General features: G+C 38.3%; 58 protein-coding genes and 1 riboswitch (1 of these 59 only partly in view). Of the genes, 31 read left to right on the forward strand and 27 right to left on the reverse strand.

Annotation, left to right across the window (positions count from 1 at the left end):
• Together ACKWBX_RS09595 and ACKWBX_RS09600 are read right to left on the reverse strand one after the other, a co-directional pair.
• Nucleotides 1-510 carry the 5' portion of a glycosyltransferase family 2 protein gene (locus ACKWBX_RS09595; RefSeq protein ID WP_413968457.1) on the reverse strand. The gene continues 465 nt to the left of window position 1, outside the view, so only the first 510 of its 975 coding nucleotides appear in the window; the start codon lies at nt 508-510; the stop codon falls past the left edge of the window.
• Between the two features lie 35 nt (nt 511-545).
• Nucleotides 546-1,070 carry a DUF4199 domain-containing protein gene (locus tag ACKWBX_RS09600; RefSeq protein ID WP_413968458.1) on the reverse strand — a complete coding sequence of 175 codons (525 nt, stop codon included), beginning with the start codon at nt 1,068-1,070 and terminating at the stop codon, nt 546-548.
• 167 nt (nt 1,071-1,237) lie between these two features.
• Between ACKWBX_RS09600 and ACKWBX_RS09605 the strand changes: the two genes are divergently transcribed.
• Together ACKWBX_RS09605 and ACKWBX_RS09610 are read left to right on the forward strand one after the other, a co-directional pair.
• The gene (locus tag ACKWBX_RS09605) at nt 1,238-1,513 is read left to right on the forward strand and encodes a type B 50S ribosomal protein L31 (RefSeq protein WP_413968459.1); all 276 of its coding nucleotides are present in this window, start codon (nt 1,238-1,240) and stop codon (nt 1,511-1,513) included.
• A gap of 142 nt (nt 1,514-1,655) precedes the next feature.
• Nucleotides 1,656-2,831, forward strand: a complete 1,176-nt coding sequence (locus ACKWBX_RS09610) for a GlmU family protein (protein ID WP_413968460.1) — start codon at nt 1,656-1,658, stop codon at nt 2,829-2,831.
• A 2-nt stretch (nt 2,832-2,833) separates the two neighbouring features.
• On the opposite strand, the gene ACKWBX_RS09615 is transcribed toward ACKWBX_RS09610, so the two are convergent.
• Nucleotides 2,834-3,493, reverse strand: a complete 660-nt coding sequence (locus tag ACKWBX_RS09615) for a hypothetical protein (protein ID WP_413968461.1) — start codon at nt 3,491-3,493, stop codon at nt 2,834-2,836.
• A 389-nt stretch (nt 3,494-3,882) separates the two neighbouring features.
• Between ACKWBX_RS09615 and mtaB the strand changes: the two genes are divergently transcribed.
• The gene (mtaB, locus tag ACKWBX_RS09620) at nt 3,883-5,211 is read left to right on the forward strand and encodes a tRNA (N(6)-L-threonylcarbamoyladenosine(37)-C(2))-methylthiotransferase MtaB (protein ID WP_413968462.1); all 1,329 of its coding nucleotides are present in this window, start codon (nt 3,883-3,885) and stop codon (nt 5,209-5,211) included.
• A 41-nt stretch (nt 5,212-5,252) separates the two neighbouring features.
• Here mtaB and ACKWBX_RS09625 read toward each other — a convergent pair whose 3' ends face one another.
• The gene (locus ACKWBX_RS09625; RefSeq protein ID WP_413968463.1) at nt 5,253-5,660 is read right to left on the reverse strand and encodes a hypothetical protein; all 408 of its coding nucleotides are present in this window, start codon (nt 5,658-5,660) and stop codon (nt 5,253-5,255) included.
• A gap of 123 nt (nt 5,661-5,783) precedes the next feature.
• Entirely contained in the window at nt 5,784-6,077 is a 294-nt protein-coding gene (locus ACKWBX_RS09630) for a GNAT family N-acetyltransferase (protein ID WP_413968464.1), read from the reverse strand.
• 207 nt (nt 6,078-6,284) lie between these two features.
• Here ACKWBX_RS09630 and ACKWBX_RS09635 point away from each other — a divergent pair, with 207 nt between their 5' ends.
• The gene (locus ACKWBX_RS09635) at nt 6,285-6,917 is read left to right on the forward strand and encodes an alpha/beta hydrolase family protein (RefSeq protein ID WP_413968873.1); all 633 of its coding nucleotides are present in this window, start codon (nt 6,285-6,287) and stop codon (nt 6,915-6,917) included.
• Between the two features lie 44 nt (nt 6,918-6,961).
• Nucleotides 6,962-7,918 carry a lytic transglycosylase domain-containing protein gene (locus ACKWBX_RS09640; RefSeq protein ID WP_413968465.1) on the forward strand — a complete coding sequence of 319 codons (957 nt, stop codon included), beginning with the start codon at nt 6,962-6,964 and terminating at the stop codon, nt 7,916-7,918.
• A gap of 108 nt (nt 7,919-8,026) precedes the next feature.
• Here the strand turns inward: ACKWBX_RS09640 and ACKWBX_RS09645 are convergent, their stop codons facing one another.
• Nucleotides 8,027-8,542, reverse strand: coding sequence for a DUF2892 domain-containing protein (locus ACKWBX_RS09645; RefSeq protein ID WP_413968466.1), 516 nt, complete (start codon nt 8,540-8,542; stop codon nt 8,027-8,029).
• 246 nt (nt 8,543-8,788) lie between these two features.
• On the opposite strand from ACKWBX_RS09645, the gene rpmH reads away from it, so the two are divergent.
• Entirely contained in the window at nt 8,789-8,950 is a 162-nt protein-coding gene (gene rpmH / locus ACKWBX_RS09650) for a 50S ribosomal protein L34 (RefSeq protein ID WP_215957026.1), read from the forward strand.
• 103 nt (nt 8,951-9,053) lie between these two features.
• On the forward strand, nt 9,054-11,906 hold the full coding sequence (gene carB / locus ACKWBX_RS09655) for a carbamoyl-phosphate synthase large subunit (protein WP_413968467.1): 2,853 nt from the start codon (nt 9,054-9,056) through the stop codon (nt 11,904-11,906).
• 160 nt (nt 11,907-12,066) lie between these two features.
• On the opposite strand, the gene ACKWBX_RS09660 is transcribed toward carB, so the two are convergent.
• From ACKWBX_RS09660 to gndA, 3 genes are all read right to left on the reverse strand, one after another.
• The gene (locus tag ACKWBX_RS09660) at nt 12,067-12,417 is read right to left on the reverse strand and encodes a ribose-5-phosphate isomerase (protein WP_413968468.1); all 351 of its coding nucleotides are present in this window, start codon (nt 12,415-12,417) and stop codon (nt 12,067-12,069) included.
• A gap of 100 nt (nt 12,418-12,517) precedes the next feature.
• A complete protein-coding gene (locus ACKWBX_RS09665; RefSeq protein WP_413968469.1) occupies nt 12,518-14,761 on the reverse strand; it encodes a hybrid sensor histidine kinase/response regulator in 2,244 nt (747 codons plus the stop codon).
• Between the two features lie 232 nt (nt 14,762-14,993).
• The gene (gndA, locus tag ACKWBX_RS09670; protein WP_413968470.1) at nt 14,994-16,403 is read right to left on the reverse strand and encodes an NADP-dependent phosphogluconate dehydrogenase; all 1,410 of its coding nucleotides are present in this window, start codon (nt 16,401-16,403) and stop codon (nt 14,994-14,996) included.
• A gap of 103 nt (nt 16,404-16,506) precedes the next feature.
• On the opposite strand from gndA, the gene zwf reads away from it, so the two are divergent.
• The gene (gene zwf, locus ACKWBX_RS09675; protein WP_413968471.1) at nt 16,507-18,039 is read left to right on the forward strand and encodes a glucose-6-phosphate dehydrogenase; all 1,533 of its coding nucleotides are present in this window, start codon (nt 16,507-16,509) and stop codon (nt 18,037-18,039) included.
• 69 nt (nt 18,040-18,108) lie between these two features.
• Entirely contained in the window at nt 18,109-18,828 is a 720-nt protein-coding gene (pgl, locus tag ACKWBX_RS09680) for a 6-phosphogluconolactonase (protein ID WP_413968472.1), read from the forward strand.
• On the opposite strand, the gene ACKWBX_RS09685 is transcribed toward pgl, so the two are convergent.
• The 6 genes from ACKWBX_RS09685 to ACKWBX_RS09710 are packed head-to-tail and all read right to left on the reverse strand — an operon-like array spanning nt 18,815 to nt 24,106.
• Complete coding sequence (locus ACKWBX_RS09685) at nt 18,815-19,360, reverse strand: acyl-CoA thioesterase (protein ID WP_413968473.1); 546 nt, start codon at nt 19,358-19,360, stop codon at nt 18,815-18,817. The two genes, pgl and ACKWBX_RS09685, sit on opposite strands and share 14 nt — an antisense overlap.
• A complete protein-coding gene (locus tag ACKWBX_RS09690; protein WP_413968474.1) occupies nt 19,360-19,725 on the reverse strand; it encodes a 6-phosphogluconate dehydrogenase in 366 nt (121 codons plus the stop codon). The genes ACKWBX_RS09685 and ACKWBX_RS09690 overlap by 1 nt, the downstream gene beginning before the upstream one ends.
• 1 nt (nt 19,726) lies before the next feature.
• Complete coding sequence (locus tag ACKWBX_RS09695) at nt 19,727-21,076, reverse strand: DNA recombination protein RmuC (RefSeq protein WP_413968475.1); 1,350 nt, start codon at nt 21,074-21,076, stop codon at nt 19,727-19,729.
• Between the two features lie 32 nt (nt 21,077-21,108).
• Nucleotides 21,109-21,891 carry an ABC transporter ATP-binding protein gene (locus ACKWBX_RS09700; protein WP_413968476.1) on the reverse strand — a complete coding sequence of 261 codons (783 nt, stop codon included), beginning with the start codon at nt 21,889-21,891 and terminating at the stop codon, nt 21,109-21,111.
• 37 nt (nt 21,892-21,928) lie between these two features.
• Entirely contained in the window at nt 21,929-22,960 is a 1,032-nt protein-coding gene (locus ACKWBX_RS09705) for a FecCD family ABC transporter permease (RefSeq protein WP_413968477.1), read from the reverse strand.
• Nucleotides 22,961-24,106: an ABC transporter substrate-binding protein gene (locus ACKWBX_RS09710; RefSeq protein WP_413968478.1), complete on the reverse strand. Its 1,146-nt coding sequence runs from the start codon at nt 24,104-24,106 to the stop codon at nt 22,961-22,963.
• Between the two features lie 74 nt (nt 24,107-24,180).
• A riboswitch (cobalamin riboswitch) is annotated at nt 24,181-24,412 on the forward strand.
• A 67-nt stretch (nt 24,413-24,479) separates the two neighbouring features.
• Between ACKWBX_RS09710 and ACKWBX_RS09715 the strand changes: the two genes are divergently transcribed.
• Nucleotides 24,480-26,360: a TonB-dependent receptor plug domain-containing protein gene (locus ACKWBX_RS09715; protein ID WP_413968479.1), complete on the forward strand. Its 1,881-nt coding sequence runs from the start codon at nt 24,480-24,482 to the stop codon at nt 26,358-26,360.
• 16 nt (nt 26,361-26,376) lie between these two features.
• Entirely contained in the window at nt 26,377-27,315 is a 939-nt protein-coding gene (locus tag ACKWBX_RS09720; RefSeq protein WP_413968480.1) for an ABC transporter substrate-binding protein, read from the forward strand.
• A 112-nt stretch (nt 27,316-27,427) separates the two neighbouring features.
• Here the strand turns inward: ACKWBX_RS09720 and ACKWBX_RS09725 are convergent, their stop codons facing one another.
• Nucleotides 27,428-28,888, reverse strand: a complete 1,461-nt coding sequence (locus ACKWBX_RS09725) for a S41 family peptidase (RefSeq protein WP_413968481.1) — start codon at nt 28,886-28,888, stop codon at nt 27,428-27,430.
• Between the two features lie 169 nt (nt 28,889-29,057).
• Complete coding sequence (locus ACKWBX_RS09730) at nt 29,058-30,557, reverse strand: S41 family peptidase (protein WP_413968482.1); 1,500 nt, start codon at nt 30,555-30,557, stop codon at nt 29,058-29,060.
• Nucleotides 30,558-30,772: 215 nt separating this feature from the next.
• Between ACKWBX_RS09730 and ACKWBX_RS09735 the strand changes: the two genes are divergently transcribed.
• The 6 genes from ACKWBX_RS09735 to ACKWBX_RS09760 all read left to right on the forward strand — a co-directional run bounded on the left by ACKWBX_RS09735 (nt 30,773) and on the right by ACKWBX_RS09760 (nt 34,465).
• Complete coding sequence (locus ACKWBX_RS09735; protein ID WP_413968483.1) at nt 30,773-31,282, forward strand: RNA polymerase sigma factor; 510 nt, start codon at nt 30,773-30,775, stop codon at nt 31,280-31,282.
• Complete coding sequence (locus tag ACKWBX_RS09740) at nt 31,269-31,703, forward strand: hypothetical protein (protein ID WP_413968484.1); 435 nt, start codon at nt 31,269-31,271, stop codon at nt 31,701-31,703. The genes ACKWBX_RS09735 and ACKWBX_RS09740 overlap by 14 nt, the downstream gene beginning before the upstream one ends.
• Nucleotides 31,704-31,713: 10 nt before the next feature.
• Complete coding sequence (locus ACKWBX_RS09745) at nt 31,714-32,265, forward strand: DUF4252 domain-containing protein (RefSeq protein ID WP_413968485.1); 552 nt, start codon at nt 31,714-31,716, stop codon at nt 32,263-32,265.
• Nucleotides 32,266-32,354: 89 nt separating this feature from the next.
• Nucleotides 32,355-32,912, forward strand: a complete 558-nt coding sequence (locus tag ACKWBX_RS09750) for a DUF4252 domain-containing protein (RefSeq protein WP_413968486.1) — start codon at nt 32,355-32,357, stop codon at nt 32,910-32,912.
• A 54-nt stretch (nt 32,913-32,966) separates the two neighbouring features.
• Nucleotides 32,967-33,506, forward strand: a complete 540-nt coding sequence (locus tag ACKWBX_RS09755; RefSeq protein WP_413968487.1) for a DUF4252 domain-containing protein — start codon at nt 32,967-32,969, stop codon at nt 33,504-33,506.
• Between the two features lie 149 nt (nt 33,507-33,655).
• The gene (locus ACKWBX_RS09760; protein WP_413968488.1) at nt 33,656-34,465 is read left to right on the forward strand and encodes a mechanosensitive ion channel family protein; all 810 of its coding nucleotides are present in this window, start codon (nt 33,656-33,658) and stop codon (nt 34,463-34,465) included.
• Between the two features lie 71 nt (nt 34,466-34,536).
• On the opposite strand, the gene purB is transcribed toward ACKWBX_RS09760, so the two are convergent.
• Both purB and ACKWBX_RS09770 read right to left on the reverse strand, forming a co-directional pair.
• The gene (purB, locus tag ACKWBX_RS09765) at nt 34,537-35,880 is read right to left on the reverse strand and encodes an adenylosuccinate lyase (RefSeq protein ID WP_413968489.1); all 1,344 of its coding nucleotides are present in this window, start codon (nt 35,878-35,880) and stop codon (nt 34,537-34,539) included.
• Between the two features lie 101 nt (nt 35,881-35,981).
• The gene (locus tag ACKWBX_RS09770; RefSeq protein WP_413968490.1) at nt 35,982-36,554 is read right to left on the reverse strand and encodes an adenylosuccinate lyase; all 573 of its coding nucleotides are present in this window, start codon (nt 36,552-36,554) and stop codon (nt 35,982-35,984) included.
• A gap of 34 nt (nt 36,555-36,588) precedes the next feature.
• On the opposite strand from ACKWBX_RS09770, the gene ACKWBX_RS09775 reads away from it, so the two are divergent.
• Nucleotides 36,589-37,062 carry a heme-binding domain-containing protein gene (locus ACKWBX_RS09775; protein ID WP_413968491.1) on the forward strand — a complete coding sequence of 158 codons (474 nt, stop codon included), beginning with the start codon at nt 36,589-36,591 and terminating at the stop codon, nt 37,060-37,062.
• Here the strand turns inward: ACKWBX_RS09775 and ACKWBX_RS09780 are convergent.
• The gene (locus ACKWBX_RS09780; RefSeq protein WP_413968492.1) at nt 37,025-37,717 is read right to left on the reverse strand and encodes an SIR2 family NAD-dependent protein deacylase; all 693 of its coding nucleotides are present in this window, start codon (nt 37,715-37,717) and stop codon (nt 37,025-37,027) included. The genes ACKWBX_RS09775 and ACKWBX_RS09780 overlap by 38 nt on opposite strands.
• Before the next feature lie 48 nt (nt 37,718-37,765).
• On the opposite strand from ACKWBX_RS09780, the gene ACKWBX_RS09785 reads away from it, so the two are divergent.
• Both ACKWBX_RS09785 and ACKWBX_RS09790 read left to right on the forward strand, forming a co-directional pair.
• Nucleotides 37,766-38,422, forward strand: a complete 657-nt coding sequence (locus tag ACKWBX_RS09785; protein ID WP_413968493.1) for a TrmH family RNA methyltransferase — start codon at nt 37,766-37,768, stop codon at nt 38,420-38,422.
• Nucleotides 38,423-38,464: 42 nt separating this feature from the next.
• Nucleotides 38,465-38,992 (forward strand): SRPBCC family protein, encoded by a 528-nt coding sequence (locus ACKWBX_RS09790; protein WP_413968494.1) that lies wholly within the window; start codon nt 38,465-38,467, stop codon nt 38,990-38,992.
• A gap of 97 nt (nt 38,993-39,089) precedes the next feature.
• Here ACKWBX_RS09790 and ACKWBX_RS09795 read toward each other — a convergent pair whose 3' ends face one another.
• From ACKWBX_RS09795 to ACKWBX_RS09815, 5 genes are all read right to left on the reverse strand, one after another.
• Nucleotides 39,090-40,781: an alpha-amylase family glycosyl hydrolase gene (locus ACKWBX_RS09795; protein WP_413968495.1), complete on the reverse strand. Its 1,692-nt coding sequence runs from the start codon at nt 40,779-40,781 to the stop codon at nt 39,090-39,092.
• Between the two features lie 51 nt (nt 40,782-40,832).
• Nucleotides 40,833-41,603 (reverse strand): carboxypeptidase-like regulatory domain-containing protein, encoded by a 771-nt coding sequence (locus tag ACKWBX_RS09800; RefSeq protein ID WP_413968496.1) that lies wholly within the window; start codon nt 41,601-41,603, stop codon nt 40,833-40,835.
• Between the two features lie 77 nt (nt 41,604-41,680).
• Nucleotides 41,681-43,471: a DEAD/DEAH box helicase gene (locus ACKWBX_RS09805; RefSeq protein WP_413968497.1), complete on the reverse strand. Its 1,791-nt coding sequence runs from the start codon at nt 43,469-43,471 to the stop codon at nt 41,681-41,683.
• 160 nt (nt 43,472-43,631) lie between these two features.
• Nucleotides 43,632-44,276, reverse strand: coding sequence for a DUF4337 domain-containing protein (locus tag ACKWBX_RS09810; protein WP_413968498.1), 645 nt, complete (start codon nt 44,274-44,276; stop codon nt 43,632-43,634).
• A complete protein-coding gene (locus ACKWBX_RS09815; protein ID WP_413968499.1) occupies nt 44,263-44,844 on the reverse strand; it encodes a non-canonical purine NTP diphosphatase in 582 nt (193 codons plus the stop codon). The genes ACKWBX_RS09810 and ACKWBX_RS09815 overlap by 14 nt, the downstream gene beginning before the upstream one ends.
• Nucleotides 44,845-44,903: 59 nt before the next feature.
• Between ACKWBX_RS09815 and ACKWBX_RS09820 the strand changes: the two genes are divergently transcribed.
• From ACKWBX_RS09820 to serA, 5 genes are all read left to right on the forward strand, one after another.
• The gene (locus ACKWBX_RS09820; protein WP_413968500.1) at nt 44,904-45,356 is read left to right on the forward strand and encodes a methyltransferase family protein; all 453 of its coding nucleotides are present in this window, start codon (nt 44,904-44,906) and stop codon (nt 45,354-45,356) included.
• A gap of 92 nt (nt 45,357-45,448) precedes the next feature.
• Nucleotides 45,449-46,057 (forward strand): SatD family protein, encoded by a 609-nt coding sequence (locus tag ACKWBX_RS09825; RefSeq protein WP_413968501.1) that lies wholly within the window; start codon nt 45,449-45,451, stop codon nt 46,055-46,057.
• Nucleotides 46,058-46,059: 2 nt separating this feature from the next.
• A complete protein-coding gene (locus ACKWBX_RS09830; protein ID WP_413968502.1) occupies nt 46,060-46,767 on the forward strand; it encodes a DUF3307 domain-containing protein in 708 nt (235 codons plus the stop codon).
• Nucleotides 46,764-47,549, forward strand: coding sequence for an alpha/beta fold hydrolase (locus ACKWBX_RS09835; RefSeq protein ID WP_413968503.1), 786 nt, complete (start codon nt 46,764-46,766; stop codon nt 47,547-47,549). The genes ACKWBX_RS09830 and ACKWBX_RS09835 overlap by 4 nt, the downstream gene beginning before the upstream one ends.
• 156 nt (nt 47,550-47,705) lie before the next feature.
• Nucleotides 47,706-49,598, forward strand: coding sequence for a phosphoglycerate dehydrogenase (gene serA / locus ACKWBX_RS09840; protein WP_413968504.1), 1,893 nt, complete (start codon nt 47,706-47,708; stop codon nt 49,596-49,598).
• A 45-nt stretch (nt 49,599-49,643) separates the two neighbouring features.
• Here the strand turns inward: serA and rlmH are convergent, their stop codons facing one another.
• The gene (gene rlmH / locus ACKWBX_RS09845; RefSeq protein WP_413968505.1) at nt 49,644-50,117 is read right to left on the reverse strand and encodes a 23S rRNA (pseudouridine(1915)-N(3))-methyltransferase RlmH; all 474 of its coding nucleotides are present in this window, start codon (nt 50,115-50,117) and stop codon (nt 49,644-49,646) included.
• Between the two features lie 62 nt (nt 50,118-50,179).
• Between rlmH and nadC the strand changes: the two genes are divergently transcribed.
• Genes nadC through priA form a run of 4 tightly spaced genes read left to right on the forward strand, consistent with a single transcriptional unit; the run spans nt 50,180 to nt 54,911 of the window.
• A complete protein-coding gene (nadC, locus tag ACKWBX_RS09850; protein WP_413968506.1) occupies nt 50,180-51,037 on the forward strand; it encodes a carboxylating nicotinate-nucleotide diphosphorylase in 858 nt (285 codons plus the stop codon).
• Nucleotides 51,038-52,006 (forward strand): YihY/virulence factor BrkB family protein, encoded by a 969-nt coding sequence (locus tag ACKWBX_RS09855; RefSeq protein ID WP_413968507.1) that lies wholly within the window; start codon nt 51,038-51,040, stop codon nt 52,004-52,006.
• The gene (locus tag ACKWBX_RS09860) at nt 52,003-52,449 is read left to right on the forward strand and encodes a DUF2147 domain-containing protein (RefSeq protein WP_413968508.1); all 447 of its coding nucleotides are present in this window, start codon (nt 52,003-52,005) and stop codon (nt 52,447-52,449) included. The genes ACKWBX_RS09855 and ACKWBX_RS09860 overlap by 4 nt, the downstream gene beginning before the upstream one ends.
• A gap of 5 nt (nt 52,450-52,454) precedes the next feature.
• Entirely contained in the window at nt 52,455-54,911 is a 2,457-nt protein-coding gene (gene priA / locus ACKWBX_RS09865; RefSeq protein WP_413968509.1) for a replication restart helicase PriA, read from the forward strand.
• 59 nt (nt 54,912-54,970) lie between these two features.
• Here priA and ACKWBX_RS09870 read toward each other — a convergent pair whose 3' ends face one another.
• The gene (locus tag ACKWBX_RS09870; protein ID WP_413968510.1) at nt 54,971-55,663 is read right to left on the reverse strand and encodes a LytR/AlgR family response regulator transcription factor; all 693 of its coding nucleotides are present in this window, start codon (nt 55,661-55,663) and stop codon (nt 54,971-54,973) included.
• Between the two features lie 231 nt (nt 55,664-55,894).
• On the opposite strand from ACKWBX_RS09870, the gene rpsF reads away from it, so the two are divergent.
• Nucleotides 55,895-56,236, forward strand: coding sequence for a 30S ribosomal protein S6 (gene rpsF / locus ACKWBX_RS09875; protein WP_413968511.1), 342 nt, complete (start codon nt 55,895-55,897; stop codon nt 56,234-56,236).
• A 5-nt stretch (nt 56,237-56,241) separates the two neighbouring features.
• Entirely contained in the window at nt 56,242-56,538 is a 297-nt protein-coding gene (gene rpsR, locus ACKWBX_RS09880) for a 30S ribosomal protein S18 (protein WP_413968512.1), read from the forward strand.
• Nucleotides 56,539-56,549: the final 11 nt, after the last annotated feature.

Raw genomic sequence — 56,549 nt, forward strand, 5'->3', positions numbered from 1 at the left:
AACCTCAATAGTCTTCACGACCGATGCATTATACGCCTTTAACCCGCAATTAAAGTCATGCAGTTTTACACCCGATGTTTTCCTTGCCGCCCAGTTGAACAGTTTGGAAGGAAGGTTCTTAAAAATTATAGAATCGTATCTTTTCTTTTTCCAACCGGAAACAAGGTCAAAGCCCTGTTCCACAACCATTTGATATAGTTCCGGGATTTCTTCCGGATTGTCCTGAAGGTCGGCATCCATGGTAATGACAACATCTCCTTGAGCCGCTTTGAAACCGGCATGTAGTGCCTGTGATTTACCAAAATTCCGTAAAAACCGAATTCCTTTTACATTTTGGTTCTGTTCGGAAAGTTTGGAAATCAACGCCCAAGAGTTATCCGTACTCCCATCATCTACGAAGAGGATTTCATACAAAAAATGATTGGATTGCATTACGGATACAATCCAATCATGAAGCTCTTGAAGCGATTCTTCTTCGTTAAGTAAAGGAATTACAATAGATAGCTGCATGTTTTGCTTCTGGAATTCCTTTCAAAAGTACAAACTTAGTCGATATTTTCAGGCTTTTTTAATATTAACGCAGGTACTAAAGTTAAAATAAACCCTAAAAGTAGACTGAATATTAATCCAAAAATAACTTGCATACTTGGCGTTGAGAATTTCTGTCCCATTTCCATTTGAGCATCAATTTGTTCTGTGGTCATTGTGGTTGTTTCCATAAGCTGGTTCTTTTGATATTCCATTGCTTTGGTCATCATATCTGGGTCTATTACATTAGCCATAAGTTGATTGAACGTAATTCCAATAATTCCGCCAATCAGACAAACTCCAACACCGATTTTTAAAGCTTGCCCGAAGGACATAAAACCTCTATTTGTTTTTTTGAACTGAATTAATGCTAAAATTATCGCTGCTAACATCAGTACTATGCTGATAAGCATAACCGCAATACCACCTTGATAGTGCATGTCGGCAGTGTACAACATGAATGCAAAAACGATACTTATTCCGCCTAATAAAAGACCATAGTTCAATGCAAATTTTCCTGTTTTAGGTTGATTTTCTTCCATTTTCTTATAAATTTTAAGGTTGATCACTCTATAAGTGCGCCAATTCCAATAAATGTTACATTTACGAGCATTTATTTTTAAATGTGATTGTCCATTTATGAATTTTGATTAAATTTGCAGGCTTAAAATAAGTGCCCGTTGGAATGGGTGCGTTAAATTTTATAACGATGCAAAAAGGAATACACCCAGAAAATTATAGATTAGTGGCCTTCAAGGACATGTCCAACGAAGAGGTTTTCATCACTAAATCAACCGCGGATACCAAAGAGACTTTAGAGGTTGACGGTGTGGAATATCCGTTGGTTAAATTGGAAATCTCTAGAACTTCACACCCTTTTTATACCGGAAAAGCGAAGTTTTTGGATACTGCTGGTCGTATTGATAAGTTCAAGAACAAATACAAGAAATTTTCTAAGCCTGCTGCCAAGAAAGAGGAGGAGTAAGAGTTTTCTTTTTATCAGAATAGGCCCTCGATATACATCGGGGGCTTTTTGTTTTTAAAGCTGTCCAATTTTTGGGAAAGTCACCTAAATAATAAACTACCGCATAAAATGGTTTGTTAATTTTGCTCAAATTCCGAAAACGATGAATTATATACTTTTTGATGGCCCGGTCCGCAACAATCTACTCCCTTTCACCTTTACAAGACCCGTTGGTGAAATTAGGATTGGAATTATGACGATTAAAGAAAAATGGGAAGCCTATCTAAAGAACAGTATTTCCTATTTGACAGAGGACTATCTAAATGTAAAGTATCCTTTGGTAATCGCTGAGGAAAATATCTTGATCAATGCTTCCGTTCTGCCAGATGAAAGCTTATTAGAAGCTATAGCCAATTTAAAGCACCATCAAGCATTGATACAAAACAACACGGTTATTGCTTATACTACTGAATCCGTAGTACAGAATTCAGATATGAGCGGCTTTGATACCATAACATATGAACGGGATATTTTTCAAATTGAATACACTTGGGATATTTTTTCAAAAAACGCGGAAGCATTACAGGCCGACTTCGATTTTATAACCAGAGGAAGAAAGAGTCAACCAATTTCCGATACGAACAAGACCATTCATCCTGAGCGCATTTTTTTTGAGGAAGGTGCAAAAGTGGAGTACAGTATTTTGAATGCTACGGACGGACCCATTTATATTGGTAAAAATGCTGAAATATGGGAAGGCAGCCTTATACGTGGCGGGTTGGCCTTGTGCAATAATGCTACCATAAAAATGGGAGGCAAGCTTTATGGGGCTACTACTATTGGACCGTTCAGTAAGGTTTGTGGGGAAGTAAGCAACTCCGTCATCTTTGGTTATTCCAGCAAAGGCCATGAAGGGTATCTTGGAAATGCGGTACTTGGAGAATGGTGTAATATTGGGGCGGATTCCAATAACTCTAACTTAAAGAATAATTATGCAAAGGTTCGTCTTTGGAACTATGCCACGGAAAAGTTTGAACAAACCGGATTGCAATTTTGTGGATTAATGATGGGCGATCATAGTAAAACGGCTATAAATACAATGTTCAATACGGGAACGGTAATTGGCGTAAATTCAAATATTTATGTACCAGGGTTTCCACGGAATTTTATACCAAGTTTTAGTTGGGGAGGAGCTTCAGGGTTTTCTACCTATATGCCCGAAAAAGCTTTTGAGGCTGCAGAAGTCATGATGGCGAGAAGAAATGTGAAGTTCGATCAGACAGAAGCGGATATTTTAAATCATGTTTTTGAGTTGACCAAAAGGTGGAGGAAATATTGAATTTATACCATCGGTGGCCAGATTGTATTTTTTGTAATATCATCTATATCGAACAAAACCCATAGATGTTCATTCTTTTGGCGTTTCCAATTCGCTGAATCCCAAACTACGATTTCACTTTTATGGCCCCCTTTTGGAGTATAAAAAGTATAGGTAATAAGATAAGGATGAATACGGTTTTCATATCTGCTCAAGTCTTTTTTAATTTCCTGTATGACTCCTTTGGTAGGTACTCCGTTTCTTAGAACGTCCAATTTTGTTTTTGCTTTCTTCCTGCCCGTGTTCCTAAAAAAGAGGCCAGTGAGGATAAATATGATACCAACACCTACGCAAAGAGAAAGAAACCCAAAAATGATTAGAATCCGTCCGATACCTGCCTCCATATTTTTATACAATATGATATCTTGTCGGAGTTTTTCAGTGATAAATCTTGGAGCTTTGGGTGGGTCTGGAGGCCTTCCCAAACCGGGAATGGAAGGTAGTTCACCACCACAATTTTCACAACTTTTAACAAGGTCTCTACGATTTGATGTACCACACCAACCACATTTCAATATCCATGGTTCTAATATTTCTATAGGTCCACCACATGTGGGGCAATTTGCTTCGTTGTTTGTAGCTTCGGTAAGACACCAGGCACATTTGGTGATTCCTTGTTTCAATTCGGTAGTTTAAGTTATTACTTCCTTTGTCTCGAAGATAGTCAGTTTTATTATCTTGATTATAAATAACGGTATTAGTTGGTATTTTCTTATTTGTATTCCCAAAATTGAAGGTCAAATGTGAAGCTACTAAAATTTGTAAAATTTAATATTTTGAAAATTGAACAAGCGATTAGGGGTAGTTATTAAGCAATCGACCTGAAAGGTATAGTATTAAATTATTAATCATAATCGTTTTATTTTCAATGCATTATACTTATTTTGGAACATATGGTAAGGTATTGGCATTACTGCTCAATATTTGGTTTGGCCATTAGTGTAAACACTTTCAGAAATCTATTAAATTTTCAAATCCTTATCTTTGCCGTCCTTAAAACAATGAGGCTTAGATGAGTAAAAAAGTCGCTTTTTATACATTGGGCTGTAAGCTTAATTTCTCTGAAACATCCACGATTGCTAGAAGTATGGTAAACGAAGGTTTTGACCGTGTCGATTTTTCGGAAAAAGCAGACATGTATGTAATCAATACCTGTTCCGTTACCGAAAATGCGGATAAAAAGTTCAGGACCATTGTAAGACAGGCTCAAAAATCCAATCCTAAAGCCTTTGTGGCTGCCATAGGCTGCTATGCCCAGTTAAAACCAGAGGAACTTGCCGCGGTTGACGGCGTAGATTTAGTACTCGGCGCAACCGAAAAATTCAACATACTGGAGTATCTAGAAGACCTTTCCAAAAATGATAAAGGAGAGGTACATTCTTGTGAGGTAGAGGATGCTGATTTTTATGTAGGAAGTTATGCCATTGGTGATCGTACCAGGGCATTTCTAAAGGTTCAAGATGGCTGTGATTATAAATGCACCTATTGTACTATTCCCTTGGCCCGTGGAATTTCCAGAAGCGACACACTTTCCAATGTACTTAAGAATGCCGCCGAAATATCGGCTAAGGGGATAAAGGAAATCGTATTGACCGGAGTGAATATAGGAGATTACGGCAAGGGCGAATTCGGCAATAAAAAACATGAACATACTTTTTTGGACTTGGTGAAGGCCTTAAATGATGTTGAGGGAATTCATCGTTTACGCATTTCATCCATAGAGCCCAATCTGCTTAAAAATGAAACAATCGAATTTGTGGCCCGAAGCAAAACATTCGTACCTCATTTTCATATTCCCTTACAAAGTGGGAGCGATGACCTATTGAAATTAATGAAGCGTCGTTATTTAACGGCACTGTATACGGAGCGTATTTCAAAAATAAAAAAAGAGATACCACATTGCTGTATTGGGGTAGATGTCATCGTCGGATTTCCCGGTGAGACAGATGAGCATTTTTTGGAAACCTATCATTTTTTGAACGATTTGGACATTTCATACCTACATGTTTTTACATATTCCGAGCGAGATAATACCGAGGCTGCTCTAATGGAGGGTATAGTTCCTAAAAATGTCAGAAACAAACGTAGCAAGATGTTAAGGGCGCTATCCGTAAAGAAAAGAAGAGCTTTCTATGAGAGTCAGCTGGGATTATTGCGCAGTGTGCTTTTTGAAGGGGAAAATAAAGAAGGATACATTCATGGTTTTACGGAAAACTATGTGAAAGTGAAAACTCCTTGGAATCCAGAATTGGTGAATGAATTAAAAAAGATAAAGCTTACAGAAATAGATGAAGATGGTTTAGTACGATTTGATTTTATACCCACTGCTGTTGAAGTTTAATAACAAATACTCCCTTTATCTTGATAAATTAGATTTTAGCATCAGTCTCCATAACTATCAAAATAACCTAATATAAGAATACGTTTATCCGGATAATAAATTGCCATTTGCTGTACGCCATCAAATTTATTCCATATCTTCACTACAGACCTGCCCCAACTTTCGTCTCCAATTTGTTTACCCTGGTGAGATACATATGCATAAGTTTTAGTTGTAAGTATATCGCTAGAGAATAAAGCTTTATATAAAGTGCTTTCAGGAACTATTTCATTAACTTGTAAAAATCCATCTTTCTGAATTACTGGTTTATCTTTAAGTAGAGGAGATATATCAATGCCAAAAGCTTCAGTTAAAAAATGTTTCTGGACATACGTATTACACCCATATAAAAAAGTTAATATGTACGCAATAAAGAGGAATCTGGTTTTTAATTTTTTTTTGATAGTCATTTTTGAGTACTGTAGGTCATCCTAGCTAGATACTAAACACCAATTTATTTAAAATTTTAAACAAAAAAACCTCTCATTATAGAGAGGTCTAAGTTAACATTTGTTTAGTATGTTATAATTCTTTTAAATACGAATTCCAACAGGCAACATCTCCTTGTACTGTCTGTTCTTCCTTAGAAAACCGGCTATTTGCGGACTTGTTGGAACAACACGTAAATTTTGCTCTTGAATGTGGTGAAGAACAGCCTTGATGAAATTTTCTTTAAAACCTTCTTTCGTAATTTCCTCTGGAATTATGAGTTTGGTCAAAAAGACTTTTCTTTCTTGTGATGAGTATTCGATTTTTGCTAAATGGCCTTCAACCGTAGTTTCAAATTGGCGCAAGAAAGCATTGTCCTTAATAATAACTTCATTCATATAGTCGATTTTAGCGTTGGTTTAAGACAAAAAAATTACGACGTTCCCAATCGTAATTTAAAGTTAAGTTGCTCGCATGTGTTGAAATAAAATCTTTTACTCCGTATTTTCCGAACACAGAATGTAAAATTAATAAAAAAATAGGTAATTTCCTAACCTTTTGGCAATTGCATTTTGAAGACAAACACAAAAACACCTATATATTTTATGCCTGGAATGGCCGCTGGCGTCAGCATATTCGAGTACATAAAATTACCTAAAAACACCTTTGAATGTTACTATTTACAGTGGAAGACACCCCAAAAGGGAATAGGTTTAGCTGCATATGCCAAAGAAATGTGCAAGGAAATAATCCATGACAATCCCGTACTGGTAGGTGTTTCTTTTGGAGGGTTGTTGGTGCAGGAAATGGCAAAACATATTGCCGTACGAAAAGTCATTATCATCTCTAGCATAAAAAAGGCATCTGAACTTCCAAAAAAAATGCTGTTTGCCCGTTATACCAAAGTGCATAAACTTTTGCCAACGGGATTAATAAATAATGTAGAGCTTTTGGCTAAATATGCATTTGGGGAAACGGTAACGAAACGGCTGGCACTCTATGAAAAGTATCTGGATATTCGTGATAAGCATTATATTGATTGGTGTATAGACCAAATGGTAAATTGGAAACAGAAGGAGTGTGCTGAAAATGTGATACACATCCAAGGTGAAAAGGATACCGTTTTTCCTTTGGAAAATATAAAAGATTGTACAATTGTTAAAAATGGAACGCATACTATGATAATTCATAGGGCAAAATGGTTTAATGAGCACCTTCCCACAATTATTTTGGAATAAGAAAGTTCTATTGATACCTTTGATTGATATTAAAAATGATAGTTATGAAGCTACTTAAGAATATATTGATGCTTTTAGGCGTATTTTTTGTAATAAGTACGTTGATTTTTGCCGTACAGGTGAATAAAAACAATACAGCGTTAAAAGAACAAATAGCTACCGATAGTATTCAGAAAAATGTAGCCAATGAATATCACATCTCCTCTATTGATATTCCAGAGGATTTGAATTTTGCCGGAGAGACTGTTCCGCAGGACGACCCAGAAATCATGGAACGGGTAGATCGCGAGTTTCTGGTCAATACTTATTGGCAATCCAACGCGCTTTTGTTGATGAAAAGGGCCCATAAATATTTTCCGGTCATTGAACCTATTTTGGCAAAAAACGGTATTCCGGATGATTTCAAGTATTTGGCAGTGGCCGAAAGCGGACTTACCAATGTTGTTTCCCACGCCGGGGCCACAGGATTTTGGCAGATTATGAAAGGAACGGGCAAAGAATATGGTTTGGAAGTAAACAATAACGTTGATGAACGATATCATTTGGAAAAATCTACAGAAGTAGCTTGTGCCTATTTGAACAAATGGAAAAATAAATATGGTAGCTGGACGCTAACCGCTGCTGCATACAATGCAGGCCCTGGAGCTATAAATAAATACATGGGCATTCAGCAAGTGGATAATTACTGGGATTTATTATTGGGACAGGAAACGGGCAGATATGTTTTTAGAATAATGGCCATCAAGGAAATCCTTTCCAATCCAGAAAAATATGGCTTTCACATAAAAAAGGATGATCTATACGAAGCGGTTCCTTCGTTTACCGTAGAAATTGATAAACCTGTGTTAAGCTTTGCCGATTTTGCACAGGAATATGAAATCAATTATAAGATATTAAAACGCCATAATCCATGGTTACGGGAACCACACTTGAACAATGCTTCAGGAAAAAAGTACGCAATTGAGATTCCGAATAAAGGATATTATAGGGAAGCTAAATAATTTAGACAATGTAATATGATTTGAATACAAGACTGATCATGTAATAAAAATCCCAAGTTCTTGATTGTTGTAAGAACTTGGGATTTTTATTGAATAATTTTTTCGGCTCTAAATCTTTTTCATTTGCTGTTGCATCATTTTAATTTGATCGGTCAGCATATTGTTTTTATCCAATTTTTTGGCTTCGCTCAAAAGGGTAGTGGCCTCTCGTTTACGTCTTTTTTGCATTGCAATACCTGCAAGGCTTAATTTGGCCATGGCAATATCATAATCCATGGTTAGGCCAAGTTTAAGGGCCTTCTTGAAATATTTTTCCGCAGTCGTAAGGTTGGTCTGGGAGAAGATGATTCCATGTAAATAATTGTAATACCCTTGTTGTTTGGTAGTCAACGCCGCTTCTGGATTTTTTATTTTTTTCAACCAGTTTTGGGTTCCTTCCAAATCTTGCTTGCGCATTCTTAGAAATGCAAGTAGTATAATTTCATTTCTAAAATAAAGGAATATAAATATAAGTGATAACAGGATTAACGCAATACCGTTGCCGATATAGCCTTCTATGAACTGATAGACAGCGTAGGCAATAATTAGACCGGCAATAATTAATTTTAGATTTTTATTGAACATGGGTTGTTTTTAGTATGAGTGTTTTGGTATTGTACAGTGGTAAAACCGTGCCTCTCAAAATTGTTATAGCATTGAAATTTGATTCTGGCAAAATTAGCGAAAACCTCGGTTTCGGAACATACGGATTATTAAAAATATTTTTTTGATTGAGCTTGTTAAAGAAAAAACTCTTTGTATATTTGCGCCCAGTTTTACCTACCCTAAAAAGGTAATAGTAAGAATTAAGACGACAAAATTATTTAGGCGATGAGCAAGAGGACATTTCAACCATCAAAAAGAAAAAGAAAAAACAAACACGGTTTTCGTGAGCGTATGGCTTCCGTAAACGGAAGAAAGGTTCTTGCCAGAAGAAGAGCTAAAGGAAGAAAGAAATTAACCGTATCCTCTGAAACGCGTCATAAAAAATAATGACTGTAGATAACTTTTTAATAAAGGTGCTGCTTCTTTAAGTTCAGCACCTTTTTTTTGTCCTAATTTTGAGAAATTTTGTAAACAAGAAACGCTATTTAGAATGCCAAAAAGAAAAGATTTAAACTCTATTTTAATTATTGGTTCAGGTCCTATCATTATAGGTCAGGCCTGTGAGTTTGATTATGCCGGTTCCCAATCACTACGCTCGCTACGTGAAGATGGGATAGAAACTATATTGATCAATAGTAATCCTGCCACGATTATGACCGATCCGTCAATGGCAGACCATGTTTACTTAAAACCTTTGACCACCAAATCTATTGTTGAAATCTTAAAAGAACATCCACAGATTGATGCCGTTTTGCCTACTATGGGCGGACAAACCGCATTGAATCTTTGTATTGAAGCGGACAAAAAAGGTATTTGGGAAGATTTTGATGTTCAAATGATCGGGGTAGATATCGATGCCATTAATATTACGGAGGATAGGGAAAAATTCCGTGAATTGATGCTAAAAATAGGTGTAGGTATGGCGCCACAGGCCACGGCCACTTCCTTTTTAAAAGGGAAGGAAATTGCCCAGGAATTTGGATTTCCATTAGTGATACGTGCTTCCTACACACTTGGAGGTGCAGGGGCTTCCATTGTTTATAAACCAGAAGATTTTGATGCGTTACTGAGCCATGGATTGGAAATTTCCCCGATTCATGAGGTAATGATCGATAAGGCCTTAATGGGCTGGAAGGAATATGAGTTGGAACTACTTCGCGACAAAAACGATAATGTAGTTATTATCTGTGCCATAGAAAATATGGACCCTATGGGGATTCACACGGGAGATTCCATTACGGTTGCCCCTGCCATGACATTATCCGATAAAACCTATCAGAAAATGCGGGATATGGCCATTCATATGATGCGGAGTATCGGGGATTTTGAGGGTGGATGCAACGTACAGTTTGCCGTAAGTCCAGATGAGGAAGAAGATATCATTGCCATAGAAATTAACCCAAGGGTTTCACGATCGTCTGCTTTAGCATCCAAAGCAACGGGTTATCCTATTGCTAAGGTGGCAACAAAATTGGCCATTGGGTATTCCTTGGACGAATTGGAAAATCAGATTACAAAATCCACTTCGGCCTTATTTGAACCCACATTGGATTATGTTATCGTAAAAATTCCACGTTGGAATTTTGATAAGTTTGAGGGTTCCGACCGTACGTTAGGCCTCCAGATGAAAGCCGTTGGTGAAGTAATGGGCATTGGACGTTCTTTTCAAGAGGCCCTGCATAAGGCAACGCAATCACTAGAAATCAAGCGAAATGGTCTGGGAGCAGATGGTAAGGGATATAAGGATTATGAACAGATCATAAGCAAACTCACCATTCCTAGCTGGGATAGGGTTTTTGTCATCTATGATGCCATACAGATGGGCATTCCCTTGAGTAGAATTCACGAAATCACGAAAATTGATATGTGGTTCTTAAAACAGTATGAGGAGCTTTATCAATTGGAAAAGGAAATCTCAAAATATACGATTGCCAGTCTTTCCAAAGACTTGCTCTTGGAAGCAAAGCAAAAGGGTTTTGCGGATCGGCAAATTGCGCATATGCTGGATTGCTATGAAAGCGAAGTCTACAATAAACGCACGGAACTTAACATTAATAGGGTCTATAAACTTGTTGATACCTGTGCGGCCGAGTTTAAGGCTATGACGCCTTATTATTATTCTACGTTCGAGGCTGAAATCGAAAAACCTGACGGAACACGTTATGTAGAAAACGACAGTGTAGTTACCGATAGAAAAAAGATAGTGGTATTAGGCTCGGGACCCAATAGGATAGGGCAAGGGATAGAATTCGACTATTGCTGTGTCCACGGGGTTTTGGCCGCGTCCGAATGTGGTTATGAAACCATTATGATCAATTGTAATCCTGAAACCGTTTCTACCGATTTTGATACGGCGGACAAATTATATTTTGAACCTGTTTTCTGGGAACATATCTACGATATTATCCGTCATGAAAAACCGGAGGGCGTAATTGTTCAGTTAGGGGGCCAAACCGCATTGAAATTAGCCGAAAAACTATCCAAGTACGGCATAAAGATTATCGGAACAAGTTTTGAATCCTTGGATTTGGCAGAAGATAGAGGGAGTTTCTCGGAACTATTGAAAGAAAACAACATTCCATTCCCAAAATTTGGAGTTGCAGAAACTGCGGATGAAGCATTGCAATTGGCAGACGAGCTGGATTTTCCACTTTTGGTAAGGCCTTCATATGTATTGGGTGGTCAGGGGATGAAAATCGTCATCAACAAAGAGGAACTGGAAGAGCACGTGGTAGATTTACTTCGTAAAATACCGAATAATAAATTACTCTTGGACCATTATTTAGATGGAGCCATTGAGGCAGAAGCAGATGCTATCTGTGATGGAAAAGATGTTTATATCATAGGTATTATGGAGCATATTGAGCCTTGCGGTATCCATTCGGGAGATTCCAATGCTACATTGCCTCCCTTCAATTTAGGGGAGTTTGTTATGCAGCAGATAAAAGACCATACCAAAAAGATTGCTTTGGCCTTGAACACTGTAGGGCTCATCAATATTCAGTTTGCCATCAAAGACGACACGGTATATATTATTGAAGCGAACCCAAGGGCGTCCCGTACCGTACCATTTATTGCCAAAGCTTACAAAGAACCGTATGTAAATTATGCGACCAAGGTAATGCTAGGGGAAAAGAAGGTAAAAGATTTTGAGTTTAAGCCGGAGTTAGAAGGGTATGCCATTAAACAACCGGTTTTCTCATTTAATAAATTCCCGAACGTGAATAAAAACTTGGGTCCGGAAATGAAAAGTACAGGGGAAAGTATTTTGTTTATTGAAAGTCTAAAGGATGATGAATTTTACAATCTGTATGCGAGACGCAAGATGTATCTTTCAAAATAAGATTTAAAATCCAGGGAAATCTCCTTCCTTGTTCAAGAAGGAGATTTCCTTAAAAGCAAGACGAAAGGGGAGCAATATTGCTCAGCCGTACTTTTCTTGGAATAAAAAGCAAATTTATTCCGCTCCTTGTTTAAATAGGAAATGCTAAAAAAGGAATAAGTCAATTAAACCAAACCGCATATTGTTTTCTACGTAACTCCAATGCTAGCGTTTTTTCCATTCTTAAGGCTTCCGCTCTAGTGGCCAATGGTTTTATATGGTTGTACAGACTTCCGCGAAGATAGAGACCATATTTTTGAACGATTGGGGAAGATAACCTATGTCCTTTTTTATTAGTACAGCCAGATTTGTGTTGCAGAAAACGTTCCTTTGGAGATTTACTGGTCATGCCTACATATAAACATTCCAGAACACCGTTAAATTGTGGATTGGCAGCTCTAAAGCGGGTATTTTCCGTGAATACCTTTTTGGAAAGTTCAATGACGTAAACATAATATTCCGTCTTGGGCATACTTTGGCAATAGAATTCTTTTATCCTTTTTGGCTATTTATCTATTAGGAGCTGAATTCACTTTGAGTATCGTCGTTCCTGATAAACCGGACTAAAATACTCAAATTACTTTCGCCAAACTAGTTCCAATGTTTGATAAGTTGTTTAGAATAGCTCTTAAAAATTGGTCAATATCGTAAGGTTTGTTGATAATTTGATTGATACCTGAAGCCATTATTTTTTCACGCATTTCTTCCAATTCTACAGCGGTCAATGCTATAATAGGGATGGTGGTATTAAATTCACGTATTATTTTGGTTGCTTCAAGTCCGTCTACATTGGGCATGTTCACATCCATTAGGATTAGGTCATATTTATTCTTCTTGGCTAGGGCAATTGCTTCCTCACCATCATTGGCCAAATCAGATGTAAAGTTATATTTCTCCAAAATACGCTGAGTTATTGTCTGATTTATCTTATTGTCTTCCGCTACTAAGATATGTATACTCTTATTCAGACAAAGGACCTCTTTCTCGATAGATTGATTGGAAATATCAATAGTTTCCGAGTTCTTCGAATCAACTATATTTTGTATTAAATCTATCGAGAAACTGAATTCAGAACCTTTTCCTAATTCACTTTTTAGATTAATATCACTCTCATACAGTTTCAATAATTTTTTAACGATAGGTAGACCAAGTCCTGTTCCCTTATAACCATAATTTTCATTCTCAACTTGCGAAAATTCTTTAAAAATAGTTTTTTGTTTATTCTCGGGAATACCAATACCATCATCTTTAATTGTAAATTTTGTTTTGAAAAACTTATCCTTTTTCACTTCTACAAGGTCAACATTTAACCAAATATTTCCGTTTTCATTGAACTTAACGGCATTTCCAACCAAGTTCATCAGTATTTGTGAAAATCTAACGGGGTCACCAATTAGAGCGTTCGGCACATTTTTATCAATATGTATATGAAGTTTATTTTTATTCTGCTTAAGACGATACTCAAAAGAACGTACTATGCCATTGATTAAAGTATTTAATTGATACGGAGTCTTTGATAGTGTAATTGCATCGGCATCCATTTTATTCAATAGCAATACATCATTTATCAGGGCCAAGAGATAGTCGGCCGAAAACTTAAGCGATTCTAGGTCTTGCCCGTAATCTTTTAATTTCTTGTCATCCTTTAAGATCGAGGTTATTCCAATGACCCCATATAATGGAGTACGGAGTTCGTGACTTACGGTTGACAGAAATTGTGTTTTTACTTTGGAAAGTTTCTCCGCTTTGTCCTTCGCATGCAACAATTTTTTATTGGTGTCCTGTAGACGGATAACATAATTTTTTCTCGTTCTATACAGCATGAAAAATGCCAATAAGGCAATTAATAAAATGATGATGGCTACGATAAAAGCGGTAGTAGTTGCCTTTGACTTGGAAATAAGCTGCTCGGAATATTCTTTTTCCCTGAGCGCAATTTCAAGGTCTTTTTGTGCTTGCGCCAACTCAAACTTAGCTCTTGCCTTTTCGGTTTCCTTTAATTTTTTTGTAGAATATATTTTTACGTCATAATGATTGAATTTTTCAAGGCTTATAAAGGCATTCTTGTAATCCCCAGCTTTGGCATAGACTTGGGCCAAGCCGTCATAAGCTTCAAAAGCCAATGATGCTATAGAATCTTTATCTGCTTGTTGTGCGACCAAATGAAATTGTTCCACTGCGTTATCATAGTCCTTCATGACTTGATAATATTTACCGAACAACAATTTCCAATATAAAACATCCTTTTGCTCGAGCTCTATCCGACTTGAAATAGACTTAATTTTTTGTAGAAAGGAAAAGGCTTCATCCGGTTTATCTAAATCCAAAAATATCCATGCCAGGTTAATGTAGCTAAAATACAGTTGGTCTAAATCATTCAATTCTTTATATAAAGCAATACTTTCCTTTAATAAATGTATTCCTTTTGAGGTTGTGTTCTTATTTTGTGAATATATGATGGCTAGGTCTACGTTGGCCCGGGCAATAAGACTATCGGATTTGGTGTGCCGGGCAATTTCCAATGCCTTTTCAGCATAGATTCTGCCACTTACAGAGTCGTTTGTTTCAAAATAGATACTTCCAAACAGGTCATACCCCAGAAATTGATGATAATCGTCATCGTATGCTATTCCCTTTTCAATAAGTTGGGAAGCATATATAATGGCATCCTTGTAGTTGTAGTCTTCATAGGCTACTTCTGACTTTTTCAAAATAGACTGCAGGGTGTCTTTTTGCCACGTCGTAGTATCCTGAGCCAGTAGGAAAAGTACCTTTAAAAGGAAGAAAGATAAAACAACTAACCTTTTGGTTTTCATTTGGATTAATTCGTAAATTCTAACTAAGCCTATCTATATTTAATGATAAACTTATGCTTATTGCTACGAGTAGCATCTATTGAAAACTCCTACAGGTCATGATTTATTGTAATTATTTGTTAATCTGTGTATTAGTTCGATGAACTACTCGTAAACTATATAATTTTAAACCGTATTCGTGGATTGTTTATGCCGGAAATTCACGAATACAATAATCAAAGGCTGCTCTTACTTATTCTTCCCATTCTGTGTGAAAAATACCTTCCCTGTCCAAACGTTCATAGGTATGCGAACCAAAATAATCACGCTGTGCCTGGATAACATTTAGCGGTAATCTACTAGAAGTATAAGCATCAAAATAGGTCAGTGAATTGGAAAGTCCGGGCAACGGAATACCATTTGTGGCTCCATAGGAAACCAAAACCCTCGCGGCATCTACGGTTTCTTGCACTTTGTTCACAAATGTAGGGGAGAGAAGCAGGTTTGGTAAGTTGCTATTTTTCTTGAAAGCATCAGTAATATCGGCCAATAATCCGGCGCGGATAATACAACCGGCACGCCAAATTTTGGCAATTTCGGAAATATCAAGGTCGTAGCCATATTCTTTGGAGGCATCCGCTAATTGATGTAGACCTTGGGTATAGGTAATGATAAAGGAAAAATACAGTGCATTTTCCGCAAGCTTTTCTAGCTTCGCCTTGTCCATTTTAACTACTGTAGGTCTATCATAGAGCTCATCGGCCTTGATACGCTCTTCTTTTAAAGCAGATAGTTCCCGCATGCTCACGGCAATATCTATGGACGGTACCGGAATACCTAAATCCATCGCATTTTGACTGGTCCATTTTCCAGTGCCTTTTTGCTTCGCTTTATCCAAAATTTTATCGACCAACCTTCCTTCGCCCAAATTATCCTCCTGCTCAAAAATCTCAGAAGTAATTTCGACCAAAAACGACTGTAATCGTCCTTCGTTCCATTTGGCATAGGTAGCGTGTAGCTCATCGTTGGAAAAATCACCACCTTTTTTCAACACATCGTAAATTTCGGAGGTAAGCTGCATCAATCCGTATTCAATACCATTGTGCACCATTTTCACATAATTTCCGGCTGATTTAGGACCTAAATAAGCTACACAGGGTTCCCCTTTATATTTGGCACTTACCGCTTCAAAAATTGGTTTTACATGCTGATACGCTTCTCGATTGCCTCCAGGCATGATACTTGGTCCTAGCCGAGCTCCCTTTGCGCCACCAGAAACCCCGGCACCAAAGAAATTGACTCCTTTTCCGGAAAGGTAGGCCTCGCGCCTGTCGGTATCCGTGAAAAAAGAATTTCCGCCATCAATAATAATATCTCCTTCATCTAACAACGGCAATAGATTTTCGATAACGGCGTCCACAATTTTACCAGCAGGGACCAATAACATGATTTTTCTTGGCAGGCTTAAATTTTTGACAAACGTCTCGGCATCAGTGGTGGCATTCACTTTTTTGGGATTACCCCCTTCTTCAATAAGTGCTTTGACTTTTTCCTCGTCCAAATCATTGCCATAAGCGGTAAAATCATTATCGGCTACATTCAGAATAAAATTACGCCCCATTACGCCCAATCCTACTAATCCAAAATCGTATGTATTTGTCATTTTTTAGTTCTTGTTAAGACATTGTCAAGGAAACATTTTCCCTTTAGAAGTACCTAAAATAAACGTTATATTCGTTACTCTCAAATAAACGTCTATCCTTTCTATGAAGAAAACAGAAAATCAAATGCTGGTAATATTTGGTGCCTCGGGAGATTTGACCGCGAGGAAGCTTGTACCTGCATTGGCTAATCTTTTTATAGCGAAACAATTACCGGAAAATTTTGTTGTTTTAGGTGCCAGCCGTAGTAATATGACCGATGATGAATTTCGAGAAAAAGTGGTGCTCAAAAGCAGCTATTTAAAAGAGAAATTCAAAGAGACTTCCAAAGAAGATATCAATGATTTTGCTTCCAAGTTTTTTTATGAGGATTTGGGCGAAACTTATGATGGGGATTATAGCGAACTAAAAAAGCGTATTCACGAACTAAACAATGAAAAGAATACGGATGGCAATATTATGTATTACCTCTCTACGCCACCTACGTTGTACGAACCTATTGCCAAAAGTCTGTCCGATGCCGGTTTGAACACCCAAAATAATGGCTGGAAGCGAATTATCGTAGAAAAACCCTTTGGATACAGTCTGGATACGGCGAAGGAATTGAACAACGGATTACAGCAATATTTCAAGGAGCAGCAAATTTATCGCATAGACCACTATTTGGGTAAAGAAACGGTACAGAACCTTTTAGTGACCCGTTTTGCCAATAGTATTTTTGAACCGTTGTGGAACCGCAATTATATTCATCATGTGGAAATCACCAATGCGGAAAGCGTTGGTGTGGAAAAGCGTGGCGGGTATTATGACAAATCCGGTGCGCTGCGAGATATGTTTCAGAATCACCTGCTTCAAATCGTTTCTCTAATAGTTATGGAACCGCCCATTGGCGATGACCCTGAAGAAATCCGGAACGAAAAAGTAAAAGCCTTAAAATCGCTTCGTATAATGAAAGACGACCAAGTTTTACATGATAATACGATTAGGGGACAGTACATGGCTTCTACAATTGATGGGGAACAGGTGAAAGGTTATCGTGATGAAGATGGGGTAGACGCAGATTCTACCACGGAAACCTATGCCGCCATTAAATTTTTTGTGGATAATTGGCGCTGGAAAGACATTCCTTTCTACGTACGAACCGCAAAACGAATGCCCACAAAAGTAACGGAGGTCGTCATCCACTTTAAAACACCGCATCATCAAATTTTTAAGGATTCCGGATTGAACAATAAGGACAATAAATTGATTATAAGAATTCAGCCCGATGAAGGTATTTTGATGAAATTTGGAGTTAAAGTTCCGGGTCAGGGCTTTAAGGTAGAACGGGCCAATCTCGATTTTTACTATTCCAGTCTTTCAGAGACCCATGTGATGGAAGCCTACGAAAGACTGTTATTGGATGCCATGCAGGGCGATGCTACTCTATATGCAAGGGCCGATGAAGTTGAGGCAGCTTGGGAATTCGTAGACCCAATATTAAATTATTGGAAAAACGGAGAAAATGTTCGTATGTATGGCTATGCAGCTGGCGTTTGGGGCCCAGAAAATGCAGATGAATTGATTGAAGGAATAGGGCAATGGCGCAATCCTGGCCCTAACCTGACGGATGATCCCGGATATTGTGTTATTTGTTGATTTTAAACAGTAAGCAGTAAACAGTAGTAAGGAGTTCGATGTATTGAACCAAAAATGTAGCATTGTACAATGAAACTAAAAATAGCAACAACTAAACAAGAAGTAGCTTTAAACTTTTCCAGATATTTGGCCATTCTTATCGCCAATAGGGAAGTGGTACATATTGCTTTATCCGGTGGGAGTACGCCCAAAATCGTATTTGATGAACTGGCAACGAATTTTCAGGAGGATATAGATTGGAGCAATGTTCATCTGTATTGGGGTGATGAACGCTGCGTACCGCCCACTGATAATCAGAGCAATTATAAAATGACAGTGGAACATCTTCTTTCTAAAATTGATATTCCTGAGGAAAATATACATCGTATAAAAGGAGAAAACAGTCCGGAATATGAAGCGGAACGGTATTCCGAGATTTTGGGAGAATGGATTCCTAAAAAGAATAGCATCCCTCATTTTGATCTTGTTATTTTGGGAATGGGAGATGATGGCCATACCGCCTCTATCTTTCCACATGAAATTAATTTATGGGATTCAGAAAAGCTTTGTGAAGTAGCCAATCATCCTGAAACAGGTCAAAAACGAATTACACTGACCGGAAAGGTCATCAACAATGCATCGGTCATCACATTTTTGGTTACAGGCGAAAGTAAGAAAGAGAAGGTATTCGAAATATTGAAAAAAGAGGGCAATTTTAAAAAATACCCGGCCAGTTTGGTACAATCTGAATCAGGAAAAGTACTCTGGTTTTTAGATTCGGCCGCTGCGTCCATGATTACTCCAAATTAAGTTGTAGGTTTTCATCTTTTAAGAGTGGAACAAATTCAGCTATCTTAAAATTACTCGAATCGAATTTGGTGTCCCTTTGAAAAGCGGATTCTTTTCTGTATTTGCTGCGCGCAAACCTTCGTACGCCCTGAGCATCGGTCACTAAAAGCCCGGGAACGGGCATGCTTTTACCATTTTCATCTTTGGCAACCATGGTGAAGTAAGATGAATTACAGTGTTTTTTCTTTCCAGAAGTAATGTTCTCAGATTCTACACGCACCCCGACCACCATAGAAGTTCTTCCCGTATAGTTGATGGAAGCTCTTAACGTTACCAATTCCCCTACCTCGATAGGGTTCAAAAAATCGACTCTGTTTACGGAAGCGGTCACGCAGTAGCTTTGCGAATGTTTGGAGGCACATGCAAAGGCAATTTGGTCCATTAAGTTCAAAATATGGCCTCCGTGAACCTTACCACCAAAGTTGGAATGGGAGGGAAGCATTAGTTCCGTGATGGATACTCTGGATTCTTTTACGCTTTTATAGTGCTTCATTATTTCCTAAAATGGGGTGATTCTTCCGCGTGTACTTCTGTGATGAAATATTTGGTATCTCCGAGCCAAAAGAATGTTGCAAAACGTTCTGTATAATTGACTTTTACATATTGTCCTTGGTATTCTTTCAATTTTTCGATAACCTCTTTATCCTTGTCCAAAACGGAAAAAGAGAATATCTGCGCTCCGGAAATCCCTTGGCTTATTTCACCTTCCCAAGTTTTAACGAGAACCCCTTTATTGCTGATTTTGATCAGCTCCCCGGACCTAACACCTTCACTGTAGGGAACAAAGTAAACAAATGCATAATAGGCTGCCATTAAAACAAGTACTCCACCGATAAATAAACCTAGTATTCTTTTCATTTTATAGTTTCAATTTGGGTTCCTCTTCCTCAAAATCGTCTTCTTGAGCTCGTTTCAATATGGGTTCTGGAATGGATTTTTTGGCTTTTGCCCCCATTTTTTTCAATTTTTCGATACTCACGATGATATTTCCACGTCCTTCTACCAACTTGTTCATGGCACCTTTGTATTCGTCTTTGGCATCATCCATCTTCTTGCCCACTTTGGTCAGGTCGCTTACAAAACCTTCAAACTTATCGTATAGCGCTCCTGCCTGTCTTGCAATTTCAATGGCATTTCGTTGTTGTTTTTCATTGTTCCACATACTATCTATGGTGCGCAAAGTGGCTAACAACGTAGATGGAGTAACGATTACGATATTCTGTTCAAATGCCTTGTTGTAGAGTGAGTTATCGTTATTTATGGCGATGGCAAAAGCGGGTTCGATCGGGACGAACATCAAAACAAAATCCGGACTTTCCATCTCGTATAGGTCCTCATACTTTTTGGCGGACAATTGGTCAACATGCCTTCTCAAGGAATTGATGTGGTCTTTTAGAAATTTCTCCCGTAGTTCTTCCTCTGCATTAATGTATCGCTCATAATCCGTTAGGGAAACCTTGGAATCTACAATCATCTTTTTTCCGTCGGGCAGATTTATGATTACATCTGGCAGCACCCGTGAACCGTCTTCCCTAGTGAAACTCTGTTGCACAGTATATTCGCGGTCTTTTTCCAGTCCAGACTTTTCAAGCACTCGTTCCAAAACCAGCTCTCCCCAGTTCCCTTGCATTTTACTATCCCCTTTCAAGGCCTTTGTCAGGTTTTCCGCTTCTTGGGTAATTTTAAGGTTCTGCGTCTGTAGATTCAATAACTGTTCTTTTAACGCAGAGTGTATGCTGATGTTTTCCTTTTGGCTTTCCTCTACCTTTTTTTCGAACAATTGAATCTTCTCATTCAAAGGAGTTAAAATATCCTTGATGTTTTTCTCGTTTCGCTCGGTAAATTTTAAACTTTTTTCCTCTAGGATTTTATTGGCCAGATTTTCAAATTCCTTGGTGAATTTTTCCTGAAGTTTTTCAACTTCCTCCTTTTGTTCCCTATTTTTTGCTTGTAAGTTTTCTATATCGGCTTGGTACCGAACAATCTGATTTCCCAATTGTTCCTTTTCATGCTGTAAGTGTAGCTTGTGTTCTTCCGTATCGCGCAAGCGCTGTTCCAATACCGTAAAGTTGTTGGTAAGCTGTTGTTGCCTTTCCTCCAAAGCACTTTGACTTGATTTTGTTTTTAGGTTTTGGATGTAATTCCCTAGAAAATAACCAATTGCCAAAAAGATTAGCCCAATAATAAGGTATATCAAGATTTCGTTCATTTCCTTTTTTAGTGATGAAGTAAAGATACAAGTTACTTCTGAATGCGAAAAGACCCGGTACTGGAATCAAAAGCAACGGTATCCGTAGGAAACAGCTTTTCAAAAGCCTTGTTTTGGATGAGTTCACAAGGCTGTCCAAAAGGATTTTTTTGACCGTCTAAAATCAGCGTTTTATCACATAATTGGATGGCCATTTCTATTTCATGACTAGTGAACAAAACCGTTTTTTGTGTTGTATGCGCAATGTTTTTCAGCAATTTTAAAATCTGGACCTTATGGTATAGATCTAGATGGGTAGTGGGCTCGTCCAATAAAATAATATCCGTATCCTGAGCCAATGCCCTAGCGATCATGACCCTCTGCAATTGCCCATCGCTCAACTCAAAACACTTTTTATCTTGTAGTTCCGATAGTTCCAATTTTTCAAGAGATGCTTCAATCTTTTCTTTATCAATGGCGTCTATACTACCTATCCAATTGGTATAGGGCTGTCGTCCCAATGTGACCAATTCTTTTATAGTCATATTTTTGGAAGCGATAGGTTCCGTAAGGACTACACTAATTTTAGTAGCCAAGACGTTTGAAGAATATTCTTGAATTTCTTTTCCATCTATTTCAATACTTCCGGACAGATAAGGCTGAAAATTCCCTAACGTGCGCAATAATGTAGATTTTCCAATTCCATTGACCCCGACCACAGCGGCCAGTTCTCCCTTATTGAGCTTAAAATCGATGGCATCACATATGGATATCGATTTGTAACCAATTGACAATTCATTTACTTTAAGGGCGATATGTTTATCTTCAATTTTCATATATCCAACTTGACAACCGGGCGAGGCCAAAGTCTAATCAAAAAATCATTTTTTTCTTTCGTACCAACAACCAAATCACGACCGGAGCGCCTAAAATACTGGTTATGGCGTTAATGGGCAATACGTTTACGGAACCGGGCAATTGTGCTACGGTATCGCAAAGCAACATCAAAATGGCACCATACATAAGCACTGCCGGAATCAAAGTTTTATGGTCCGTAGTATTGAAAATCTGCCGGGTCAGATGCGGTACGGCCAAACCAACAAAAGCAATAGGCCCTGCGAATGCCGTGATGCTTCCTGCCAAAATACCCGTAGCGATGATAATGATATATTTTGATTTTTTCAGGTCGATGCCCAAACTCTGGGCATAATTTTCACCCAATAAGTACCCATTAAGGGATTTTATGGAAAAAGTACTCAATACGATTCCGATGACAATCAAAAAAGATAAAATGAGCAATTGGGACCAAGAAAGGTTTCCAACACTGCCAAAGGACCAGTAGATGAATTGCTGTAATTTTTCGGCATTGGTGAAATAGGAAAGCACACTTACTATTGCCGCCGTAATGCTGCCGAACATTAAACCAATAATCAATAATGCCATGGTATCCCTCACTTTTGAAGCGACTATAAGCACGGCCAACAATACCAAAAAACTTCCGATACTGGCCGCTATAGCGAGACCAACATCATTTACCAAACCAAAGGCCATTACACCGCCAAAGAAAGCAGAGCCCATGATGAGCAGTGCAGCACCCAAACTTGCCCCGGAACTGATTCCTAATACAAAGGGGCCTGCCAAGGGGTTTCTGAACAAGGTCTGCATTAGTAATCCGCTAAGGCCTAGACCTCCGCCCACTAATACTGCGGTAAATGTCTTGGGGATGCGATAGTTCCAGATAATATACTCGGTAGAGGTGTTCTTTAGTGTATCGTTAAAAATTGCCTCCAGTATGTCCATAATAGAGATGGAAACGGAACCAAGACTTAGATTTAGAAAAAATGCACCCAATAATATGAACAGTAATATTGAAAAGGACAGATATGTTTTCTTCGGGGAACTCAATTATTCCAAGGGTTTAAAAAAAAGAAGTTCATGCTCCGGTAATAGCGTAGGATGAAAAATATGAATGAGGTCTTTTAAAACCAGATCGGGTCTTTGGGGAGCAAGTTCATAAAATAACAATCCTCCGGTTGCACCTTGCGCTATAGTGTTGGAATAAACCTTTTTAGTTTGGAAAGCATCAAATTGGGAATAATGGCGATTGGATTGCATCATATCTTCATAAGTAGTCAGCATAGAGGGGTTTAACCAGAAATCCGCAGTTTTGGCCCTGTTCAAAACGGTCTCCAGGCTTACGGCTATTCCACCGGTTTCTGTAGTATTGCCCCAAAGATAATCGGCTTTAGCATCTTCTAAAAATTGCGCCATCCAGCTTTTTCCGCCCGCTACATGCCATACATCTTTGTAGAGTCCTCCGGTCAAGACCGTAGGACGGGTTTTGGCGTTCTCCGCCAATTTCTTTGTGGATTTATAAGATGTTTCTATAGCGTTAAAAATACTGTCCGCTTTGACTTCTTGTTGGAAAAAAGGAGCGAAAAACTTTATCCACTCCGCTTTGCCCAAAGGACTCTCCTCGGTCCAATCTCCATTATATACTACGGGGATGTTGGAGCGTTGCAAGGTTTCATAAGCTTTGTTTTGGGCATTGACACCAAAACCGATTACTACGTCCGGATGAAGGTTCAGTACTACTTCAGTATTTATAATCTCATTGTTGCCCAATTCTTTAATTGCCCCGTTGTCAATTTGTTTTCTGGCGGCCTTGGACGATATTAATTCTGTTTTCGGAAAACCGACAAGTTTGTCCAGTTGTCCCAAAGATTCCAGTGCAGGAATATGCGTTGTTGATGTCACTACTAGTTTTTCTACCGGAACCGAAATGATAGCGTCATATTCATTTTTGTTTAAGGTGATAAAGGACAGTTTTTCTTTTGGAACGAGCGCGTAAACAAAAGAAGCTTCGGCATTGGGCCAAGGAGAAGTAATCTTGACTATGGTGATATCCGATGCCGATTTTTCTATAGAAAACCCTTTGGCGTGCTTAACGGAGACTTTATTTTCTATTGTCTCAACAGGAAAATTCAACTTTTTTTCCTGTTTGCAGCTGATGTATAAAACAAATACGAGCGAAAATACAAAGGGTTTCAAATAGCGCAATTTTGAATGAGGTATCAAAAGTACCATTATTTAAGTTTTTCATAAAAGAGTTAAACAAAATGTTTACTTTCGCGTTGAATTTTGGTTTTTATCATTTTAAAAATGATGGAATTAAAAGGGAATCCAGTGAAAATCTGGAACTGTTCCCGCAACTGTAAGTTTATGCCAAACTTGATTTGGCACCTCTTTAAAGGAGGGAATTATTTCTTCAAAAGCCACTGTCCCGACAATTTTAGGGATGGGAAGGCAAAATAGTTTTAAACGAGTCAGGAGACCTGCCAAATTCAAACAAACAATGTTAAACTTTCGGGATAAAGGTTTACGTATGGACGCATACTATCTCGCTCGAACAGAGAATTTAAAAATGAACAAAAAACTTTTAAGCTTTGGTGCATTGGCTTTGCTATACACTATAGGTACGGCACAATCATCAGAGGCAGTACAACAAGATTCCATGAACCTTCAACAGTTGGATGAGGTAGTGGTGAGCGACTCCCGTTTTGAGTTAAAGCGTGAGAACTCAGGTAAAACGGTCATTAAAATTACTACGGAAGAATTGGAGCGCAACCAAGGAAGGACCGTGGCCCAAATTATCAACACCAAAAGTGGTATTGAAATTGCCGGTAGTAGGGGAAGAGATGGTGGTGTATTAGGTGTTTTTGCCCGTGGGGGCAGAGGACGTCAAGTATTGGTCATTATAGATGGCATACGGGTTTCCGACCCTTCCTCATTTTCACCGCAGTATGATTTACGATTGTTAGCTACGAGTTCAATAGCATCCATAGAAATCATCAAAGGAGCAGCAAGTACCTTATACGGTACTAATGCCGCTACGGCAGTAATCAATATCACGACGAAACAGAGTTCCAAGGAAAAGATTTCAGGAGATTTTCAATCCACTATCGGGACCAACCAAACCGCCGCGGACCAAAATTTTAATGCATCAAGTTTTAATAATAATGCGTTGGTCCATGGTACACTGAATAAATTTAATTATAGTATTGGTATTTCCAATAGATATTCAGATGGGCTATCGGCCGCTGTGACTCCCACAAATGAAGAAGATGTTTTTTCGCAGTATAGTACTGATGTTCGTTTTGGGTACCGATTTTCAGATAAATTTCAGATATCCGTTTTCGGAAACAAAACAAAATTTGATACGGAGTTCGATGCGGCTCTGGCAGAAGCTCCCAATCGCTTTAAACAAGATCAGGAGCGGGTAGGGCTTTCCTCCACAATTGGTTATGGAAACAACGGTTCTATACAACTGAATGCGTCTTATGCGGACTATACTTCGGACTCAAAAAGTTCTTTTGGAGAAAGTCTTGTTGACGGTAAGAACTTTGTGGTAGATGTGTACAACAAATATATAATTGGAGAAAAATGGCATACTATTTTAGGAGTAAATTACATAGAGGACAAGGCAGTTTTTAGTGAAAATGTGTCTTTTACTATTCTGGACCCTTACGCAAACTTGGTCTTTGTATCCGGTACCGGATTTAATCTTAATACCGGCGTCAGGTTAAACACGCATTCGGAATATGGGAACCATGTGGTCTATAATATTAATCCTTCTTACGCTTTATCTACGGATACGGGTTACGTAAAAGTATTGGGTTCCTTTGCCACTTCTTATATTACACCAAACCTTACCCAGTTATTCGGGGATTTTGGTGCCAATCCAGATTTGGAACCAGAGGAAAATAGGACTATTGAGGGCGGAATTGAATATGCCGTTACCGATAAGTTCAGGTTAAGTGCCGTTTATTTTAATCGAAATGAAAAAAATAGATTCGGCTTTGACCAAGATTTTAGAACGATAAATATTTTCGATGAAATTGATGCCACCGGTGTAGAAATGGAATTATCTTGGCAACCCGTTAAAAAGGTAAACATTGAAGCCAATTATACGTTTACGGAGCGTAAGGGCGATAATGCTATCCGTATTCCTAAGCATAAAGTGAATGCTTTGTTCAATTATGAATTCTCGGATAGAACAAATGCTTCCTTATCATATTCATATACGGGAGATAGGATAGATAGCGATTTTAGTGTATTCCCTAGTATAGACTTGGAATTAGCTTCTTTTTCTTTAGTGAATCTATATGTAGAACATCAACTGATTCCCAAGAAATTGAAAGTATTTTTGAGTGCCGATAATATTTTAAACGAAGAGTTCGTAGAAGTATTGGGCTTTACAACACGGGGAAGAAATATTAATGCCGGATTCAATCTAAAGTTATAACCATTAAACTATACAGATGTTAAAAGTATGTTCCTTTATGCCGGCTGTTACACAGATGCTTTATGATATGGGGCTGGATGACTATCTGTATGGCGTAACTTTTGAGTGCCCCCAAAAAGCATTACAAGAAAAAAAGCCTGTAGTTCGTTGTGTTTTTGAAGGAAAAAATTATACGAGTGAAGAAATAGATGTTTTTTTCTCCGCCAGTAAAAACGAAGGGGAACAATTGTACTATGTAGATGAAAAAATATTGGCAGAAATAGCCCCGGATATCATTTTTACCCAAGATATGTGTGATGTTTGCCAAATAGATACGGAATGTACGGCCGCTGCAGTAGCTAATCTCGAAAAACGACCGGAACTTATTTCTATAAGTCCATCATCATTGACAGATGTTTTTGAAAATGCCGTCACCATTGCCAAAGCCTTGGGTAAAGAAGAAGTGGCCCATGTCTATCTTGCAAAACTGAACAATCGTATAGAAGCTGTAACGGATGGTTTAAGAGCGGCCAAAGCCCTGCCTAAAAGCGTGATGCTAATGGAGTGGATACAGCCAATCTATAATTGTGGGCATTGGATTCCGCATCAAATTGGTCTGGCAGGTGGCATTGATATGTTGTCGCATCCGGCTGGGGATAGTGTAGTGATCTCTTGGGATAAAATAGTGAAGTATAATCCTGAAGTTTTAGTGATTGCCCCGTGTGGTTTTACGATTGAACGTACAATGGAAGAAATACACCTTCTTACGGAAAGGGACGGCTGGAATACATTACGGGCAGTACAGAATAACGCTGTTTTTATTGTAGATTTCCAACTGTTCACACAATCTTCAGCAAGTACCCTTACTGATGGCATAGAACTACTTGCAGGTCTTTTTCATCCTGATAATGTGAAAATCCCCAATAGATTGACTACTAATTTCAGGAAGTTAGAATTGAAAAAAATTGTGCTATAAGTCGTTTCTAGCTTAGGTGAGTATAACAGATAAACATTGAGTTAGTATTATAAAAGAGAGAGCGGCCTTTTGGCCGCTCTCTCTTTTATAATTCCTATTTCGATTTTTTGGATTACTGATTATAATGAGTATCGTCTATCATTTTATCTGCTAATGGTGTAAACATCTTAGAACTTGTCATAATCTGAAAAGGATTTTTAACCGTGAAATCCTGCTTTCCAGTCGCTCCCGTGATTTCCTGAATAGCTCTTGCTAGAAGGGGCTCGTTTTGGTCTCCAAGTATACCTAAATTTTCCAAATCCTCTCTTTGCTGTACGTCTGGAACCAATCCACTCGTAAAATCCGAAAACCCGTCCGCGTTTTCATTCCTTCCCAATAATGGCTGTATGGCCCATTGTACCTTTGTATTTATTCTATTTACTCGAGAAGGCGTATACAGATAAGAATTTTCCCGGTCGTCTACCAATGTAGTGGAGAACTCATTTTTTCCTCTTGTTACGTCTCCGATTTGTACCACATCTATATAAGGTTCCAAACTATTGATCAATAATTCGCTGGCCGAGGCAGAGCTAGAAGTGGTTATCACATAAAGCTTATCCAATCCAAGCGAATTAATAGTTCTGGAACCCACCTTATCCGCAAAATATACCTCCAACTGTTCTTTGGAGAGTTGTGGCTGTATTTTGTCATTATAGCGTTTTCTTAGAAAAAGATTGGAGGTATTGGTGTCATAAATCATACTGGCCAACAATCGCGTTGTATTGACGGAACCTCCCGGATTATACCTAAGGTCAATAATCATACTCGTGATTCCCGAAGTATTCAAAGCGTTAAGTGCATCGTATAAGTCATCGTCATATTCATTGGTAAATTGATTGTACATCAAATAACCTATTTTCTCACCTCCAATATCAAAGGATTTTGAAATGAAGACAGGATTCTCGGCAAAATTTTCCTGTTTGGTAAGTTCAATATCAATAGCATTGGAAACGAGTTCTCCATTTTCAAATTCTGCCATATTTAACGTGTAGGTATTGTTTTCACCAAACAATAGTTCGGCAAAGTTTGTTGAGGTCAATGTTTCACCGTCAACTCCATTGAACAAATCACCTCGCTTGACCTTACCGACAGCATCTGAATTTGGTAATACGTATTGTACGAAACCAAAAACATCTTGGGTAAGACCAATTCTGACCAGGCCAAATACCATTCCGTTGCTTCTGGAGATGCCGGATAAGGAATTCGTCAGCGCTCTGTAATCTTCATTATAAAAACTGAATCTATCTTCGGTAAATAACAACTTGTTATCAAAAAAGTCACCTGGGGTGTCTTCGGAATCCAAGAAGGCTGTGTATAACTGGCTACCTTCAGAAGTGTTGGGAAATTTATCGTCTGCCAAATCTGAAACTTCGGATTGCCAAAAATACCAAAAATTCATGGATTTCCACATAAAATCCTGCACATCGACACCAGCCGAAGGATCAGGGTTTACAGTACCCGGAATGCTTAAATCTTCATCTTTTGAGCAGGAAGTGAAAATTAAGAGTATAAATGGGAAAATAACTTTTCTCATAATGGTGAGTGGTTAAACTTGGTATCTTTTGACATTTAAATTACGGAGACAATGAAGATAAAACGGAATATTTCATCAAATATTCCGTTTTATAAATAATAATTAAATTTTATCATCTTTCTTGAAATTAAGAAACCTTAGTAAGATGAAGCCTTACTTTGTGGATTTTTTATTTGTCCATTAAACCATCCATAAGAGCCATGTTATTTGTTGGTTTGAGCTCTACGGAACTCATCAAGAATTCCACTTCAAATGGAGTTTTAAGATTGTTTTTTGCACTTGAACCTGTTATTTGGCTTAAAGCAAGCTCCAACAACGGTTCTGATGGGTCTCCTAAAACTCCTAGGTTAGATACATCTTCTCTAAGTTCAAAATCAGGAGCCAAACCCGCTGTGTAATCAGAAAAGCCATCAGCGTTTTCATTTCTACCCAATAAAGGCTGAATTCCCCACTGGCTATCAGGATTAATAAAACTTTCTCTACTTGGAGTATAAATATATGGTGCTCCAGATCTACTGGGATCATCTACCATAGTTACGGAAAATTCATTCTTTCCAACTGTAGTAGTACCAACTTGTTGAACATCCACATAGGGTTCTAAACCATTTATAACTAATTCACTCGCGGATGCCGTTCTATCTGTAGCAATTATAAATACTCGGCTAAGATTTAACTCGTTAATAACAGTTCCGTCTATAGTAGTAGCTATAAAATTATCCGGGGTGCCATTACTTGGCTGTAGCTTACTGTTAAAACGGGGTCTTAGAAAAATTTCATCCGTTTTGGCACCATAGACGGAACTAGCTATTTGTATGGCAGAGCTTACACGCCCCCCTCCGTTATATCTAAAATCCAGTACAAGCTCTTTTACGTTCTCTCTTTTGAAATCACCAAATACTTCATTTAACTCTTCATCAAAAGCGGCCAAAAAGCTATTGTACATTAAATATCCTATCTTAATTCCATTTTGTTCAATAACCTTAGAAACTAAAATTGGATTTTCAGAAAAATTTTCCTCTTTGGTAAGTTCAACCTCTTTATCATTTTCGGTGATGCTCCCACCAGATATTTCTGCCATAGTTAAAGTGTAAGTATCATTTGAACCAAATAATAAATCTCTAAAATTAGTGCGGTTCAACCTTTGTCCGTCCACACCGATAAAAATATCTCCGCGAGCAATATCCTTATTAGATGCATCTGAATTTTTTGCTATGTATGTGACTACTCCATAAACATCATCACTATCTTGGAACAAAAAAAGTTGAAATTCAAGCCCATTGCTTTTTGAAATACCTTGTAAATTACTAACGAGATCTTTGTAGTTTTCCGCTAGGAAAGAAAAGCGGTCAATTGCAGATTGTTCACCGACTAATTCTACATGTTCATTGCAAATTTTGTAGAAAAAATTAGAAGGATTATTCTCCGAGGACAAAAAATCTGCGTAATCCGCTGCATCATCATCTTTTGTGTCTGCCAAATCAGTAACATCCTCTTGCCAAAAATAATAGGTGTTCATTGCTTTCCACATAAAATCCTGAACAGGATAATCAGCCACTGATTTAACAATAACCTGTTCTTCTTCCTGCTCAATTACAGGATCATCATTTTCTTTATTGCATGCACTAAAACATACTCCTAGAACAAGCAACGATAGGAAATACTTTTTCATAGTCAATTTTTTATGGGATAGCTCCAATAATCGTTCCAACTAATTATAAAGGAAACTTTAGTTTTGCCATCAATCTACTTACTTACGGTGATTCTTTAGTGTAAGGATGTTAAATTTACTTACAACTACATGAAAAAAAAATTATTTGTAACAAAACTCGTTAAACTTCGTCTTCCTTGTGTAGACCGATAAAAAGTTTACGAACAACAACCAAAATGAAGCAGAGCGAATTTTTAATTGTGGTCATGCCTTTCAAGGATAAGTTATACCGGATGGCAAAACGCTTATTGGTATCAACTGAGGAAGCGGAAGATGCTACACAAGAGATTCTTTTAAAATTATGGTCCAAAAAGCAAATCATGGGCACCTATAATAATGTGGAAGCTTTTGCCATGACGATGACAAAGAATTTTTGTTTAGACCGATTAAAATCCAGGCAAGCGAGCAACTTAAAATTGGTGCATAGCAATTATGGAGATAACAATACTTCCTTGCAGAAAGAGGTTGAAGCAAAGGACAGCGTAGATTGGGTAGAAAAGATAATGGAAGAACTGCCCGAACAGCAAAAAATGGTATTACAACTTCGGGACGTGGAACAATACGAATACGAAGAAATTGAAGCGCTATTGGACATGAAGCCTACAGCGATACGCGTAGCCCTATCCAGAGCAAGAAAAACGGTAAGAGAAAAATTAATGCAAAAACATAACTATGGAATCGCATAACATAGAAAAATTATTGGAAAAGTATTTTGAGGCGACCACAACGAAAGCCGAGGAAGAAACATTACGGGATTATTTTTCAAAGGATGGCGTAGCTGCCCATCTAGCACAATACACTCCTATGTTTCAATACTTTTCCAATGCCAAGGAAGAACGGTTCACCAAACAGGTCCCATTAAAACCTAGAAAAAACTTTTATAGATGGGCTTCTATTGCAGCGGTGGCGGTTTTGGCCTTTGGAGTTTATTTCGGTAACGATTACCGGGAAAAGAAATTGGAAGAACAAGAGAAAGCTTTAATAGCCTATAACGAAACTAAAAAGGCATTTGCGCTTTTGGCGGAGAATTTCAATAGAGGTACGGAGAAAGTAGCCTATTTAAACGAGTTTGAAGAAACAAAACAAAAAATTTACAATCACAATTAATTAAATAGATATGAAGAAGATATTAATAACAATAGTAATGGCATTTATTTGCTACACAGGGTTTTCGCAATCTATGTTCGACAAATATGAGGATTTGGATAACGTAAGTGCGGTCGTAGTCAACTCCAGCATGTTCAGGCTTTTGTCCAATATAGACGTTGAGGTAGATGACCCAGAGGCCAAGGATTTTATGGACATCGCCCAAAGTCTTAAGAACCTAAAAGTATTTATCACAGAGGATAAGGCGGTATCCGCAGATATGATGAAAACGATGCAGAAATACCTAAAGACCAATTCTTTGGAGGAATTAATGCGCGTGAAGGACGAAGGCACTAACGTAAAATTCTATATTAAAAAAGGGAAGGACGAAGACCATGTAAGCGAACTTTTAATGTTCGTGACCGGATTGAAAGATGCCGGAGTGGATATAGACGTGAACGGCAGAAATTTTGAAACTGTTCTTTTATCCTTGACCGGAGATATCGATTTAAACAAAATAGGATCTCTAACGAGTAAAATGAACTTGCCCAAAGAATTGAACAAAGCAGGTAAAAAGCAATAGTAAAAATCACAATCGGTCTTTTGGGAACAATATTCTTTCAAGACCGGTTACATCAATCATAATTCATCAATACATCAAAAAACAACATCATGAAAAATTTAAAAAAAATCAGTTTAGTTATTCTTGTCGCAATCTTGCCTGCATTAGGATTTTCACAATCCATGTTCGATAAATATGAGGATATGGACAATGTCGGCTCCGTAATCGTCAATAAAGGTATGATCAACTTATTAGGCTCTTTGGCCGCATTGGACGAGGGTGATAAAGAAGCCCAGGAGTTTATGGAAATGGCCCAGGGAATCAATGGAATAAAAGTCTTTATGACAGAGGACGATAAGGTTTCCGCAGACATGGGCGCTACGGTCAAGAAATACTTGAAGTCATCCAGATTGGAAGAATTAATGAGGGTCAAGGACGAAGATGTAAACGTTAAATTTTACATCAGAAATGGAAAGCAAAAAGACCATGTAAGCGAACTCTTGATGTTTGTTTCGGAACTAAAGAATGTGAAAGTAGGTCCTAGAGGAAGACACTTTGAAACGGTATTGGTTTCCATGACGGGCGACATCGATTTAAAAAAAGTAGGGAAGCTTACCGATAAAATGGATTTGCCAAAGGAGCTTAAAAAGGCCGAGAAAGGTAGATAAGTTATGAATATTCCCAGCTAATAAAGTCTTAGCTGGGAATTTTAAAATGATAAAATGAAAAAAGTTATAAAAAGTATTTTGGCGATGATGCTCATGACTATGGCATCCTGTTCCTCTACCCAAAGTTTACAGGAGTACTATGTGGACAATACGGAGAATCCAAATTTTCTCTTTTTTGATGTTCCGGCGAGTATTTTAAATGTAGATGAGGTGAATTTGACCGATACTCAAAAAACCGCTTTATCTTCCTTGAAAAAGTTGAACATTCTCGCTTTTAAGAAAACCACGGCGAATGTCGCCGAGTACAAAACGGAGAAGACCAATATCAAGGCAATATTATCCAACGGGAAGTTTACCGAGTTAATGAAAATGAATACGGAATATGGGAAAGCTACCATAAAGTACAAAGGAGAGGAGAATGCTATAGATGAGGTAATTATTTATGGCGATAATGATGACAAGGGCTTTGCGGTAGTACGTATTTTGGGCGACGATATGAATCCCGCGCATTTTGTTCAATTAATGCAAGCCATTCAAAAATCAGATTACAAAGGAGAAGGTCTAGGAGAAATAGTAGACCTGTTCAAGAATTGATATTTAGCATGTACTATTCTAAAGCCCATTATAAAAATTATAATGGGCTTTTTATTTTCTGAAGTTTTTCGGATTGTGTGACCTTCTTTTTATATTGGTGTCTTAACTATAATAGGAACAAGTATTAACACTAAACAAATTAGAACATTATGGAAGACGCAGAAATTTGGATAAACAAGGGTATAGATTTCGTAGTAGAGTTTGGCCCCAAACTTTTGGGAGCTATTGCAATTTATATTGTAGGTTCTTGGATAATCAAGAAAATTATGAAAGTCCTTCGAAAGGGGATGAGTGCTCAAGAGTATGATAAATCACTACAGAAATTCCTCTTAAGCTTGGCAAAATGGGCGTTGACCATTTTCTTGGTAATTACCGTTATCTCTACTTTGGGCGTGGAAACTACGAGTTTGGCCGCTGTCATTGCGGCTGCCGGTCTGGCCATTGGATTGGCGTTGCAGGGTTCACTATCCAATTTTGCGGGCGGTGTGTTGATTATCATTTTTAAACCTTATAAAATTGGGGATTTAATTGAAGCACAAGGTGTATTGGGCTCTGTAAAAGAAATAGAAATCTTTACCACCAAATTAATTACGCCACAAAATAAGTTGGCCATTGTTCCAAACGGAGCTATGGCGAACGGTAACATCATAAATTATACGGCAGAAGGCAAAATGCGCGTTGATACTACTATTGGTGTTGGTTATGACGAGGATATAAAAAAGACAAAAGAAGTATTGTTGGAAGTTTTGACTGCCAACCCAAAAGTGCTTAAAGAACCTGCCCCGTCCGTAAATGTGTCCGAGTTGGCGGATAGTTCCGTAAATTTTGCCGTACGCCCATATTGTAAACCAGAAGATTATTGGGATGTTTTCTTCGGAACGATGGAGGGTTGTAAACTGGCCTTGGACAAAGCCGGTATAGAAATTCCATATCCGCACGAGGTTCAAATTAATAAGTAACTCAAAGAATTTACCATAAATAAAAAAAACCCGCAAATAGCGGGTTTTTTTATTATATTTTTCAAAGAAAACTATATGCCCGTATATTTAGCAGGGGTAATTTGTTTTAGTTCTTCCTTAATTTTGTCCGATACTTGTAAAGTATCAATAAACATGGCAATGGACCGTTGGTTTATCTTTTCATTGGTTCGTGTGAGTCCTTTTAAAGCTTCATATGGGTTTGGATACCCTTCTCTTCTTAAAATCGTCTGAATTGCCTCTGCAACTACGGGCCAGTTGTTTTCCAGGTCTTGCTCAAACTTATCCTTGTTTAACAATAATTTATTCAATCCTTTTAACGTAGATTGAAATGCAATAAGCGTATGCGCAAAAGGAACGCCTACATTTCTAAGCACAGTACTATCGGTTAGGTCTCGCTGTAATCTGGAGACCGGAAGTTTAGCCGCCAAATGTTCAAAAATGGCGTTGGCGATACCAAGATTACCTTCCGAATTTTCAAAATCTATGGGATTTACTTTGTGCGGCATGGCGGAAGAGCCTACTTCTCCCGCTTTTATTTTTTGCTTAAAGTAATCCATGGACACATAGGTCCAAAAATCCCTGTCCAAGTCCAAAATAATGGTATTAATTCTTTTTAGCGTATCAAAAAGTGCAGCCAAGTGGTCATAATGCTCAATTTGAGTGGTAGGGAAGGAGTGGTGCAAGCCTAACTTTTCCTGTACAAAATTCCCGCCAAATTCTTTCCAGTCGATTTCAGGATACGCAATTTGATGCGCATTGTAATTTCCCGTTGCCCCACCAAACTTTGCAGCACTGGGAATATCGTTCAGTAAATCAAACTGTTGGTTTAACCGTTCTACAAAAACATAAATTTCTTTTCCCAATCGGGTAGGAGACGCGGGTTGCCCATGTGTACGGGCCAACATTGGAATTAAGGACCATTCCTTGGAAAGCTCTTTTAGTTTTTCCAAAACCTTAAAGTACAAGGGTACATATACCTCGTTCATGGCCTCTTTTATGGAAAGCGGGATAGCGGTGTTATTAATGTCCTGAGAGGTCAAGCCAAAATGGATGAATTCTTTGAAGCCACCCAAACCTAATGTATCAAAAGCATTTTTAATGAAATACTCGACCGCCTTCACATCATGATTGGTCGTTTTTTCAATGTCCTTTATCGCCTGTGCATCGGTACCATCAAAATTTTGATAAATTTCCCTTAGGGCAATAAATTTAGAAGTATCAAAATCGGTGAGTTGCGGTAAAGGAATTTCACAGAGTGCTATAAAATATTCTATTTCTACACGAACTCGGTATTTGATCAAGGCCTCCTCGGAAAAATAAGGAGCTAGGCTCGCTGTTTTATTACGATAGCGACCGTCAATAGGAGATATAGCGTTTAACTCGTTTAAGGACATACTTTTATATGGGTTAGAAAGGCTGCAAAGATACCGATAACAAAAGGAGTTTAAAAGTTTTGTTTAAGAACCTAATTGAACTTTTTTCCTTTTGTTAAAAATTAGAATCCGGCTTTTTTAAGTTTTGTTAGGATCATGCGCGATCTTGCCTTATAAGCTGCGCTTCCGGTACCATAATTTTGTTCCAAGACCATCTTTAATTCAGGATGTATCCATTTAAATTTTGACCCCATTAGCAATAGACTTGTCATGGAATACGCTTTTGGAGCTACCTTATAATCACCAATGAGCCAGTCAAAACAAGCGGTGGCCATTCTTTCAAGGTGGATTTCTCCAACTGCATTTTGAACCGATTCATCTTTTTGTTTGAAGTACGAAATACAAAGTAATTCACAAATTTTCGCAAAAGGTCTTATTGAAGATTCTAATTTTAGGGATTGTAGATTTTCTGTAAACGGATCTAAATGCGGGAAAATATAAGGTAGGTTTTCTCTGGCCGTAAATTCCATGACCCAACACGCCTTAGCCGATATTGGGTCATCGATTTTTAAAGCAATATCTAATAAAGGTTTTACCAAATGAGGGTTTTCAGAAACCAAATGTGCCATTTCCAATCGCTTTTCGCGAGAATGGTTCACATAATTTAATGCTTCATAAAGTTCGGATGTCCCCATAAAATCGTAATTTTAAATTCCTCAAATCCCCTAAATGAAAATACTTAAAAAAATCTTTTTAAGCCTACTTTTGGTATTTATTGCAATGCAGTTTTATCGGCCGGAAAAAAATCTTTCCCAAGGAGCCCATACTGCCCCATTTTTAACGGAAACAAATCCGCCGCCAACCGTAAAAACTATTTTACAGGAAACGTGTTATGACTGCCATAGCAATAATACCGATTATCCTTGGTACAATAATATAGCACCGGTTTCATTTTGGTTAAAGCATCATATAGACAAGGGAAAGGAACATTTGAATTTTTCAGATTGGGAGCAGTATTCCATGAAGCAAAAAGACCATAAATTAGAAGAACTGATAGAAGAAGTTTCTGAAGGTAAAATGCCATTGAAAGAATATACGTGGACCCATAAAGAGGCAATTTTAAGCAATACCCAAATTGATGCAATTACCAAATGGGCAGAAAAGACTAGAATTTTGTATCAATTAGGGAAGCAACCAAATTAGGAACTCCGTCAACAGCGGTTTTTGGGATAACGGTTAGATTTTTTCGTTGATTTTTGGAGATGGACGGATTTGGGTCAACGAAATAAATAGGGGTTCCCATTGTTACAAAATCGATTAGACTAGCCGCAGGATATACTTGCATGGAAGTTCCTACAATAATTAAAATATCCGCCCTTTTGGTAATTTCCACTGCCTTTTCCAATAAAGGAACCGCTTCACCAAACCAGACAATATGAGGTCTTAGTTGATGTCCAAGTTTACAGGTGTCGCCTATTAGGATATCTTTTTTCCATTCAAAAACATCGGAATTGTTCCCGGTGCTCCGTACTTTAAAAAGCTCGCCGTGTAAGTGCATTACACTATTACTACCAGCTCTTTCATGGAGGTCATCTACATTTTGGGTTATGATATCCACATTATAAAGTGTTTCCAACATTGTAAGGGCTTTATGTGCTGCATTGGGAGAAACTTCCAAAAGTTGTCTGCGCCGCTGATTATAAAAATCCAAAACCAAATCAGGATTATTTTGAAACGCTTGGGATGAAGCAACCTCCATTACATCATGGCCCTCCCACAATCCATTCGAATCCCTGAATGTTTTTAAGCCACTCTCCGCACTGATACCCGCACCGGTCAAGACCACAATATTTCTCATTGAACCTTATATTTCCTATAAAAATATACTTTTTATTATCTTGGTTTTATGCAAGAAGCATCACTTTTATCCTATTTGGAGAATTTCATATCCGAGGAAAGAAAGAAACGGTTTATTTCTGTTTTGGAACAGCGCACCAAGTTTATTACCGTTGCTATGGAAGATGTGTATCAACTCCACAATACGAGTGCGGTTATACGAAGTTGCGAGTCCTTTGGCATACAAGAGGTTCATGTTGTAGAAGGTAAGTTTGGAAAGCGTTTAGATAAGAACATTTCCATGGGCGCACAACAGTGGGTGGATTTACATCGATATAATAACGTAGATGAAACTTTAACCCATTTAAAAAAAGAAGGCTATCAAATTATAGCAACGGTACCGCAAGGAGAAAGCACGGAGCTTCATGATTTTAAGATGGATAAAAAAACGGCTTTGTTCTTTGGTACGGAAAGAGACGGGTTGACCGATAGGGTTTTAAAGCAGGCCGATGGTTTTCTGACTATCCCCATGGTCGGTTTTACGGAAAGTCTCAATATCTCTGTTTCGGCGGCTATTATATTGCAGCATTTGACCTCTGTTTTAAGAAAAAGTGAATTGCCGTGGAAACTAAAGCCATCGGAAATATTGGAAAAACGACTGGATTGGACCAAAAAATCCATCAAGAGCATTGAGGAAATTCTGATAAGATTTAACCGTGAGAATTAATATTTTTTATATATTGAACACAACTAACTAATTGATAAACAAATGTATACTCTACTTTACATACTGGGAGCTATCGTTTTCCTAGTCTTATTTTTGGCACTTATCGCTCCTAAAACCTATGATGTTTCCAGGTCTGTTGAAATCAATAATACCAAAGCCGCTATTTTTCCATATCTAAAATTTTTGGAAAAACAGCGTGAGTGGTCCCCTTGGATGAAAAAAGACCCGAATATGCAGACCGAGCTACGTGGAACCGATGGGGAAGTGGGCACTGTCAGTTATTGGAACGGCAATAAAGAAGTGGGCGAAGGAGAGCAGGAAATCACCAAAATTGTTGATGGGGAACGAGTTGAAGGTGCATTGCGTTTTTTTAAACCGTGGAAGTCCGAATCTGATTGTTATATGGATTTGGAAGAAACCGATAACGGAAAGAGTAAAGTGACTTGGGGTTTTTCAGGTAAAAATAAATTTCCGTTCAGTATTATGATGCTCTTTATGAGTATGGATAAAATGGTCGGAAAAGATTTTGAAGAAGGACTACAATCCCTGAAAACAAAATTGGAAGCTTAGATTTAAATAAGTTTTTGTTGGTAAGAAATAGAAGAAGTTGTTTACAATAATTCTCCTCTCTATCTCTAATGGTATCTTTTATATAAAAGTGGAAATTTTAATCTAATAGTTCCAATAAAGCGATATCGTGTTCATTTTCCAGTAGTACTTTTCCGTTTTTTACGGTTACTTCGGTATCGGAGTAAGTATCGTACAATTTAGTGCCATCCCCGAAAAAGCCTTTCACCCACAGGGACTTTTTTCCCTTTGGCAAATCCAACCCTACAACAACCTTGTCTTTGTAATCACCTTTGCTATAAGTTCTGCTGAAAACATAAGGTTTTTTACCTAATCTTTTATGTTTTCCGGCTCCGATGGCGGGATGGTTTCTTCTGAATTGACCGATTTTTTGCCAATGCTCAAGAATCCGCTTCGTTTCAAGCTGTGTTTCTACAGCTTCCCAATTCATAAAAGAGCGCAAGGTGGCATCTCCTTCGGTTCCTTCAATAACCAAACTACGGGCGGTTTCATCACCGTAATAAATCTGGGAGGCCCCAGGAGTTAGTAACAACACATTAGCGGCTCTGATGGAATCTTTTCGTTCTTTATCATAGGGTTTCCCATCATCATGAGAGGATAGGTAATTTAGAACACTTTTACCTTTCAATTTTGTATGGAGCAGTTTGCTGTACTTTGAAAAAATGGATTCATAATCCTTTTTAGCATCGTTCTTTAATTCAAAATTGATAAGGCTATGAAAACCATGGTCAAAAAAATCTACTTTCTTGTCTCCAAAATCAAATTTCCTACCACCGGAAATACCATAATTGTAGACTTCACCTACCATATAGAACGGATTGTCATCCAAAACATCGTTGGGATGCTTTTTCTTCCATGTTTCAAAGGCATAGGAAGCTTCTTTGAAAAGCTCTGACCAAGCATTTTCATTGACATGTTTTACGGTATCCACGCGAAAACCATCAACTCCAAATTCATGAATATAATCCGTTAACCATTTGATGATATAAAATCTTGGTGCCCTTGGATATCCGGTGCGATCAAAAAACAACTGTAGTTCGTCCAATTCGGCACTTAAACGGCCTTCTTCCTTCCATTTTGCCAAAAGGGCATCAGGCAGTTCAACCGGTTCTTCAGATGTTGTAATAATGTCCGGGAGATTATCCACTAGCGTACAGGAAGTTGTATTTTCATAAGTAGTGAATTCACAAGTTGGGTCCGTACGCACCCATTCCTTTGGCCAAACCGGGTCTTTTTCCGTTACCGGACCGGTATGGTTCAGTACTACATCCATCAAAATTCGGATTCCTTTTTTATGTGCCGTTTGAATTAACTCATCCAAATCGGTTTCCGTACCAAAGTTAGGATCTAAGGCGGTCCAGTCCTTTGTCCAATATCCATGATAACCGTAAGTGTTTCCAGTAGATTCATCGGTCGCACCGTGAATTTGTTCTACGATAGGGGTAAACCAGATGGCATTGATTCCCAGATCCGTAAAATATCCCTCATTGATTTTTTCGGTGATGCCCTTCAGGTCGCCTCCCATAAAACCCCTAAGAACCCCAGTCTGTTCTGTTCTTTCAAAATTGATATCGTTCTCCGGATTTCCATTGTTAAATCTGTCGGTCAGAAGGAAATAGATGTTGGCTCCGTCCCAAACGAAGGGGATTTTATCCTCGGATTTGACAAACGTTTCGGTTTCTTTTAAATCTGGACTAGGGACTTCTTTTTTTTCGGTTTTGCATGAGGAAATACAAAAGAAAAGTATAATTAGAACAAGTAGATTTCTCATGTACATTCTATTTTTCTTAAAGCTATAAAATGCATACGGAACAGAAAAATTTTATTTTTTTCGGTTCAAAATTTTATACTCTTCATAACAACTACTGATAGCATCAAGGATTTGGAGGTCATTGGCCGTAGTGATAAAAGATTTAGAGTAGTTGCAATTATTCAAGATGTCCTGAATATCTACCTTCTCCAATTGAAGTAATTCTGTCAAGGTTTCCCTATCAAATTTAGAAGCCAAAAGATTCCGAATCTGGTCGTCTTCCTTGATTTGACGAAGTTTGCGCATTTGATTAGGCTTTTTCCCAAATAGATTCCGGAGCAAATCCGCCGGATTCAAAATGGCGCCCAGCACCTTTGTTACGGCACTTGGATTTTTATTACCACCTTCATAACCTACCGATAGGCCGGAAATACTGTATTGATATGCATTATTGATAGGAAGGTTTTTAACATCTATTTCCAAATAACCCGTAAGCTGGTAGGGGCGTACGATAACTTCTTCCAAAGCATATGCCAGTTCCGTTAAGGAAATCTTAGTATCCTCAAATTTGAACATATCATTGGTAACCCTTATTTTTTGGGATTTGAAGCCTAAAAATGAAAAGTACAACGTATCGTTGACAGCAGCTCTAATCGTAAACTCCCCTTTTTCGTTGGTAATGGTACCAAATACCTGATTTAGATTTACTACATGCACACTTTCCATAGGCCGTTCGGTTTGCGCATTAACGACGACGGCCGACAAATCTAAAGATTCCGGTTCTTCTTGGGAGAATCCTATAAAGCCAATAAAGCAAAAAATACATAAAAGAATCTTCCTCATGAACCTAAGGGCTAAAATTTAAAGGTACAAACAAAACAAAAAAATACGCCGAAGCGTATTTTTTAATATACAATTAACTAAAAGAAGTCGCCCTTTCGTTTGTGGCTTCTTCTTTTCCCCGAATTGGGACTGGAAGAATTTCCGCGATTTCGACGTTTGCTTCTACTTTGGTCGTTGCCGCGGTTCCGGTCACCTCTTTTTCCTTTCTCACGATAACTTCCGCCGCCGCTTCTGCGTTTTCCGCCACCGCCACCGGGATTTTTGGAGACTTCAACGTTTACAAAACGCCCATCTACTTTAAATTCGGTAAACGTAGAAAGAATTTTTTCGGTTACTTCGGCATCGGTATTAAAGAATGAAAAGCTGTCCTTTACATCTACCTTAAAAACATCCTCTCTGCCAAGGTCAACGGTTTCTTTGATGAAGTCTTTGAGCGACATCCAGTCATAACCATCTTTTTCACCTACATTGATAAAATATCTAACGGAGCCAGATGAAGGAGTATTTCCCCTGTCACCTCTATCTCTTCCTCTTTCACCGGATTCTGGCGAGTTCAAATCCTTGGTCTTATTGTAATAATTGAAGAACCGCGTAAATTCAACGGAAACGATTTTCTTTATCAAGTCCTCGCGGTCTACGTCCTTCAATACATCGTTTATTGCCGGAAGGTAGTTTTCAACATCTTCATTGATTTCCGTATCCTTTATTTTGTTGGCCAGATGATACAATTGAATTTCGCATATTTCCATTCCCGTAGGAATCTTTTTAGAAATGAAATCTTGTTTGATTTTCTTCTCTATCGCTTTTATTTTTCTGAGCTCGCTTCGCGTAACGATGACCATGGAAACCCCGGACTTACCAGCCCTACCGGTTCTACCGCTACGGTGCGTGTAGGTTTCTATTTCATCCGGAAGCTGATAATTGATGACATGCGTAATATCGTCCACATCAATTCCACGGGCAGCAACATCCGTAGCTACCAACATTTGAATTTGTTTTTTTCGGAAAGAGTTCATGACCAAATCCCTTTGGTTTTGGCTTAAATCCCCGTGTAAGGCACCTGCATTGTAACCGTCCTCAATAAGTTTTTCCGCTACTCTTTGTGTATCTCTTTTTGTTCTACAGAATACCACGGAAAAAATATCAGGATTGGTATCCGCCAATCTTTTTAAAGCGGGATAACGATCTCTACCGCCAACAATATAATATTCATGCTGCACAGTAGTGGCCCCTGAATTTTTTGCACCGACCGTAATCTCTTGTGGCGAATGCATGAATTTTTTGGCAATGATGGAAACCTCTTTGGGCATGGTTGCCGAAAAAAGCCACGTAGATTTTTCATTAGGTGTATTGGAGAGAATATCCTTGATATCCTCAAAGAAGCCCATATTCAACATTTCATCCGCCTCATCCAAAATACAATAATCGATTTTGGAGATATCTACCAAACGACGATTGATCATATCTTTCATCCTGCCGGGAGTGGCTACTATGATTTGCGCCCCTCTTTTAATTTGCCTGGCTTGTTCTGTAATGCTTGCACCACCATAGATGGCGACGACATTTACATTTTTTTCGTATTTGGAATATAGCTTAAGCTCATTGGTGATCTGCAAACAGAGTTCACGGGTAGGAGATAATATTAAACCTTGTGTGGTTCTACTGTTGCTATCTATTTTTTGAATGAGCGGAAAGCCAAATGCGGCCGTTTTACCGGTTCCGGTTTGCGCTAGGGCAACCAGATCGGTCTCACTTTCCAATAAAATCGGGATTGCTTTTTCCTGTACTTCAGATGGAGTCTCAAAACCCATATCCGTAACAGCATCCAATAGGGACTTTTGGAGTCCCAATGCTTCAAACTTTGTCATAATTTATGTTATACTTAATCGCAAATATGAATGTTGCATAGAGCGATTATCCCATATAACCTTTAGACTCAGCGCAACACGTGCTATACCAGCGGCGTTTATTAAAGCGGCAAAGGTAGTTCTATTTATTGGGATAGGATAACTTTTATGCTTTTGTCCTTTAGGGTGCTACTAAATATCCGTAAGTAGACATGATAATGCCTATGCAGCCAAACAAGATCATAAGGAAAATAAAAACTTTTTGTAGCTTGGGATTATCATAGATGATAATGCATACGGCACCAAGAACAATACTTATTTGAAAGAACAACATACCAAGATCAAACTTTTTGGTGGCGCTGTCATATTCATCCGCTAAAGCCTCCCACTGTTGTACACCGACTATTTTTCCCATTTCGCCATCTAAGTCCTGTACCCAGTTTTCTTTTCCTACTTGAGAGGAGCCCAGAAGTATTTCTTTTTTTTCGGCTCCATATTTTTTAATATTCTGCTCGGCTTCCACAATTTTATTGTTGATCTCTGCTCTTTTGGCTTCTGGAATAATTTCGCTAGAAATTAAGGTTTGCAAATAATTGAGCTCACTTTCTTTTAGTGTTTCTTTAATGCTCTTGGATTGGTACCAGCTGGAATAATTGACCACCTTGTTATGGGCGATCATCATTTCTTCCTCCAATTCTCCGTTGACCATTTGTGCAATGGCCATCAACGCGGCAAAAAAAGCGATGAGTACTCCACCTATGGCTTCGGCGCGTTCAGACGCTACCGAAACTTCTACCATTTCTGTGTTTTTCTTAGACTGTAACATAATTTAAGTATGCGATTAATTTGGAGAAGGCTTTTCCTCTATGGCTTATCTTATTTTTTATCTCCAAAGGAAGTTGTGCAAATGTTTTATCGTAGCCATCGGGTTGAAAGACGGGATCGTAACCAAATCCTTTTATTCCTTTTTTTTCCGTTATGATCTTACCATGGACTTCGCCTTCAAAATAAACGGTCTCGTTGTTTATGTTCAAAGCGATTACGGTTTTAAAGTAGGCTGATCTTTCTTTTTGATTTTTCAGATTTAACAGCAACTTATCCATATTGGCGTTTGCGTTATTTTCCGGCCCGGCATATCTGGCCGAAAATATGCCCGGAGCACCTTTCAAGGAATCTACCAACAATCCTGTGTCGTCTGCAAAGCAAGGTCTGTGGTAGGTTTTGGTAACAAAATCTGCCTTTAATCGTGCGTTTCCTTGTAATGTATTCGCTGTTTCCGGTATCGCTTGGGTGCAACCCAAATCGTGTAAAGAAATTAAATGAATGTGCTCGGGCAACAGTTGCTGTATTTCTTTTACTTTATTGGGATTGTGCGTGGCAAATACAAGTTCCATCAAACTGTGGGGATAACATTTTATACTACAAGATGATTCAAATGTACTAATTTTATAGGATGGAACTAAAGCTTCCCCCTGTGGTCGTATTTTTTGTTTTTGGGTTTTTTATGTACCTCTTAGGTACTTTTTTACCCTTTGGTTTTTTTGATTTCTTCGGCAGAATGTTGTTGTCTAAGATTTTGATGGGTATGGCGGTGGTGATAATCGCTGTTTCATTTTTTCAGTTCTACAGGTCCAAGACCACGGTTGACCCTTCCAATCCTTCAAAGGCAACAAGTTTGGTTACCGGTGGTATTTATCAATTTTCCCGTAATCCAATGTATTTGGCGATGTTATTGATTTTATTGGCTGCAGGATTAAAGTTTGGAAACGCTTTTAATACACTCATTGCTGCGGGTTTTGTGGCATACATGAATCGATTTCAGATTAAACCGGAAGAAAAAGCGCTCTTGGAAAAGTTCGGGAAGGAATACAAGACCTACTGTTCGTTGGTAAGAAGGTGGTTTTAAAATAATCAAATAATATAAGTTCAAACGATAATACTAATAAATATTATTCAATTAGCTTATTATTTTATATATTAGCGTTTTAGTTAATAACCATGATAGCAATAATTACCGGTGATATAATTAATTCGGAGAACTATTCCTCGTCCGAATGGATTGGCATGCTCAAGGGATATTTTTCCCGTTTTGGAGGTTCCCCGTCTTATTGGGAGATTTATAGGGGCGATGAATTTCAATTAAAGGTAAATAGTCATAATGCGCTCCTTACCGCGATACACATAAAGGCTATTTTAAAATCGATCAAAGGTCTTGATGTGCGTATGGGTATTGGTATTGGTCTGGAAACTTTTATCGGTTCTGGGGTCAGTGAATCCAATGGCCCTGCCTACCAACGTTCCGGGCGTAAATTTGAGTCGTTAAAGGATAATAAGGTAAATCTTAGTATTGCTACGGGTAGAGACGATTATGACCGTACGTTAAACTTAATGTTACGATTGGCCTTGGATTTTATGGATGATTGGAGTGTGGTCTCCGCCGAAATTGTAGCGTTGGTGTTGGACCATCCGGAACTTTCGCAAAAGGAAATCGCAGAACAACTCGGAATAAAACAATCTGCAGTAAGTCAGCGTTTGAAAAGGGCAAGATTGGATTTGGTCAAGGACCTTTTGGATTATTATGAAAATTTAATGAAAGACGAAATCTAAGTATGGAGATTTTTGTAAAACTGCTTTTGGCCCATTTCATTGGGGATTTTCTATTGCAACCTAATAAATGGGTCATACATAAAGAGGCCAACAAAGCAAGATCCCAATATCTGTATTTTCATATTTTAGTCCATTTATCCCTTTACATACTAGTGCTATGGGATTTACGGCTTTGGAAAACAGCGCTTATTATTGCGTTGGGCCATTTTTTGATCGATGCCATAAAACTATATGTCAACCCATATTTTAAGAATGCCGCTATACCCTTTTTAGCAGATCAGTTGCTACATGTTATTGTACTGTATGGCTGTTCTTTTTATGGCGAATTGCCCCAACATTTTGTGGGTTTGATCCAAGATTTGGATTGGCCTTTGTTGACGGCTATTGTTTTTGTCACGTTTCCATCGGCAATCATCATGGGTAAATTATTGGAAGGAATGTCGGACAGAATAGGAACGGACCATAAATCCTTGCCCAATGCAGGAAAATATATCGGGATAATAGAGCGCCTATTTGTGCTGGTATTTATTTTAATTGGGAGATGGGAAGCTATAGGTTTGTTGATAACGGCTAAATCTGTTTTTCGTTTTAATGACCTGAAGGAAACCAATAATAGAAAGTTAACGGAATATATTCTAATTGGAACACTGGTGAGTTTTGGATTGGCCATACTTGCAGGATTGGCTTACGCCGGAATTACGGAAGCATGAAACAAAGAATAACGATATTCATTTTTGGATTGGTAATCATTTCGCTTTGTAAAGCGCAGGAGGCCAAAACTTTTATTTCCTTTGATGACACCAAGATTGTATATACCGATGAGGGTGAAGGAAAGCCAGTTCTTTTGATACATGGCTTTATCAATTCAAGGAAGTCTTGGGAGCGGACCGAACTGAAAAAAGACTTGCTGGCTAATGGGTATCGGGTAATTATTCCGGATTTACGGGGTAGCGGCGATTCCGATAAACCACACGATGATGAATCGTTTTCACAAAATGCCGAGGTAACCGATTTAATATTTTTAATGGCCGATCTTAAGATTAGTAAATATGATGTAATCGGATATTCAAGGGGCAGCATATTGACGGCAAAGTTGATGACCTTGGATAAACGTATCAAAAAAGTAGTCTTAGGTGGTATGGGCGCAGATTTTACCAACCGCTATTGGAAGCGGAGACTCATGTTTCGGGATGCTTTTAACGGTATTGTTACGGAAGAGACCAAAGGAGCAGTGGATTATGCAAAATCCATCGACGCAGATTTAAGATGTCTATATTTACAGCAAAAACATCAATCGTTTACCAGTAAAACAGCACTTTCCCATGTGAAAAACAAAGTTTTGGTCATTGTGGGAGATGAAGATATGGACAATGGCGATCCTGCAGAACTGGCAAACATTTTTAAAAAAGGAGAACTGGCAATTATTCCCGGTGACCATAACAATACCTCCAAAACGAAAGCTTTTTCTGAGACAATTATTGATTTTTTGTAGCTTAAACAGGCTTATTCTCCCAATCACTTCGAATCTATAACTACTTTTTCATCAAATTGCCATCTTTTTGTTTTATTTGTGCTTGGCTGTAGTACTTCCTAATTATAATTTTTACTTTTATCGCTTGGTTTAATCGTATATTTTTTGATTCAAAAAATGGTGGAAACAGGTAGAAAATACGTTTTTGATTTTGATAGCACGCTAACTAGGGTAGAAGCTTTGGATGTTCTTGCGGAAATGACTTTGCAGGGAAAATCCAATAAAGAAGAAATAATCGCGGAAATTCAAAGAATTACCAATTTAGGAATAGACGGTGACATCTCTTTTACGGAATCTTTGGAGAAACGCATCAAGCTTTTAAACGCGAACAAAAGTGATTTGGAGGCCTTGGTGAATGAATTGAAACAAAAAATTTCAAAATCGATTGCGTCAAACAAAGAATTTTTTGAGAAATATGCGGATGATATTTATGTGATTTCCTGTGGATTTAAAGAGTTTATAGACCCAATTGTCAAAGAATACAACATTCCATCGGAAAGGGTATATGCCAACACGTTCAAGTTTGGTGAAAATGGTGAAATTATAGGATTTGATGAAGAAAATGTGCTATCGCAACATAATGGTAAAATTGAATGTTTAAAGCAGATGGACTTGGACGGTGAAGTTCAGGTAATAGGAGATGGATATAGCGATTACGTGATGCGCGAAGCCGGTATAGCTGATAAGTTTTTTGCCTATACGGAGAACGTGCATCGTGATAAGGCCGCCGATAACGCGGACCACGTTGCGCCCAATCTGGATGAGTTTCTTTTTGTAAACGATTTGCCTAGAAACATATCCTACCCAAAGAACAGAATAAAAATTCTGTTATTGGAAAATGTACATCCGGATGCCTTTGAGAACCTTTCTGAAGATGGTTTTTCCGTAGAATTGATAAAGCACAGTTTACCGGAGGAAGAGCTTATAGAAAAAATCAAAAATGTGCATGTTTTGGGAATTCGTTCCAAAACCAAGGTGACGCAAAAAGTTTTGGATGCCGCAGAAAAATTGATGGTGGTTGGCGCTTTTTGCATCGGTACCACACAAATAAATTTAGAGCATGCCAAGAAAAAAGGAGTTGTTGTCTTTAATGCTCCTTATAGTAATACCCGCTCCGTTGTAGAGTTGGCCATTGGTCAGATTATTATGTTGATGCGCAGTGTTTTTGCGCGCAGCACGGAAATCCACAGCGGGCAATGGCAAAAGACTGCCGTAGGTTCACGAGAGGTTCGTGGTAAGAACCTTGGTATAGTAGGGTACGGTAACATAGGCAAACAATTATCCGTTTTGGCAGAAGCTATCGGGATGCGTGTTTACTATTATGATGTAAACGATAAGTTGGCCCTGGGAAATGCCGTAAAGTGTGGTTCTTTGGAGGATTTATTGAATGTTTCCGATGTAGTCACGCTGCATGTGGATGATAACAAAGCGAATAAGAATTTTATCGGTGAGCGGGAAATCAACCAAATGAAAAAAGGAGCCATGCTCATAAACCTTTCCAGGGGATTTGTAGTTGATATTGACGCTTTGGCCGCCGCGTTAGAAAGTGGTCAAATAGCAGGTGCCGCAGTAGACGTATATCCTGAGGAACCAAGGGCCAATGGTAACTTTACAACCAAATTGCAAGGCTTTCCGAATGTAATACTCACACCGCATGTTGGGGGCAGTACCGAAGAAGCGCAACGTGATATCGCCGATTTTGTCCCCAACAAAATCATGGATTACATCAATTCCGGAAATACGGTAGATGCCGTGAATTTCCCGAATATCAGATTGCCTAAGCAAAATAAAGCACATCGATTTTTGCATATCCATAAAAACGTACCCGGAATTATGGCGGAAATTAATAAGGTCCTTGCCGAGTATGAATTAAATATTTCCAGCCAATACCTTTCTACGGACAGTGAAGTTGGTTATGTTATTACGGATTTGGACAAGGAGTATAACAAGGATGTCATAAAAGCTTTGAAAAAGATAGAGAACACGATAAAATTCCGAGTACTCTATTAACCGGTAAAGTATTTTTGAGTTTGAACTTGATTCTTGAACTTAAATTTATTGGTGGTGATACGGTTCGTTCTTTAAAATAGTAAAACCCCTATAAATTTGCTCCGTAATAAATAGACGCACCATTTGATGGGAGAAAGTCATTTTGGAGAGGCTTATTTTATCATGTGCCGCTTGGTAAACCGCATCACTGAACCCATAAGGTCCACCGATCAAAAACACGAGCTGTTTTATCCCGGAATTCATTTTCTTTTGTAAGAAAGATGAAAATGCGATGGAGGAATACTGTTTTCCGTTTTCATCAAAAAGAATCAAATTATCCGTTGGACCGATTTTTTTGAGAACCAATTCCCCTTCTTTTTCTTTTTGTTGCGCTTCGGAAAGGTTTTTGGCATTTTTAATATCCGGGATTACCTCAATGGTGAATTTGATATAGTGCGATAACCTTTTTTGGTAGACAGCTATTAAATGTTGTAATTCTTTGCTATCGGTCTTGCCTATGGTCAATAGTTTTATGGTCATTGTTCAAAAGTAAATCAAATTCCCAAAGTAGTTTGTATTTTAGCAATGAGCAATATTTTAAAATGATATCGGAAGAACAATTTAAGCAAGAAATAAAGGGGATAATCGAGAATGCCATTCGTGAGGATGTGGGTGACGGTGATCATAGTTCGCTCTCCTGTATACCCAAAAATGCAACGGGAAAGGCTAAATTATTGGTCAAGGACAATGGTGTAATTGCCGGTATCGATTTTGCCAAACAGGTATTTAAATATGTAGATAGCGATTTTCAGATAGATGTATTGATAGAAGATGGTTCGGAAGTGAATTATGGGGATGTTGCTTTCTATGTAGAAGGTAGGTCACAAAGTATTTTAAAAGCTGAAAGATTGGTGCTGAACGCCATGCAGCGTATGAGTGCTATCGCTACAAAAACCAATTCTTTTGTAAAGCTTCTGGAAGGAACGGGCACTAAGATTTTGGATACCAGAAAAACTACCCCGGGAATCCGTGCTTTGGAGAAATGGGCGGTAAAAATTGGAGGAGGGGAAAACCATAGGTTCGCACTATATGATATGATTATGTTGAAGGACAATCATATTGATTTTGCCGGTGGTATCACCAAAGCAATCGATAAAACAAAAAACTACTTATCCGAAACTGGGCGAGATTTAAAAATCATTGTTGAAGCCCGAAATCTAGAAGAAATCGCAGAAATCTTAAGGTCGGACGGGGTGTACCGGATCTTAATTGACAACTTCAATTATGAGGATACCAGAAAGGCGGTTGAAATGATCGGTGATACCTGTTTGACGGAATCCTCTGGGGGCATTACTGAAAAAACCATACGAAAATATGCAGAATGCGGGGTAGATTATATTTCTTCCGGTGCATTGACCCATTCGGTCTATAACATGGATCTAAGCCTTAAAGCAGTGTAGATGTCGGCAGAGGTGGAGGAAAAACTTGACAAGATTCCCATAATCAACTGGCTGGTCCGTTTGTTGAAAAATATTAAGTTGCCCGGTTTTGAAGGACTTTCTATTTATGATTTAACTGAGATGTATATTTTGGGTGTCATACAAGGAGCTGTTTCCACAAGGGCAAGTGCCATTGCTTTTAGTCTTTTTATGGCACTTTTTCCGCTATTGATTTTTATGGTAACGCTGGTTCCGTTTTTGGTTTCCTACATCAGTATCGAAAATGCAAATTTCGATGCCGAATTTCTATCCTTTTTGGAATCGTTCCTACCTACCGCAACAGGTGAATATTTCGGAGAGGTGTTTCAACAAATTAAAGACCAAAAAAGGGGCGGTTTGTTGTCCTCCGCTTTTCTGTTGTCCATTTTTTTAGTGGCCAACGGGGTGAATTCTATTTTTGCCGGTTTTGAGACCTCATACCACATCAGCCTGACCAGAAACTTCTTTAGGCAATATCTTTTTGCTCTGATGGTAGGCCTAATACTTGCGATATTGATTATTTTAGGTTTTGTGGCCTTTATTTATTTTGAATTCTATGTGTTGGGCTATTTATCGGAGTTCGCTGCGCGCCAAGGGGGTTATGTGTTGGATGAAGATGAGATTATAGGGGTACAAATAGCAAAAGTGTTGTTTTTTGTGATATTGTCCTATTTGACCACGGCAACACTTTATTACTTTGGAACAAGGGAAGGAAAACAGGCCCGTTTCTTTTCTGTTGGTGCTTTGATGACGACTATTCTTTTCCTTATCACTTCCTATTTGTTCGGTATTTATGTGGAATCCTTTGCACGGTACAACGAGCTTTACGGTGCATTGGGAGGATTATTGATTTTAATGGTCTACATCTGGTTAAATTCCAATATATTGCTACTTGGTTTTGAATTGAATGCCTCCTTGAACTCATTGAGGAAAATTGCTAGAAAAGAATGACATATTTTAAAAGGAATTTATGTGCTGCCGTATTACTTTGTTTTACGGGATTTTTAAACGCGCAAAGTGTTTTTGGAACCTGGAAAACCATAGATGACCGTACCGGAAAACCTAAAGGGCTTATTAAAATTTATAAGAAAGACGGTCTCATGTACGGTAAGGTTTTAAAAGTACTGGAGGATGGGAAAGAGGATACAGAAGTGTTATGTACTAAGTGTGAAGGAGAACTAAAGGATAAACCTGTGGTAGGAATGGAAATTATTACGGCAGGCGAAAAGAACGAAGATGGGGAATGGAAGGGAAAACGACTTTTTGATCCCGAGCAAGCAATGACGTTTCGGTTCAAAATATGGTTGAACCCTGAAAATCCCGATGAACTCAAGGTGAGAGGCTATTTGGCCTTTTTATACCGTACACAAACCTGGGTTCGTTTGGAAGGCTAAATGTTATGGCAAACTTTATCAATGTAATATTGCCCATCCCTTTGGAAAGGCATTTTACGTATGGCGTAAGCCCCGAAGAAGCCAAACTACTCACCACAGGAATGCGTGTTGCCGTTCCTTTTGGCAGATCAAAAATATATACAGGTCTTGTAGAAAGCGTTCATACTATGCCTCCCGAAGTATATGAGGCGAAAGAGATCCATGAAGTTTTAGATGATTCTCCCACCGTAAAACCAATACAGCTTGAGCATTGGCGCTGGATAGCGGACTATTACATGTGTACTTTAGGAGAGGTCATGCGAAGCGCGTTGCCAAGTGCCTTTTTATTGGAAAGTGAAACATTGGTACTCCGTAATCCGGATTTTGATGCTGACGAACTTTCCCTAAAGGACGATGAGTTTCTCATCTTTGAGGCACTTCAGCATCAATCTATACTAAAGGTGCAAGAAGTTTCGGCGATTATCGACAGGAAAAATACATTGCCCGTTCTTCAACGTTTATTAGAGAAAAAAGTCATCCGTCTTAAGGAAGAGGTTTATGAGCAATATAAGCCAAAATTGGTGAGGTACGTAAAGCTTGCCCAAGGGTATACCAGTAACGATAAGCTTGAAGAACTGCTCAATTCCCTTACCCGTGCACCAAAACAAAGTCAAGTAGTGTTGGCGTTATTCCAATTAGTAGGGAACTCTAAAAAACCGATTACGGTTACGGATCTGGAGCTTGCCGGCAATAGTTCAAAAGCGGTTATTAAAAGTTTGGTAGAAAAGGGAATTTTGGAAGAATATTTCGTCCAAAAAGACCGAGTGAATTATGAATCCGATGAGGAATTATCAGCAATTAAAAGCCTGAACGAACATCAGCAAATTGCTTTAGATAAAATACTTCAAAATTTTGAAAATGAAAAAGTTACATTATTAAAAGGAATTACATCATCAGGAAAAACGGAAGTGTACGTAAAACTGATGGAATCGTGTTTGAACGAAGGAAAACAAGTATTGTATTTACTTCCGGAAATTGCCTTGACCACCCAGCTCATTACGAGATTAGAGGATTATTTTGGAGGGAAGATAGCCGTTTATCATTCCAAATACAATGTACAGGAGCGCGTGGAGGTTTGGAACAATGTTGCATCTGAAAAGAGCAAGGCGCAGATAGTAATCGGTGCACGTTCGGCAATGCTTTTACCTTTTAACAATTTAGGGTTAATCATTATTGATGAAGAACATGAAAGCTCGTTCAAGCAGTTTGATCCGGCACCAAGGTATCATGCTCGGGATGCGGCAATCGTGTTGGGACATTTTCATAAGGCAAATGTATTGCTGGGCTCCGCAACGCCAAGTATTGAGAGTTTTCATAATGCCCAAACGGGAAAATATGGTTATGCCGAGATAAACAGACGCTATGGGAATGTCCTATTACCGGACATGGAATTGGTGGATATCAAAGAAGCCCATCGTAAACGGAGAATGAAGGGTCATTTTTCCGAACGGTTATTGGAAGAAATAACGGAAACACTCTCTGAGGGGGAACAGGTGATTCTTTTCCAGAATAGAAGGGGATACGCTCCCATTTTAGAATGTCTTACTTGTGGTCATACACCACAATGTCCAAATTGTGATGTTAGCTTAACCTATCATCAGTATAGAAAACAATTACGCTGTCATTACTGTGGACATCATACGGCTATACCGGAAAGTTGTCAGGCTTGTGGGAGTTTAGAATTGGATACCAAAGGTTTTGGTACGGAACAGATAGAACTAGAAGTAAAAGAATTGTTCCCCGAAGCCAAAGTGGCCCGTATGGATTTGGATACCACCCGTGGGAAGCATGCTTATGAAAAAATAATTACGGCATTTGAACAGGAGGAGACGGATATTCTCATCGGTACGCAAATGATTACCAAGGGTTTGGATTTTAGAAATGTAAGTCTTGTCGGGGTCATGAATGCGGACGCACTTTTAAATTTTCCGGATTACAGGACGCACGAAAGGAGTTTTCAATTATTGACGCAAGTGGCCGGTAGGGCTGGTCGTACCAAAAAGAGAGGTAAAGTTATCATACAAACATATAATCCGTACCATCAAATTTTAAAACAGGTTTCTACGGGAGATTATAACGGGATGTATGCGGAGCAACACTATGATAGGGAACAATATAAATATCCTCCTGTAAATAGAATTATTAAAATAACCTTTAAGCACAAGAACTACAATGTGCTAAACGAGGCTGCGGACTGGTTTTGCAACGCCTTAAAGAATAATTTTGGAGGAAATGTTCTGGGTCCGGAGTACCCGTCCGTGGCGAGGATAAGAAATCAATATTTAAAACATCTTTTGATTAAGATGGACAAAAAGGAATCCATAGTCCAAACAAAACGCAATATCAAAAGGATAGAAAAATCCTTTAATGCGGTTTCACTATATAGAAGTGTCAGGGTAATCTATAATGTTGACCATATATAAAAAATAAAACCGCCAATTAAAGGCGGTTTCTTGTAAAGTACTTTTATATCATACGCAATTTATACGTTGCTAAGCGCTTCGGCCAATTCCGTTTTCTTATTTCTACTTAACGGAATAGAACGTCCACTGACTTCTACATTTTTACTGTTGAATTTTTCTACTTTTTCCAAGTTTACGATATAAGACTTGTGAATTCGTAAAAACTTTTCTTCGGGCAATTGCTTTTCAAAAGATTTCATTGTTGATAAAATTACAATATTAGCTTCATCCGTAACTAATTTTATGTAATCGCCAAGGGCTTCTATCCACTTGATATCGTTTAATATAACCTTTCTTTTCTTCAGGTTGCTCTTCACGAAAATATGCTCTTCGTCTTCATGGACTCTGTGCATTTGTTCATATTTTGCTACCGCTCTTTTTACGGAAGCGTCAAAGCGTGCCATGGTAATCGGTTTATGGAGATAATCCGTTACATCATAGTCAAAAGCTTTAAGGGCATAATCTGGTTTTCCAGTGATTAAAATCACTTGAGGACTGTTATCTAGGGACTCGAGTAGGTCAAATCCGGTGATAATCGGCATCTCAACATCTAGAAAGATAAGGTCTATCTCATTGTTTTTGATACCGTTTTTAGCTTCTATAGCATTGCTATATTCAGCTACCATTGCCAGGTTGGGATGGTTATTTACCAACTTTGCAACGGCCATCCTTTGCATGGATGAATCATCAACGATAATACTTCTTAATTTCATAAGGGCTGATTTGTGGGGTTAAATCATCGACAAATAACCGAAAAAAGGTGCTGAACTACAACAAAAGATGTAAACAATGCACTATTGATCGTATAATTTGCAATGACCATGTATAAAGATTTGGTTTGTTAATTTTATATTGCTTCTCTCTATAACGAAGAATTTTCCGGTTTCTTATATTTATTTTAAAATAAAACTTATTTTTGCACTCCTTAAATTAAATATATTAATATGAACCATTACGAAACTGTTTTCATTTTGAATCCCGTTCTATCTGATGTTCAGATAGAGGAAACAGTTAAGAAATTTGAAGATTTCTTAATTAAGAATGGCGCCAAAATGGTGGCCAAAGAAAATTGGGGCCTAAAAAAATTGGCGTACCCTATCCAAAACAAAAAAAGTGGGTTTTACCACTTGTTTGAATTCTCCGGTCCTGGTGAGGTAGTTTTACCTTATGAACAGGAATTTAGAAGAGATGAACGTGTTATGCGCTTCTTGACCGTTAAGTTGGACAAGCACGCCATTGCATGGGCAGAAAAAAGAAGAACAAGAAACAAAACCGCTAAAGCTTAAGTATTATGTCAACATTACAACAACAAGCAAAAGGTAAAAAGGATGGGGAAATCAGGTATCTGACTCCATTGAACATTGAGACCAACACAAAGAAGAAATATTGCCGTTTCAAAAAATCCGGTATCAAATACATAGATTATAAGGATGCGGACTTTTTAATGAAGTTGGTAAATGAACAAGGTAAACTATTGCCAAGAAGACTTACGGGTACTTCCTTGAAGTATCAGAGAAAAGTGGCACAGGCCGTTAAGAGAGCACGTCATTTGGCCTTAATGCCCTACGTTGGTGATTTATTAAAATAAAAGAGAGGTAA

The sequence above is a fragment of the Maribacter algae genome, assembly GCF_047345745.1.
In the GTDB taxonomy this organism is placed as follows: Bacteria; Bacteroidota; Bacteroidia; order Flavobacteriales; family Flavobacteriaceae; genus Maribacter.

What these genes read in the sequence shown, in the direction of transcription:
- ACKWBX_RS09690 (WP_413968474.1), bottom strand. Translation starts at nt 19,725, where the DNA reads ATGAAAAGAATACTAGGTTTATTTATCGGTGGAGTACTTGTTTTAATG.
- ACKWBX_RS09660 (WP_413968468.1), bottom strand. Translation starts at nt 12,417, where the DNA reads ATGCCCAAGACGGAATATTATGTTTACGTCATTGAACTTTCCAAAAAG.
- ACKWBX_RS09835 (WP_413968503.1), top strand. Translation starts at nt 46,764, where the DNA reads ATGAAACAAAGAATAACGATATTCATTTTTGGATTGGTAATCATTTCG.
- ACKWBX_RS09665 (WP_413968469.1), bottom strand. Translation starts at nt 14,761, where the DNA reads ATGAAAACCAAAAGGTTAGTTGTTTTATCTTTCTTCCTTTTAAAGGTA.
- ACKWBX_RS09730 (WP_413968482.1), bottom strand. Translation starts at nt 30,557, where the DNA reads ATGAAAAAGTATTTCCTATCGTTGCTTGTTCTAGGAGTATGTTTTAGT.
- ACKWBX_RS09860 (WP_413968508.1), top strand. Translation starts at nt 52,003, where the DNA reads ATGACATATTTTAAAAGGAATTTATGTGCTGCCGTATTACTTTGTTTT.
- ACKWBX_RS09745 (WP_413968485.1), top strand. Translation starts at nt 31,714, where the DNA reads ATGAAGAAGATATTAATAACAATAGTAATGGCATTTATTTGCTACACA.
- ACKWBX_RS09810 (WP_413968498.1), bottom strand. Translation starts at nt 44,276, where the DNA reads ATGTTACAGTCTAAGAAAAACACAGAAATGGTAGAAGTTTCGGTAGCG.
- ACKWBX_RS09775 (WP_413968491.1), top strand. Translation starts at nt 36,589, where the DNA reads ATGAAAATACTTAAAAAAATCTTTTTAAGCCTACTTTTGGTATTTATT.
- ACKWBX_RS09645 (WP_413968466.1), bottom strand. Translation starts at nt 8,542, where the DNA reads ATGTTCAATAAAAATCTAAAATTAATTATTGCCGGTCTAATTATTGCC.
- ACKWBX_RS09780 (WP_413968492.1), bottom strand. Translation starts at nt 37,717, where the DNA reads ATGAGAAATATTGTGGTCTTGACCGGTGCGGGTATCAGTGCGGAGAGT.
- ACKWBX_RS09605 (WP_413968459.1), top strand. Translation starts at nt 1,238, where the DNA reads ATGCAAAAAGGAATACACCCAGAAAATTATAGATTAGTGGCCTTCAAG.
- ACKWBX_RS09820 (WP_413968500.1), top strand. Translation starts at nt 44,904, where the DNA reads ATGGAACTAAAGCTTCCCCCTGTGGTCGTATTTTTTGTTTTTGGGTTT.
- ACKWBX_RS09855 (WP_413968507.1), top strand. Translation starts at nt 51,038, where the DNA reads ATGTCGGCAGAGGTGGAGGAAAAACTTGACAAGATTCCCATAATCAAC.
- mtaB (WP_413968462.1), top strand. Translation starts at nt 3,883, where the DNA reads ATGAGTAAAAAAGTCGCTTTTTATACATTGGGCTGTAAGCTTAATTTC.
- ACKWBX_RS09735 (WP_413968483.1), top strand. Translation starts at nt 30,773, where the DNA reads ATGAAGCAGAGCGAATTTTTAATTGTGGTCATGCCTTTCAAGGATAAG.
- ACKWBX_RS09870 (WP_413968510.1), bottom strand. Translation starts at nt 55,663, where the DNA reads ATGAAATTAAGAAGTATTATCGTTGATGATTCATCCATGCAAAGGATG.
- ACKWBX_RS09635 (WP_413968873.1), top strand. Translation starts at nt 6,285, where the DNA reads ATGCCTGGAATGGCCGCTGGCGTCAGCATATTCGAGTACATAAAATTA.
- ACKWBX_RS09720 (WP_413968480.1), top strand. Translation starts at nt 26,377, where the DNA reads ATGTTAAAAGTATGTTCCTTTATGCCGGCTGTTACACAGATGCTTTAT.
- ACKWBX_RS09830 (WP_413968502.1), top strand. Translation starts at nt 46,060, where the DNA reads ATGGAGATTTTTGTAAAACTGCTTTTGGCCCATTTCATTGGGGATTTT.
- nadC (WP_413968506.1), top strand. Translation starts at nt 50,180, where the DNA reads ATGATATCGGAAGAACAATTTAAGCAAGAAATAAAGGGGATAATCGAG.
- ACKWBX_RS09785 (WP_413968493.1), top strand. Translation starts at nt 37,766, where the DNA reads ATGCAAGAAGCATCACTTTTATCCTATTTGGAGAATTTCATATCCGAG.
- serA (WP_413968504.1), top strand. Translation starts at nt 47,706, where the DNA reads ATGGTGGAAACAGGTAGAAAATACGTTTTTGATTTTGATAGCACGCTA.
- priA (WP_413968509.1), top strand. Translation starts at nt 52,455, where the DNA reads ATGGCAAACTTTATCAATGTAATATTGCCCATCCCTTTGGAAAGGCAT.
- ACKWBX_RS09630 (WP_413968464.1), bottom strand. Translation starts at nt 6,077, where the DNA reads ATGAATGAAGTTATTATTAAGGACAATGCTTTCTTGCGCCAATTTGAA.
- rpsR (WP_413968512.1), top strand. Translation starts at nt 56,242, where the DNA reads ATGTCAACATTACAACAACAAGCAAAAGGTAAAAAGGATGGGGAAATC.
- ACKWBX_RS09790 (WP_413968494.1), top strand. Translation starts at nt 38,465, where the DNA reads ATGTATACTCTACTTTACATACTGGGAGCTATCGTTTTCCTAGTCTTA.
- ACKWBX_RS09640 (WP_413968465.1), top strand. Translation starts at nt 6,962, where the DNA reads ATGAAGCTACTTAAGAATATATTGATGCTTTTAGGCGTATTTTTTGTA.
- ACKWBX_RS09740 (WP_413968484.1), top strand. Translation starts at nt 31,269, where the DNA reads ATGGAATCGCATAACATAGAAAAATTATTGGAAAAGTATTTTGAGGCG.
- ACKWBX_RS09795 (WP_413968495.1), bottom strand. Translation starts at nt 40,781, where the DNA reads ATGAGAAATCTACTTGTTCTAATTATACTTTTCTTTTGTATTTCCTCA.
- pgl (WP_413968472.1), top strand. Translation starts at nt 18,109, where the DNA reads ATGAAACTAAAAATAGCAACAACTAAACAAGAAGTAGCTTTAAACTTT.
- rpmH (WP_215957026.1), top strand. Translation starts at nt 8,789, where the DNA reads ATGAGCAAGAGGACATTTCAACCATCAAAAAGAAAAAGAAAAAACAAA.
- ACKWBX_RS09725 (WP_413968481.1), bottom strand. Translation starts at nt 28,888, where the DNA reads ATGAGAAAAGTTATTTTCCCATTTATACTCTTAATTTTCACTTCCTGC.
- ACKWBX_RS09610 (WP_413968460.1), top strand. Translation starts at nt 1,656, where the DNA reads ATGAATTATATACTTTTTGATGGCCCGGTCCGCAACAATCTACTCCCT.
- ACKWBX_RS09685 (WP_413968473.1), bottom strand. Translation starts at nt 19,360, where the DNA reads ATGAAGCACTATAAAAGCGTAAAAGAATCCAGAGTATCCATCACGGAA.
- gndA (WP_413968470.1), bottom strand. Translation starts at nt 16,403, where the DNA reads ATGACAAATACATACGATTTTGGATTAGTAGGATTGGGCGTAATGGGG.
- ACKWBX_RS09625 (WP_413968463.1), bottom strand. Translation starts at nt 5,660, where the DNA reads ATGACTATCAAAAAAAAATTAAAAACCAGATTCCTCTTTATTGCGTAC.
- ACKWBX_RS09700 (WP_413968476.1), bottom strand. Translation starts at nt 21,891, where the DNA reads ATGAAAATTGAAGATAAACATATCGCCCTTAAAGTAAATGAATTGTCA.
- ACKWBX_RS09695 (WP_413968475.1), bottom strand. Translation starts at nt 21,076, where the DNA reads ATGAACGAAATCTTGATATACCTTATTATTGGGCTAATCTTTTTGGCA.
- ACKWBX_RS09815 (WP_413968499.1), bottom strand. Translation starts at nt 44,844, where the DNA reads ATGGAACTTGTATTTGCCACGCACAATCCCAATAAAGTAAAAGAAATA.
- ACKWBX_RS09825 (WP_413968501.1), top strand. Translation starts at nt 45,449, where the DNA reads ATGATAGCAATAATTACCGGTGATATAATTAATTCGGAGAACTATTCC.
- ACKWBX_RS09715 (WP_413968479.1), top strand. Translation starts at nt 24,480, where the DNA reads ATGAACAAAAAACTTTTAAGCTTTGGTGCATTGGCTTTGCTATACACT.
- rpsF (WP_413968511.1), top strand. Translation starts at nt 55,895, where the DNA reads ATGAACCATTACGAAACTGTTTTCATTTTGAATCCCGTTCTATCTGAT.
- ACKWBX_RS09600 (WP_413968458.1), bottom strand. Translation starts at nt 1,070, where the DNA reads ATGGAAGAAAATCAACCTAAAACAGGAAAATTTGCATTGAACTATGGT.
- rlmH (WP_413968505.1), bottom strand. Translation starts at nt 50,117, where the DNA reads ATGACCATAAAACTATTGACCATAGGCAAGACCGATAGCAAAGAATTA.
- ACKWBX_RS09770 (WP_413968490.1), bottom strand. Translation starts at nt 36,554, where the DNA reads ATGGGGACATCCGAACTTTATGAAGCATTAAATTATGTGAACCATTCT.
- ACKWBX_RS09800 (WP_413968496.1), bottom strand. Translation starts at nt 41,603, where the DNA reads ATGAGGAAGATTCTTTTATGTATTTTTTGCTTTATTGGCTTTATAGGA.
- ACKWBX_RS09750 (WP_413968486.1), top strand. Translation starts at nt 32,355, where the DNA reads ATGAAAAATTTAAAAAAAATCAGTTTAGTTATTCTTGTCGCAATCTTG.
- zwf (WP_413968471.1), top strand. Translation starts at nt 16,507, where the DNA reads ATGAAGAAAACAGAAAATCAAATGCTGGTAATATTTGGTGCCTCGGGA.
- purB (WP_413968489.1), bottom strand. Translation starts at nt 35,880, where the DNA reads ATGTCCTTAAACGAGTTAAACGCTATATCTCCTATTGACGGTCGCTAT.
- carB (WP_413968467.1), top strand. Translation starts at nt 9,054, where the DNA reads ATGCCAAAAAGAAAAGATTTAAACTCTATTTTAATTATTGGTTCAGGT.
- ACKWBX_RS09805 (WP_413968497.1), bottom strand. Translation starts at nt 43,471, where the DNA reads ATGACAAAGTTTGAAGCATTGGGACTCCAAAAGTCCCTATTGGATGCT.
- ACKWBX_RS09755 (WP_413968487.1), top strand. Translation starts at nt 32,967, where the DNA reads ATGAAAAAAGTTATAAAAAGTATTTTGGCGATGATGCTCATGACTATG.
- ACKWBX_RS09760 (WP_413968488.1), top strand. Translation starts at nt 33,656, where the DNA reads ATGGAAGACGCAGAAATTTGGATAAACAAGGGTATAGATTTCGTAGTA.